49 protein-coding genes and 1 other RNA gene (1 of these 50 running past the window's edge) are annotated in these 57,671 nt (G+C 29.2%); 8 read left to right on the plus strand and 42 right to left on the minus strand.

From position 1 onward, the window contains the following. Window positions 1–157: 157 nt before the first annotated feature. Both WJW32_RS10025 and WJW32_RS10030 read right to left on the minus strand, forming a co-directional pair. Complete coding sequence (locus tag WJW32_RS10025; protein WP_340257878.1) at window positions 158–1,192, minus strand: FAD:protein FMN transferase; 1,035 nt, start codon at window positions 1,190–1,192, stop codon at window positions 158–160. Between the two features lie 76 nt (window positions 1,193–1,268). Next, window positions 1,269–1,748 carry a QueT transporter family protein gene (locus tag WJW32_RS10030; RefSeq protein WP_340257880.1) on the minus strand — a complete coding sequence of 160 codons (480 nt, stop codon included), beginning with the start codon at window positions 1,746–1,748 and terminating at the stop codon, window positions 1,269–1,271. Window positions 1,749–1,894: 146 nt separating this feature from the next. Between WJW32_RS10030 and WJW32_RS10035 the strand changes: the two genes are divergently transcribed. Both WJW32_RS10035 and WJW32_RS10040 read left to right on the plus strand, forming a co-directional pair. Further along, entirely contained in the window at window positions 1,895–2,485 is a 591-nt protein-coding gene (locus WJW32_RS10035; RefSeq protein WP_340257882.1) for a 3'-5' exonuclease, read from the plus strand. Between the two features lie 82 nt (window positions 2,486–2,567). Further along, window positions 2,568–2,759, plus strand: a complete 192-nt coding sequence (locus WJW32_RS10040; RefSeq protein ID WP_340257884.1) for an EscE/YscE/SsaE family type III secretion system needle protein co-chaperone — start codon at window positions 2,568–2,570, stop codon at window positions 2,757–2,759. Window positions 2,760–2,828: 69 nt separating this feature from the next. Here WJW32_RS10040 and WJW32_RS10045 read toward each other — a convergent pair whose 3' ends face one another. From WJW32_RS10045 to WJW32_RS10095, 11 genes are all read right to left on the minus strand, one after another. Further along, window positions 2,829–3,464 (minus strand): hypothetical protein, encoded by a 636-nt coding sequence (locus WJW32_RS10045; RefSeq protein ID WP_340257886.1) that lies wholly within the window; start codon window positions 3,462–3,464, stop codon window positions 2,829–2,831. Next, window positions 3,464–4,465 carry a uroporphyrinogen decarboxylase family protein gene (locus tag WJW32_RS10050; protein ID WP_340257888.1) on the minus strand — a complete coding sequence of 334 codons (1,002 nt, stop codon included), beginning with the start codon at window positions 4,463–4,465 and terminating at the stop codon, window positions 3,464–3,466. Before WJW32_RS10050 ends, WJW32_RS10045 begins: the two co-directional genes overlap by 1 nt. Before the next feature lie 2 nt (window positions 4,466–4,467). Further along, on the minus strand, window positions 4,468–5,109 hold the full coding sequence (locus WJW32_RS10055; RefSeq protein ID WP_340257890.1) for a cobalamin B12-binding domain-containing protein: 642 nt from the start codon (window positions 5,107–5,109) through the stop codon (window positions 4,468–4,470). A 19-nt stretch (window positions 5,110–5,128) separates the two neighbouring features. Next, window positions 5,129–6,256, minus strand: a complete 1,128-nt coding sequence (locus WJW32_RS10060) for a GNAT family N-acetyltransferase (RefSeq protein WP_340257892.1) — start codon at window positions 6,254–6,256, stop codon at window positions 5,129–5,131. 11 nt (window positions 6,257–6,267) lie between these two features. Continuing rightward, the gene (locus WJW32_RS10065) at window positions 6,268–8,001 is read right to left on the minus strand and encodes a DUF4091 domain-containing protein (RefSeq protein WP_340257894.1); all 1,734 of its coding nucleotides are present in this window, start codon (window positions 7,999–8,001) and stop codon (window positions 6,268–6,270) included. 13 nt (window positions 8,002–8,014) lie between these two features. Further along, complete coding sequence (locus WJW32_RS10070) at window positions 8,015–8,824, minus strand: carbohydrate ABC transporter permease (RefSeq protein WP_340257896.1); 810 nt, start codon at window positions 8,822–8,824, stop codon at window positions 8,015–8,017. Window positions 8,825–8,835: 11 nt separating this feature from the next. Then, window positions 8,836–9,777, minus strand: coding sequence for a carbohydrate ABC transporter permease (locus WJW32_RS10075; RefSeq protein WP_340257898.1), 942 nt, complete (start codon window positions 9,775–9,777; stop codon window positions 8,836–8,838). Between the two features lie 229 nt (window positions 9,778–10,006). Then, window positions 10,007–11,284 (minus strand): ABC transporter substrate-binding protein, encoded by a 1,278-nt coding sequence (locus tag WJW32_RS10080; RefSeq protein ID WP_340257900.1) that lies wholly within the window; start codon window positions 11,282–11,284, stop codon window positions 10,007–10,009. 200 nt (window positions 11,285–11,484) lie between these two features. Continuing rightward, on the minus strand, window positions 11,485–12,993 hold the full coding sequence (locus WJW32_RS10085) for a YfcC family protein (protein ID WP_340257902.1): 1,509 nt from the start codon (window positions 12,991–12,993) through the stop codon (window positions 11,485–11,487). 18 nt (window positions 12,994–13,011) lie between these two features. Beyond that, window positions 13,012–14,355 carry a M20 family metallopeptidase gene (locus WJW32_RS10090; RefSeq protein ID WP_340257904.1) on the minus strand — a complete coding sequence of 448 codons (1,344 nt, stop codon included), beginning with the start codon at window positions 14,353–14,355 and terminating at the stop codon, window positions 13,012–13,014. 117 nt (window positions 14,356–14,472) lie between these two features. Then, window positions 14,473–15,156, minus strand: coding sequence for a Crp/Fnr family transcriptional regulator (locus WJW32_RS10095; RefSeq protein ID WP_340257906.1), 684 nt, complete (start codon window positions 15,154–15,156; stop codon window positions 14,473–14,475). Between the two features lie 232 nt (window positions 15,157–15,388). Here WJW32_RS10095 and WJW32_RS10100 point away from each other — a divergent pair, with 232 nt between their 5' ends. After that, the gene (locus tag WJW32_RS10100; RefSeq protein WP_340257908.1) at window positions 15,389–16,474 is read left to right on the plus strand and encodes a GerAB/ArcD/ProY family transporter; all 1,086 of its coding nucleotides are present in this window, start codon (window positions 15,389–15,391) and stop codon (window positions 16,472–16,474) included. Between the two features lie 46 nt (window positions 16,475–16,520). Here the strand turns inward: WJW32_RS10100 and WJW32_RS10105 are convergent, their stop codons facing one another. The 21 genes from WJW32_RS10105 to rpoN all read right to left on the minus strand — a co-directional run bounded on the left by WJW32_RS10105 (window position 16,521) and on the right by rpoN (window position 43,198). After that, window positions 16,521–18,743 (minus strand): diguanylate cyclase, encoded by a 2,223-nt coding sequence (locus WJW32_RS10105; protein WP_340257910.1) that lies wholly within the window; start codon window positions 18,741–18,743, stop codon window positions 16,521–16,523. Between the two features lie 199 nt (window positions 18,744–18,942). Next, window positions 18,943–20,304, minus strand: coding sequence for a diguanylate cyclase domain-containing protein (locus tag WJW32_RS10110; RefSeq protein WP_340257912.1), 1,362 nt, complete (start codon window positions 20,302–20,304; stop codon window positions 18,943–18,945). Between the two features lie 50 nt (window positions 20,305–20,354). Then, complete coding sequence (gene cheB / locus WJW32_RS10115) at window positions 20,355–21,386, minus strand: chemotaxis-specific protein-glutamate methyltransferase CheB (RefSeq protein ID WP_340257914.1); 1,032 nt, start codon at window positions 21,384–21,386, stop codon at window positions 20,355–20,357. Between the two features lie 30 nt (window positions 21,387–21,416). Next, complete coding sequence (locus tag WJW32_RS10120) at window positions 21,417–23,651, minus strand: hybrid sensor histidine kinase/response regulator (RefSeq protein ID WP_340257916.1); 2,235 nt, start codon at window positions 23,649–23,651, stop codon at window positions 21,417–21,419. 16 nt (window positions 23,652–23,667) lie between these two features. Next, on the minus strand, window positions 23,668–25,710 hold the full coding sequence (locus tag WJW32_RS10125) for a methyl-accepting chemotaxis protein (RefSeq protein ID WP_340257918.1): 2,043 nt from the start codon (window positions 25,708–25,710) through the stop codon (window positions 23,668–23,670). Window positions 25,711–25,735: 25 nt separating this feature from the next. Continuing rightward, window positions 25,736–26,224 carry a chemotaxis protein CheW gene (locus WJW32_RS10130; RefSeq protein WP_340257920.1) on the minus strand — a complete coding sequence of 163 codons (489 nt, stop codon included), beginning with the start codon at window positions 26,222–26,224 and terminating at the stop codon, window positions 25,736–25,738. Continuing rightward, a complete protein-coding gene (locus WJW32_RS10135) occupies window positions 26,211–27,635 on the minus strand; it encodes a CheR family methyltransferase (RefSeq protein WP_340257922.1) in 1,425 nt (474 codons plus the stop codon). The genes WJW32_RS10130 and WJW32_RS10135 overlap by 14 nt, the downstream gene beginning before the upstream one ends. Before the next feature lie 405 nt (window positions 27,636–28,040). Then, window positions 28,041–28,391, minus strand: a transfer-messenger RNA (tmRNA) gene (ssrA, locus tag WJW32_RS10140). A 5-nt stretch (window positions 28,392–28,396) separates the two neighbouring features. Continuing rightward, window positions 28,397–28,855, minus strand: a complete 459-nt coding sequence (gene smpB, locus WJW32_RS10145) for an SsrA-binding protein SmpB (RefSeq protein WP_340257924.1) — start codon at window positions 28,853–28,855, stop codon at window positions 28,397–28,399. A 123-nt stretch (window positions 28,856–28,978) separates the two neighbouring features. Then, window positions 28,979–31,099: a ribonuclease R gene (gene rnr, locus WJW32_RS10150; protein ID WP_340257926.1), complete on the minus strand. Its 2,121-nt coding sequence runs from the start codon at window positions 31,097–31,099 to the stop codon at window positions 28,979–28,981. Window positions 31,100–31,246: 147 nt separating this feature from the next. Then, complete coding sequence (locus WJW32_RS10155) at window positions 31,247–31,420, minus strand: LiaF transmembrane domain-containing protein (RefSeq protein WP_340257928.1); 174 nt, start codon at window positions 31,418–31,420, stop codon at window positions 31,247–31,249. Between the two features lies 1 nt (window position 31,421). Next, window positions 31,422–31,832 carry a PspC domain-containing protein gene (locus WJW32_RS10160; protein WP_340257930.1) on the minus strand — a complete coding sequence of 137 codons (411 nt, stop codon included), beginning with the start codon at window positions 31,830–31,832 and terminating at the stop codon, window positions 31,422–31,424. 90 nt (window positions 31,833–31,922) lie between these two features. Beyond that, window positions 31,923–33,941 (minus strand): sodium-translocating pyrophosphatase, encoded by a 2,019-nt coding sequence (locus WJW32_RS10165; RefSeq protein WP_340257932.1) that lies wholly within the window; start codon window positions 33,939–33,941, stop codon window positions 31,923–31,925. A gap of 177 nt (window positions 33,942–34,118) precedes the next feature. After that, window positions 34,119–34,346: a preprotein translocase subunit SecG gene (secG, locus tag WJW32_RS10170; protein WP_340257934.1), complete on the minus strand. Its 228-nt coding sequence runs from the start codon at window positions 34,344–34,346 to the stop codon at window positions 34,119–34,121. A gap of 247 nt (window positions 34,347–34,593) precedes the next feature. Continuing rightward, a complete protein-coding gene (gene eno, locus WJW32_RS10175) occupies window positions 34,594–35,883 on the minus strand; it encodes a phosphopyruvate hydratase (RefSeq protein WP_340257936.1) in 1,290 nt (429 codons plus the stop codon). A gap of 50 nt (window positions 35,884–35,933) precedes the next feature. Next, the gene (gene gpmI / locus WJW32_RS10180) at window positions 35,934–37,460 is read right to left on the minus strand and encodes a 2,3-bisphosphoglycerate-independent phosphoglycerate mutase (protein ID WP_340257938.1); all 1,527 of its coding nucleotides are present in this window, start codon (window positions 37,458–37,460) and stop codon (window positions 35,934–35,936) included. Between the two features lie 13 nt (window positions 37,461–37,473). Further along, on the minus strand, window positions 37,474–38,220 hold the full coding sequence (tpiA, locus tag WJW32_RS10185; RefSeq protein WP_340257940.1) for a triose-phosphate isomerase: 747 nt from the start codon (window positions 38,218–38,220) through the stop codon (window positions 37,474–37,476). Between the two features lie 20 nt (window positions 38,221–38,240). After that, on the minus strand, window positions 38,241–39,440 hold the full coding sequence (locus WJW32_RS10190) for a phosphoglycerate kinase (protein ID WP_340257942.1): 1,200 nt from the start codon (window positions 39,438–39,440) through the stop codon (window positions 38,241–38,243). A 144-nt stretch (window positions 39,441–39,584) separates the two neighbouring features. Next, window positions 39,585–40,589, minus strand: coding sequence for a type I glyceraldehyde-3-phosphate dehydrogenase (gene gap, locus WJW32_RS10195; protein WP_340257944.1), 1,005 nt, complete (start codon window positions 40,587–40,589; stop codon window positions 39,585–39,587). A 52-nt stretch (window positions 40,590–40,641) separates the two neighbouring features. After that, entirely contained in the window at window positions 40,642–41,664 is a 1,023-nt protein-coding gene (locus tag WJW32_RS10200; RefSeq protein ID WP_340257946.1) for a sugar-binding transcriptional regulator, read from the minus strand. A 193-nt stretch (window positions 41,665–41,857) separates the two neighbouring features. Next, window positions 41,858–43,198 (minus strand): RNA polymerase factor sigma-54, encoded by a 1,341-nt coding sequence (gene rpoN, locus WJW32_RS10205; protein ID WP_340257948.1) that lies wholly within the window; start codon window positions 43,196–43,198, stop codon window positions 41,858–41,860. A gap of 233 nt (window positions 43,199–43,431) precedes the next feature. On the opposite strand from rpoN, the gene safA reads away from it, so the two are divergent. After that, complete coding sequence (gene safA, locus WJW32_RS10210) at window positions 43,432–44,052, plus strand: SafA/ExsA family spore coat assembly protein (protein WP_340257950.1); 621 nt, start codon at window positions 43,432–43,434, stop codon at window positions 44,050–44,052. 966 nt (window positions 44,053–45,018) lie between these two features. On the opposite strand, the gene WJW32_RS10215 is transcribed toward safA, so the two are convergent. The 6 genes from WJW32_RS10215 to WJW32_RS10240 form a co-directional block, all read right to left on the minus strand. Next, window positions 45,019–47,115 carry a tetratricopeptide repeat protein gene (locus WJW32_RS10215; RefSeq protein ID WP_340257952.1) on the minus strand — a complete coding sequence of 699 codons (2,097 nt, stop codon included), beginning with the start codon at window positions 47,113–47,115 and terminating at the stop codon, window positions 45,019–45,021. A 678-nt stretch (window positions 47,116–47,793) separates the two neighbouring features. Beyond that, entirely contained in the window at window positions 47,794–48,996 is a 1,203-nt protein-coding gene (gene megL, locus WJW32_RS10220; protein WP_340257954.1) for a methionine gamma-lyase, read from the minus strand. Between the two features lie 152 nt (window positions 48,997–49,148). Beyond that, window positions 49,149–50,027, minus strand: coding sequence for an Hsp33 family molecular chaperone HslO (gene hslO / locus WJW32_RS10225; RefSeq protein WP_340257956.1), 879 nt, complete (start codon window positions 50,025–50,027; stop codon window positions 49,149–49,151). A 136-nt stretch (window positions 50,028–50,163) separates the two neighbouring features. Further along, the gene (locus WJW32_RS10230) at window positions 50,164–50,904 is read right to left on the minus strand and encodes a class I SAM-dependent DNA methyltransferase (protein ID WP_340257958.1); all 741 of its coding nucleotides are present in this window, start codon (window positions 50,902–50,904) and stop codon (window positions 50,164–50,166) included. 9 nt (window positions 50,905–50,913) lie between these two features. Then, window positions 50,914–51,096, minus strand: coding sequence for a small, acid-soluble spore protein, alpha/beta type (locus tag WJW32_RS10235; RefSeq protein ID WP_277733276.1), 183 nt, complete (start codon window positions 51,094–51,096; stop codon window positions 50,914–50,916). Window positions 51,097–51,295: 199 nt separating this feature from the next. Next, window positions 51,296–52,429 carry an amidohydrolase gene (locus tag WJW32_RS10240; protein WP_340257962.1) on the minus strand — a complete coding sequence of 378 codons (1,134 nt, stop codon included), beginning with the start codon at window positions 52,427–52,429 and terminating at the stop codon, window positions 51,296–51,298. 147 nt (window positions 52,430–52,576) lie between these two features. Here WJW32_RS10240 and WJW32_RS10245 point away from each other — a divergent pair, with 147 nt between their 5' ends. From WJW32_RS10245 to dapD, 4 genes are all read left to right on the plus strand, one after another. Next, window positions 52,577–53,575, plus strand: a complete 999-nt coding sequence (locus WJW32_RS10245) for an aspartate-semialdehyde dehydrogenase (protein WP_340257964.1) — start codon at window positions 52,577–52,579, stop codon at window positions 53,573–53,575. A 14-nt stretch (window positions 53,576–53,589) separates the two neighbouring features. Continuing rightward, window positions 53,590–54,468, plus strand: coding sequence for a 4-hydroxy-tetrahydrodipicolinate synthase (gene dapA / locus WJW32_RS10250; protein WP_340257966.1), 879 nt, complete (start codon window positions 53,590–53,592; stop codon window positions 54,466–54,468). Window positions 54,469–54,537: 69 nt separating this feature from the next. Continuing rightward, entirely contained in the window at window positions 54,538–55,284 is a 747-nt protein-coding gene (dapB, locus tag WJW32_RS10255) for a 4-hydroxy-tetrahydrodipicolinate reductase (RefSeq protein WP_340257968.1), read from the plus strand. 24 nt (window positions 55,285–55,308) lie between these two features. Then, window positions 55,309–56,016 carry a 2,3,4,5-tetrahydropyridine-2,6-dicarboxylate N-acetyltransferase gene (gene dapD, locus WJW32_RS10260; protein ID WP_445330233.1) on the plus strand — a complete coding sequence of 236 codons (708 nt, stop codon included), beginning with the start codon at window positions 55,309–55,311 and terminating at the stop codon, window positions 56,014–56,016. Window positions 56,017–56,133: 117 nt separating this feature from the next. On the opposite strand, the gene hpt is transcribed toward dapD, so the two are convergent. Further along, the gene (gene hpt / locus WJW32_RS10265; protein ID WP_340257970.1) at window positions 56,134–56,673 is read right to left on the minus strand and encodes a hypoxanthine phosphoribosyltransferase; all 540 of its coding nucleotides are present in this window, start codon (window positions 56,671–56,673) and stop codon (window positions 56,134–56,136) included. Between the two features lie 75 nt (window positions 56,674–56,748). Then, window positions 56,749–57,671 carry the 3' portion of an L-cysteine desulfidase family protein gene (locus WJW32_RS10270; RefSeq protein ID WP_340257972.1) on the minus strand. Its footprint extends 364 nt past the window's final position, so only the last 923 of its 1,287 coding nucleotides appear in the window; its start codon lies off the right edge, out of view; the stop codon is at window positions 56,749–56,751.

The raw sequence follows: 57,671 nt of genomic DNA on the forward strand, positions 1-57,671 counted from the left end.
TTGGGATTAAGAGCTATAATTTTTCCAAATTAGAGATTTGATCAATTGGTATTTTATAGTGAATAAATAATTACATTTGTACGAAATTTAGGTAGCTACTTTTAGTTACATAGCCTTATTCCAATGACCTTCATTTTTCTATTAAGCACTAATACACTTATTTTTTATAAATAAATTCCTCGTTTGTAAGTTCAAAACGATCCTTAAGTCCAGATGTTGTATAAACTTCTTTATCCTTAGTTACAAATATAGCCTCAACCCCATCCATTGACTCTATAAGCTTTATACCTTCATCAAGTCCTATTAAATAAGTGCTAGTAGATAGAGCATCTGCATCTATCCCTCTCTCTGTTATAATAGTTGTACTTATAACTCCAGTATCTGCAGGGTATCCAGTTGTAGCATCTAATATATGGTGATATCGTTTCCCATCTTGTTCGAAATATCTTTCATAATTTCCAGATGTAACTATAGATTTATTTTCTACTCTTACAACTCCAAGATATTCTCCTCTAATTTCTAAAGGGTTTTGTATTCCTATTCTCCATTTCGACCCATCTACTTTAGTCTCATACGCCATTACATTTCCACCTAAATTGACGAATGCAGATTTTATATCATTTTCTATAAAAATCTTCTTTATTTCATCTCCAACATAACCTTTTGCTATAGCCCCAAGATCTATACCTTGGTTTTCTCTTTTTAAGTATATGGTCTTTTGAGTCTCATCAAATACAACATCATTATAATCTATATTACTTATCGCCTCATCTATCTCACTTTGAGATGGAACTCTAGCCTTTTTAGTTCCTATCCCCCAAAGATTCACTAGAGGATATACAGTAAGATTGAATTTTCCATTTGTAATATAGCTGTATTCAAGTGATTTTTTAGCTACATACATAGTTTCATCACTTACTTTAACACTTTGTTTCCCTGCATTTTTATTTACAGTCATTACCTCACTATGGTCTATATTGGCAGACATTTTCTTTTCTATATCCTTTATTCTTTCTATACATTCATCTATAACCTTATTGGCCTTATCTTGGTCTTTATCATAGATCTTAAAATCTATTATTGTTCCAAGTGCAAATGTCTCTCTTGATACAGGAGTTATTTCCTTTTTAGAACAACCTGTAATTCCAAGTATTAAACTTATAGATAAAATAAATACCATTATTTTTTTCATATGTACACTTTCCTTTCACACTGATTTTGTCATCTAAAAAAAGAAACAATTAGCTTACCCTAATTGTTTCTTTTTTTTACCCTAGTTTGAGTGTTTTTAAAAAACTCTCTTTATTTAAAATAGTTTTAAATACCGGATATCCCAGTAATGTCACCACTGCAAATTCTCCAATTAATACATATGCTGCTGAACTTAAATATGGTAAATTGAATAGATAATGAAGCTCTGCTCCGATTATCAAACCATTTATTATACTCGGCCAAAGACTTGCTATTAATAAATTTTTGCTCTTACTTATTAAGTATACACTTATAAGTGTAGCTGTACTTCCTACTACAACATCCACCATTCCAAGTGGACTAAAGAAATTAGCTATAATACATCCTAAAACTAAGCCTGGTATGTAGATAGGATTTATAAATGCAAGTAAAATTAAAATCTCTGATATCCTAAATTGAATCGCACCATAACTTATAGGTGCTATAGCTATAGTAGCTACAGCATAAATAGCAGCAACTATTCCTATAATTGCTATTTTTTTTGAATCTAATTTCATATTATTATACCTCCTTGTTTTCTTTTAGAAGTGGTTATGCAAGGTGAACACTTCAGCAGCATTTTATTATAACATAAATTCCTAAGTTCAATCAATCTCTGAAATAGTGTATACTTATAGTAACAGCTTTAGAAGGAGAGATTTTTATGAAAAAAATTTTTATAGACACGGAAACAACAGGATTAAACCCTGGACAAATACTTCAACTTACATACTGTGTATGCGATATAAACGATAAAGGTGAAGAAAAGGTTGCATATGCTAAGAACTTCTTTTTTGATGTTGATTATGTAGAGCCATCAGCACAGCAAGTGCACGGATTCAGTGTCAATATATTAAAATCATTGTCAAACGGCCAAAAGTTTGAAGATGTTTATAAAGAAGTTGCAAATGATTTACAGGGAGGTATTTTTATAGCTCACAATGTAAACTTTGATAAAAAATTCGTAGAAGCTGAATTCAATAGGCTTGGTAGTGTAGTCTGGTATCCACATGATTTTTTCTGTACTATGGAATACTTCAAACCTATAATGAATTTAAAAAATAAAAGTGGAAGAATAAAAAAACCTAGACTTGAAGAATCCATGCAGTTTCTTCAAATAAAACCTGATAAAGTTTTAGATGGAGCTAAAAGACTTTTCAGCTGTGATGATGTAAACTTTCACGATGCTAGATATGATGTTGCTGCACTTGTATCTTGTTATTATAAAGCAAAAAAACTTGGTTATAATTTGTAATTTATAAATCTGTGAATTATACTTTTAAAAAAAGACATAATATATTCGTAGCACAAATCTAATATATTATGGAGGTATTCAAATGCAAAATAACAATGCTAAACAACAAGTTCAACAAGTTCAACAACAACTTCAAAGTGCTACTGATTGCTTAAATAACGCTCTTAGTACAGTAGAAAAAACACAAAACAGACAAAAGATACAAGAAACTTTAAATGCTGTTAACAGTGCTATGCAATCAGTTAACAATACTTTAAATAATTATCAAGAATAGTATAGATTATAATTTCTTACTTTAATATATCTATATAAAAACCACACTAGATTGTATTTAGTGTGGTTTTTAATAACATTTATTTTTACAGTTTTCACATCTATCTATATTATTTTCCTTCAATCCTACTCCAAATATAACACCTACAGTTTTTATTGGAAAAAACTGATAATGTTCATTAATTTTAATATAACTATTTTCATCCTTTAATAACTCAAATATTATTTTTTGGTTTGATACTTCAAAATCCCTTTCACCTGGATATATTTCTGCCGATATTTTTAAATCTGATATTTCATTTAAGATATTAGATTTTATTTTATCATTTATATAATCTAGTGCAACTATACCTATTTTGTCTAATACCATCCCTCTTATCATTTCATTATTATTAGTATAATAATTTATCCTATCTTCTATATCTTCTCCTATAGTGTACAGTGCTACATAAATACTTTTACATTCTTTTAATTTATCAAACGCATATTTTCCTTTAAGTATATATTTATCTTCAATAATTATTTGATTGTCATCATGATTTATTTTAAATTGTTTTAAATATACCTTTGGTTTTATAAACGTATCTGCTATATTACATTCTTCATCAATTTTTCTTATTATAATTTCTTGAGGTTTTCTTTTAAAATAACCTAGAAATTTTAGTACTTTGTTTTTATCTATATAAATATTATCAATATTTTTCATTATACCTCTATCCTATCTAATTCCTTATAACTCATTCTACCCGTTTCAATTGCACTTTGCAGATTTTTTACTGGTGTATCATTTAAACAATTACAACCAAAAGCACATAAATAATTATCATTTTCTCTCATAACTTTCATCAACTTTATAGTTTCTTTTTTTATATCTTCTGGTTTTCCTCTTCCTAAAAGTTCTATAGGATCAAGATTTCCTATTAGTACAATATCATTTGGTATTCTAGATTTCACATCTTCATAATTCATAATTTGATCCAAGCTTACGGCATCTAAATTACAACTCAACATATTATCTAATATATAAGAAGTATCTCCACATATGTGCATACTCTTCCAGCAAGTCAATTCATCGTATATTTTTTCTACATTCGGTACAACATATTTATCAAATCTTTCTGGATTTAAGGTAACTGCTGCGGGTTCTGACATAGATATAAATTTAGCCCCTGCCTTGTTCACTGCTACACTATATCTTCTAACAGTTTCTGTAGTAAACTCTATTAACTTTTCCACAAATTCAGGATTAGTTATTATACTTCTCAAAAGATGAGTAGCTCCCGCAAGCTGTACTGCTAATGTGAATGGTCCTTGTATAGAAACATACAAGGGTTTTTTTATATTATTTGCTATCAATGACAAACTTTCAAGGTTAACGGGCATTCTGCCACTCTTATAAGGATCTGGAATTTCATATTTTTTTAATATTTCTATATCTGTGATTGGATGGTTTAATACACTTGGAAAATCGTAATCTGATTTTAATATATCAAGACCCAATGTTTCACAAAAGATTATCCCATCACAAAATGAATATATAAAGTCAGACTCAAAGGTTTCATCCATAATCTTTGCCAATTCTAATTGCTTACTTGGATTTTCATACACATCATAGGCTTTATAATTAGTTAAAAATAATCCATTAGTTCCCATATCAGGAAGAAAAAATCCTCTTTCTTCACTATTTATATATTCTAATAAAGTCATTTTTATAGTCCCCCAATTAATTTATCTACAAGTTTTACTGCCTTTGGAGCATTTTCTGAATAGCCATCAGCGCCTATTTCTATAGCATAGTTTTGTGTTATACAACCTCCACCTATAATTACATATGGTTTTTTTTGAACATCTATGCTATTTAACTTCTCTATTAATTTTTTCATTTGGGTCATAGTAGTAGTCATCATAGATGAAACTCCTATAACCTGAGCTTCTTCCTTTATAGCTACTTCTATTATATCTTCATTATCTATATTTACTCCAAGATCTATAACTTCATATCCACTGGCTTCAAGCATAATTTTTACAATATTTTTCCCTATTTCATGAGTATCCCCTTTAACTACAGCAAAAACTACTTTTCCCTTGCTTTTTTTATTTATTTTTCCATAACGTCTTAATACTTCAAGTCCTTTATTTAGAGTATCTGCGCAAACTATAACCTCTGGTATATAATATTTTTTATTTTCAAATAGCTCTATAGCTTTATTCATTCCAAAATTTAACCCTTTATTATAAATATCATCTATATTAATATCATCACAGTTTAAAGCCTCTATAATTAAATTTTCGATATTTCGTTCTTCCATATTTACTATACAGTCTGAGATTTTTGTTAATATATCATTCATGTAATATCCCCTTTACCCTTTATTGATAGTTAAGATTAGCTGACCATACAAAATTTATTGGGAATACATCTTGTATAAACTCTTTAATATAGGGCTTTTTGTTTAAAGATTCTTCTTTAACTTTTCCTTCAAAAATCAATTTATTTAAAACCTCTACATTCTCTATCAAAAGTTCTTCATCTTTATATTTTATTAGATATTTTTCATTTAAATCTTTAAACTCCATATTATCTAAAACTTCCTTATCTACATATTGAGCAAAATAATCATATAAGCTTCTACATAGTTTTTCATAATTTATGATTTTTATAGTTCCATGAAGATGGTCAATACATGCTTCATCATATTCTTCTATATGATTGTTATAGTCTTTTACATGTACCCAATAATCTACATAATCTAAATCGTATTTATATGCAAGATAAGAAATAGTATGAGATATATAATTAGATGCTAAATTTAATTCTATAATTTGTCCTAATTTTTTACCTTGCTTATCTATTATTCTAATAACTATATATCCAATTAATTTATCATCTTTTTTTATTACTAATTTTTTATATGTATAGTTTCCCCACGGTATTGTAGCTGCTTTTAATAATATTTCAAACTCTTCTTTCGTTCTAAAATATCTTGTAGAGTTGTGATTGTACATTTGTATCATTTCATTTATATATTTTTCATTGTATTCTTGTATATCTAAGTTTAATGCAATATCTTTAGGAACCATAGTATACTTATAGAAGTTTTTAACTTTGCTACACATTCTTCTTGTATATAAACTTCTATCTCCTGATATCAGTACTATATCTACACCATCATCGTACATTTTTTCTTCTACTTTATCTAAAATTTTTGATGAATACCTTTTTCCCTCATGTTCTGGGTCAGTACAAACAGCTCCTATTGATGCAACTTTTAACTTAACTCCTTGTATAAGTACATCTTGAATCAAGTAATTTACATCTGACACTATATTTTCATTTTCTTGTATGACGATCATATTGTCTATATTATTTTTATTAAGAAGCAGCGGAAATTCTTGTTGCATAGTAGGATTATATCCATTAGATATTCTAAACACCTTATTTATAAGCTTTATAACCTCTTCAAACTCTTCTATTTTTGCACTCTTTGGCTTTATCATTTTTATCACCTTTAAACTAAATATTTTTGTACCAGTTCGTTTCTCAAATCATTATATTTCTTATAATCTAACGAATACTCCATCTTCACTTTTCTTTCAGGTAAAGCTCTCATTTCTTCTTTGTTACCTAAAAGATTTTTCATTTGATCTAAAATCTCATCTTTTGATATTCCTTTTTTCTCTATTTCCTTAAATATATTAAAGTCTTGAATTCCAAATAAGAAGTTTTTATATCTTACACTGTGCATAGGTTTTAAATTTTTCCCTGGATATACAAAGAACATGTCGCCTGCATTCCATCTAGGATATTTATAGCTTGCATCTTCAAAAACATTTCCAGGCCATATACCATATGCCCATCTTAAAAATCCATCAACATCAAAATAATAAGTAAACCATCCTTTAAGTCTACTTTCTATTAAAGGTGATTTTAAAAATATATTCAGTTTTTCTGGAAAACAGCATGAATACCAAGTTAAAACTCCACCTCTTTTATTAATTTCTTTTTTAAGCTTTTCTATAGAATCTATATTATTTACAAATTCACAAGTATTAAGAGATAATGATTGTATATTATCACCGTGCTTATCAAAAAACTCTTGATGATGGATTGCACATTTATACTTTATTTTATACTCTGGTATAGCTGATTGTATAAAATCAGAGCACTCTTTGAATATTTGAGCATTATCAGGCTCATCGCTCATTATTTGAACCTTTTCCCATAATCCATTATGTACAAGATGATTAAAAAGCAAGGATAAGTAAGCTTTTAATTCTTCTTTATTTTTTATATAATCAAAGCATCCATCATTTTCATCATAATATATAACTCTTAAAGCATCTTTGTGTTCTTTTATAGGATTTCCAAATAAAAAAGCATCCCAATTTCCTATAAGTCCAAATAAATTAATCTCTTGTTTTATTCCATGCTTAAAGCATATATCTATATATCTATCTAAAAAAGAAAAATCACACTTTATTTTTCCTTCTTTATCCTTAAATACTTTTACAATGTTCATCTCAAATAAATTAGAGAAGTTTTCGTCAACTTCAAAACATCTTTGCCCAGCCCATGAATAGTCTGTAACTACAAGATCTATAACTCTTTGTCCTAAATTCCCTAAGTCCTTAATATAATTATCTATTACTTCAAAGTGTTCATCTGAAAAATACTCTACATCATATACTCTTGCCCAATTACATAGGTGTTGCCATAAATCCAAGAAAAATTCGCCTTGTTTTATTGGTCTTAATGTATAATCTATAACTTTAATTTCTAACTCTTTTTCTGCTATCATCTTTTCTCTGTCATATCCCTCAGAGTAAAAGGCCTGGACCTTTAATTTAATAGTCTCTTTACCATAATTTTCAGGAATTTTTCCTTCTATCCAGATCATCTGGTAATTTTTTTCTATATATAACAAATTTTTATCTAGTATAGGATCTGCAACTAAATTTTTCATATCATCTTTTACATATCCTAAAAAGTTCATTTTGAAATGTTTTCTTAAATTTTTATCTATATCTAATTCTAAACGAATTTTATTTCCTAATCCTTTCCAATGAATATCATTAGTTTTTCCTAACTGACAGAAATAATCTTTATCTGAGTTTATAAGAACTTGAAATCCAAATTCTTCTTGTTTTAATATATTAATTTCTCGATTCATTTCTATTAAGTTTTCTTCATTTCCTTTTATATGCTTTACAGATGAATCATATAACTTCATATCAAAATTCAAATTAAACACCCCTTTATCCCTTTATTCCAGAAAGAGTAACTCCTTCTACAAATCGTTTTTGTAAAATTAAATAGATTATAAAAGATGGTAAAAAAGTTAATGTAGATCCAGCCATAATCAAACCATAATTAACAGTATATTGCGCATTTAAGCTTGAAAGTCCCACTGTCAAGGTTCTAACTGAATCATTAGTTGTAACAATTAGCGGCCATAAAAACTCATTCCATGCACCTATAAATGTAAATATAGTAAGTGTTATTATTGCGGGCTTTATTAAAGGAACTACTATTTGAAAAAATATTCTAATATCAGAACAACCATCTATCCTAGCTGAATCTATTAAATCATTAGGTATATTAAGTATTGCCTGTCTCATTAAAAATACACCAAAAGCAGTTGGTATAGGAAGTATAAGTGCAAGGTAACTATTAATCCACCCTAATTGTCTCATTATTATATAAAGCGGAATCATCGTTACTTGAGAAGGTATTATAAGTGTCATAATCATAAAGAAAAATAATTTTTCATTTCCTGGAAACTCTTTTTTTGCAAAAGCAAATCCCGCTAAACTACTAAACAATACATTTAATACAACACCTGATATAGCTATAAATAAACTATTTAAGAAGTAATGAACAAAATTAGTATCTCTAATTATAGTTATATAGTTTTGTAAAGTTATATCAGCTAAAGAAAAATCGAAATTGTAAGCTGTATACGTAACCTTAAGTGATGTTATTACCATATATATAAAAGGAACTACCATACAACTTGCAATCATAAGTAAGACTATGTTTCCAATTATTCTTTTTATACTTTTCATATAGTTCCTCCTTAGTAAATAGATTTATCTTTTTGAAGTAGTTTTCTTTGAAGTATTGATATAATTGCGATTACAAGAAATAATACATTTGCAACAGCCATTGCATATCCAGCTCTGAATTGCTTGAAAACCAAATTATATATATGTAATACCATAGTCATAGTAGATACACCAGGTCCTCCACCTGTTAATGTATATACAAGATCAAATGTTTGAAGTGACCATATACAACCTAGAAAAACAACCATTATAGTAGTAGGTTTTAAAAGTGGTACAGTTATATAAAAAAATTCATGCAGTTTGCTCGCTCCATCAACTCTAGCTGATTCATAATAACTCTTTGGAATATCCATAAGAGCTGATATGTATATAACCATAAAGTACCCTACATTTTTCCATATTGATATGCCCATAATTGTAGGCAATGCAAGTTTTGGATTTCCTATCCAGTTAGGAGCGTTAAATCCTAAGTAAGTAAAAATTATATTAAGTGGTGAAGCTTCTCCATTAAGAAATATTCTCCATACAATTCCAATAAGAATCATAGAAGATATTACAGGGACGAACATAGCTCCCTTAACAAATTCATTTAATCTACTTTTTTCCATTTTAGTTATCCATACAGCAATTAATAAAGCAATTGTAGTTTGAATTGGTACAACCGCTGCTGTATATATAATTGTATTTTTAAGTGACGCTATAAACATCTTATCTTGAGCAAGATTTAGATAATTTTTAAGTCCAACGAATTTTGCAGGAGCCATAATATTATACTTTGTAAAACTAAAATATATAGACATTATTATAGGAAGTACATAAAAGCTTAGCAATAATATACCTATTGGAAGTATATATCCATAAGCTGCAGATTTTTTGATTATTTTTCTTTTATTAAAGCTAAATACTGTAGATTTTTTTAAATCTTCATTTTCATTTAAAACTATATCTTCCATAAAAATCTCCTCTTCAAATCTAAATTTAGAATTACCACTTCAAGATCTACAGTATATCCTGTAGATTTTGAACTAATAATTCATTTATCCGAAAGCTAAGAGTTCTAAAGCTCCATCCTTTTAAAGATGGACATAAGAACTCTATAGCTTCTGGATTGGCTCAGCTAAAAATTCAGCCGGAGTCAAAACTCCATCTGAATTGAGTTTCGCTTTATATTATTTATTAAAATTACTGATCTTCTTCTAATAAGTTATTTGCATATTTAGCTGCCTCATCTAAAGCTTCTTTAGGTTCTACTTCTCCAACCATCATTCTTTGTAGTTGCTTCCATAGGTAATCATAAACCTCAACACCATGAGGAGCTACAACTAATGGTCTGTATATTCCTTGATCATTTTCTATCATTTCTTTTAGTTGTGGATCTCCTTGATATGGTTCATCTTTAGATATTGGAGCTCTTGGATGATATTTATGGAATTTTGTCATAGATTCAGCACTTAACATATGTTGCATTAAGCTAAATGACAATTCTTTATCTTCAGCTGCTGACATTAAAGTTAATTGATCAACTGATGCAAATGTTCCCATATCCTTATTTTCTAGTGAAGTTATAAATCCATAGTTAAGGTCTGGGAATGACTTGTCTAGTATTTCATGTGCCGCTGATGAAAGCCAAATTGTAAATGCAGATTTTCCAGGTCCAAATGTAGTTTGTAACATTTCTTTATTAGTTTGTGCCATTGCATTATCTGGAATTACTTTATCTTTAAACTTAAGATCATATAAGAATTGAGCAGCTTCTAATCCCGCTTCATCATTAAATCTTACAGTTTTTAAGTCATCATTATAAAGTTCTCCACCTGCTTGCCATAAAAATCCATACCAGTTCCAGTTAAGATCTCCAAAGAAGTTTGCTCCCCATCCTTGAGAGAATCCCCATTGATCTATTTTTCCATCTCCATCAGTATCTATTGTCGCTTTTTTAGCTATTCTTCTGAAGTCTTCCCAAGTTTTCGGAGGTTCTTCTCCAAGTTTCTCTAATATGTCTTTGTTATAGTAAAGAACTGCTGGATTTGCAGCTTCTATTGCAAGTCCATATATTCCATCTAACATTTTACAGTCATCCATATAGATGTAATTTTCCATATCTTTTTCTGTTAGGTACTTTGTTAAATCTTCAACTGCTCCCATTTTGATGAACTGTGGAAACATTTCTGCATACATGTATCCAACATCAGGCCCTTCTCCTGCAGCGATTGCAGTTGCATATTTTTCAGGGTATCCTTCCCAAGGTATTATTTCTAAATTAATTTTTACGTTATTTTTTTCTTCAAATTCTTTAAGTATAGGCTCCCAGACAGGCTTATCGTTTTCCCCGATAGGAGGTAACCATACAGTTAACTCTTTTGTCGCTTCTTCTGCTTTTTCAGTAGAATTGGCTCCACATCCTGCTAGAACAGATACTGTCATAACTAAAATTAAAGCCATGGCAAATATTCTTCTCATCTAATAAATCCCCCCATATGTTTTAATTTCTAAAAATTCTATACACTGAAATAATACAATATTCGCCCCAACTTGTCGAATAGAAATTTCCTATACTGGAATCTGTTGTAATAAAATTTATCTATATATCGAAAAAATACAATTTTCTTAGAAACTAAAAAAGGACTATAATAATTAAAAATTATTATAGTCCTTTAAATTTAAATTAAAGCTTGTGCTAATAACATAATTCCTGAGAATGCTGCTATTATACCCATTAGAGGCATTATAAATTTCAACCACTTATCATACGTTACATCTACCATAGAAAGAGTTACTAATATAAGTCCTGTAGGAGTTATAAAAGCCATTAACCCTTGTCCATATTGATAAGCACTAACAATAACATCTCTTGGAAGTCCAACAGTATCTGCAAGAGGTGCCATTATAGGCATAGATAAAACTGCAAGACCTGATGATGATGGAATAAAGAATCCAAGAACAGAGAATATAAACAGCATTAATATAGCAAATATTCCTCCGTTCATTCCTTGAACTACATGTGTAGCACTATTAAGTATTGAGTCAGAAATAAGTCCATTATCTAATATTAAGTTAACTGCTCTTGCTACCCCGATTGTAAGTGCAACACCTACAAGATCAGCAGCTCCTGCAACAAAGTGATGAACGGCTTCCTTCTCACCCATTCCAGAAATAACACAAATAATAATACCAACTACAAAGAATAGCGTTGTCATTTCTAAGAACCACCATCCCTGAGATGAAACACCCCAGATCATAACACCAAAAGCAGCTGTAAATATAGTTAACATAAATTTACGTCTAGCTGTAAACTCTGGAACTTCTTTATTTTGATTTAAGAATTTCTTCTCTAAGTCTTCTTTTTGACTAAATATAAGAGACTTTGATGGGTCTTTCTTGATTTTTTCAGCATACTTTATAATATATACAACAGTTATTATAGTAGCTATTACAAGACCCGCCATTCTAAATTTAAGCCCATTCGTAAATGCTATTCCAGCCGCATTAGATGCTATAACTGAAGAAAAAGGATTTACAGTTGAGAACATTGTACCAATTGATGATCCCATGTATAGAGCAGCTATACAAACAATTGCATCATAACCTGCAACCATAAACACCGGAACTAATATTGGATAAAGCGCTATCGTTTCTTCTGCTAATCCAAAAGTTGTACCACCTAGAGCAATTAAGAAAGTAACTACAACTATTAATAAATACTCTCTTCCCTTTGTTGCACGAGATAAACTTGCAAATCCTGCATCAAATGCTCCACTATTATTTAATACTCCTATTATACCTCCAATTATAAATACAAACATAACAATATCTATTGTCTCATAAACACCTTGAATAGGAGCTTGAATAACCTCTTTGATTCCTTGAGGATTACTTGGAAGTTGTTCATATGTATTAGGGATTGCTACAGCTTTATAAATACTTCCATCTGTAAATTTAGAAACGTCTATTTTTATTCCTAATTCATCAAGAGTTGCCTGAGTTCCCTCATATTCTTTAGTAGAACCATCTGGTGAAGTAACAACAAACTTTTGTGTAGAATCATCGTATAATAGTTTACCATAAGACCCTGCTGGAACTGTATGAGTTAATACTGCTGCTAAAATCAATACAATAAATAATACCGTGTAAGCAGTTGGAAAACTCATTTTTTTCTTAGTTTTTTGCATTTTTAATACCCTCCTTTTTTATTTTAATAATTTAACTAAAGCTGATGAATAAACCTCTATTGCTGTTTTTATTTCATCTAGCTCAATGTACTCGTTTGGTTGATGCTCTGTCTCTTTTGAATATGGAAAAGCTGGTCCAAAAGCTACACAATTATCCATAGCTCTTGCATAAGTTGCTCCACCAGATGAAATAGGCTGACTTTTTGTATCTCCAGTAACTTCTACATAAGAGTCCATCAAAGTTTTTACTAATTCTGAATCAAGAGGAGTATATATAGATCTTAAGTAATCATTTTCTTCAATATCAAAACCATATTTTTGTGCTACTTCATTCAATCTGCTTATAACAAAGTCCTTTTCAACAGTTACAGGAATTCTAATATCTATATTTAAAACCTCTTTGTCTTCATCAATATTTATCTTTCCAATATTAAACTTCAAATTACCTGAAGCTTCATCTATACATTCACCAAATATCTTAGTTGCATATGCATCTTCCTTAATATTGTCTACCACAAAATCTATAGCTTTTGATTTAAGACCAATTTTGTTCATAGCTATTAATAACCTAGTTATAGAATTGACACCTTTTTCTGAATCTTTAGCATGCACACTTTTCCCAATAATTGTTATATTGTTATCTTCTCTTTTATATTCAAATCCTAAATCCTTAAGAGCTTCTTCTAACTTCTGTGGATTTTTAGATTCATAAGACATATTTGAAGGAACAGAATTATAAGCATCTCCACCATTTAATCTTATATCTGTTTCATTTTTAGCAACTAAATCAACTTGTAAAAGACCTTTTTCTGCATATATTAGCGGAAAATTAGCATCTGGAGTAAATCCATAATCAGGTATTATCTCTTTTTTGTTATATTCAGTGATTCCCTTCCAAAGGTTTTCTTCATCTGTACCATATATAAATCTTATCTTCTTATTAATTATAGCATCAGAATCTAGTAATGCCTTAAAAGCATACATTGCGGCAAGAGTTGGTCCTTTATCATCTTGAGTCCCTCTACCAAATAATTTTCCATCTACAATTACAGGATCAAAAGGATTCGTATTCCATTTTTTCAAATCTCCTGCTGGAACGACATCTAGATGTCCCAATACTCCAACCATTTCTTCCCCACTACCATATTCAGCATACCCATAATATCCATTAGGATCATAATATGTTTTAAAACCTAATTTTTCAGCAATTGATAGCATTTCTTTTAAAGCATCGTCGATATTTTTTCCAAAGGGATACTTACTATTGTCTTCTTCATATACACTTGGTATTTTGATTAAACTTTGAAGATCGGCAACAAAATCATTAAAATTTAATTCGATTTTTTCTTTTATAATTTTCATACATAGCCCCTTTTTATATTTTTTATGTTCAATAAAAATTTTATATAAAATTTAAAAAAATTTCTGTTGCCTAGGTCACAATTTGTCAAAAAAAAAACAACCATGTCATAGTCATGATTATTCTTCTAATGGTATATTTGTTAAATTTTTAAGACCTTGTATATCTTTTATTATTAATTTCCTATCTTTTACTTCTATAAGATTTCTATCTTTAAAAATTTTAAGTACATTTGTAACAGTAGTTCTGTTGAGCCCTATTCTATTAGCTATTTCTTCATGAGTTAATACTATACTTATATGGTTTTTGAAATTTATATTTATATCTTCTGTGTAATAAAGTCTTACTAAAAAGTCTGCTAGTTTTCCAATAGAATCATTGAATTTAAAATTACTAAGTTCTATCATAATCATTCTTTGTTTTCGTATTATACTCTTCAAAAAATAGTTATACATATTAGGGAATTCCATTAGCTTAGTTTCTAAAATTTCTCTATTAACAATGGATATTTTGGCATTTTTTAATGCCTTATACATCACAAAAGTTCTACTATTATCAAAAAAATCTGTTTCTCCAAATATATCTCCAGCTGTCATCCTAAAAAAAATTATCTCATCTCCATTTTTAGAATACATGATTTGATTAAACTCACCTTCAAGAATAACATAAATGTTATCTGGATTTTTTTGATTTATAACATGACCTTTTCTCAAGGTTTCAATTTTACCATAACCTGATAAATTATTTATAAAAAAATGGTCCATTTCCTTTTGTATTTCTTGATTAAAAATTTTTTCATACATAATAATACCTCTCAAAATAATATTAACACCTACATTATAAATATTACTAGTCGAATTTCTTTTTTTGTGCAATAGTAATTTTATTTTATCAGATATTCACTAGCGTGCTTTTATATTTTAACACGTTAATCGTTTTATTTCCAATGGTACATTTGATCATGATAACCATGTATAAATAAATACATTTTTGCTAAAAATATAATTTAGAATATATAATTTGGAGGCTCTTATAGTGAATAGAGAAATTATTTCTGATAAACAAGGGGTATCTATTGTTGCTATTTTTATAGCAGGAACGTCTTCTATACTCTCCCTGGGACTTGAAGCAAAAAAAGATGTATGGTTGGCTATTATATTATCTATAATTATGGGTATTGTTGTATCTCTTATATTCGTTAGACTACACCTTATTTTTCCTGATAAAAACTTATTTGATATTTGTGAAATCTGCTTTGGGAAATTCATAGGTAAGATATTTATATTACTATTCACCTGGTTTGCTTTTGAAGAAGGGTCTCAAGTTTTAATAAACAACAGTCAATTCATTAGAGATACTGCTCTTATGGAAACCCCTATGGTTATGCCTAGGATAGTTCTTTTATTCTTATGTGTTTGGGCTGTTAAGGAAGGAATTGAAGTAATAGGTAGATGGTCAATTTTTTTTATTATACCATTTATACTATTTGTACTTATTGAAGTATTATTATTAGTTCCTAAAATGGATATAAATAATGTTTTTCCTATATTAGATAAAGGAATAACTCCTGTACTTAAAGGAGCTTATTCATCTTTTACATTTCCTTTTGGAGAAACCGTTATGTTTGCAATGATTTTCTCACGTTTCAAGACAAAAAAATCATATTATAATGTCTATATATTAGGTTTATTAATAGGGGGAATATGTGCCCTACTTCTTTCTTTATCTACTGTTTTAGTTGTAATTCCATCAGACGCGTTACAAAAATATTACTCTGCATATGATACTGCTACAAGGATAGATATAGGAGATTTTATTCAAAGACTTGAAATAATATCATCACTTGTATTTATGATAGGAGGTTTTATTAAAATAAGCATACTTTTACTTGCTACATGTATTGGAGTCAGTAAATTATTCAATTTTAGTGATTATCGCTTTATAGTAATACCAATTTGCTTACTTCTTCTTAATTTATCATTTATTGAATTTGATAGCAGAATGGATTTTGTTGATTGGAACTCTTCAGGTTGGCTTTATTATACTTTTATATTTGAAATATTCTTACCTGTTATTGTACTTATTGCTGCTAAAATAAGAATATCAAAAAGATGCCCTTAATAAGAGCATCTAATTTAAATATCTCCATGAATTTTATGTTTTTTTATCAATATTCAACTCCCGATTCTTCCTGAACTGTTTTAATAAATACCTCCACTAAATCAGGGTCAAACTGAGTCCCTTTGTTTTTTCTTAATTCCTTAAAAGCTTCATCTTGAGCCAAAGATTTTCTATATGGTCGATCAGATATCATCGCATGATATGAATCTGCAACACATACAATTCTGGCATGTATAGGAATAGACTCCCCTGCCAGTCCATCTGGATACCCCTTTCCATCCCATCTTTCATGATGGTTTCTAACACAAGCAATAATTACTGGATTTTTTACAATATGTTTTGCAATATTATTTCCTAATATAGTATGATTTTTTATTATATTAAATTCTTCATCTGTTAGCCTAGTGGGTTTATGAATAATCTCATCAGGAATTCCTATTTTTCCGCAGTCATGTAATAATGCTCCTATCCTTAATACGTACTTGTCCCGTACTGACAACTGAAGTTTTTCAGCAAGTAAAAGTGAATATCTTGTCACCAATTCAGAATGTTTACCCGTATACATATCCTTAGCATCAATAGCTGCACTTATAGCAAAAGCCGAATCTATTAAGATTTCTTGCTTTGCAAACTCAATAGAAGCTTGTAGTATTATTGTATCTATCTCTTCCTTATAGATACAACACTGATTACGACCATTTTGTTTTGCAAAATACATAGCCTTATCAGCTTTTTCTATTAAATCCTTTGCATCTATTGAATCATCAGGATAAGATGCCAAACCAATACTAATGGTAACTGGTAAGTCCCCAGAATACTTTTGAATTTTTTTAGATTTTATAATATTGATTCTAATATCTTCTGCTAAACTAAAAGATTTTTCCTCAGTATAATTATCCAACATCACAACAAACTCTTCTCCGCCATATCGAAAAATCAATCCATTTTCTTGTGCTGATTCCTTTATAATGTTTCCTATTTCTTTCAAAATCATATCTCCAATGGTATGTCCATGAATATCATTTATTAATTTAAATTTATCGATATCACAAAATAACACTGTTATTGGTCTACACCCTAAACTTATTTTTTCATTAAAACACTCATAAAAATATCTATGATTATATAACGAAGTTAATCCATCTGTATTAGAAATCAACCTTAAATGTTTGTTTTCTTTTTTATATCGATAAATGCTATGATTCATTTGATTTAAAGATTTTGCAAGAATATTAGAAAAATTAATAAATTCATTTGGTCCCTTCGTTTCTATATGTATTGGTAAATTTTCATCTCCCATTTTAGTAATTTCGTTTTCAAATGCTTTCATTGGGTAAACAATCATATTTTTTAATTTAATACCTAATAGTAGACTTAAAATACAAGATAAAATAAAAATAAAGAAAGCATTCTTTCGCATTAATCTAAGTGTGGAGAGAAATATATCCCTTGATTCAACAACATAGAGTTTTCCTAATTTCTTGTCAGAAATATCTTTAATAGCTATACTTCCAATAATCTTTGATTTTCCTATCTTAAATATTTCTTGATTGTTTAACTTTCTAAGTATACCAATACTTTCTTTATTTATTTCTTTATTTATTTCTGTATTTGAAACAATCTCATTCCCATAAGAAAATAACATATTATATCCGAACTTATCTTTTATATTCTGAAGATATTCAGGCGTGATTTTTTTACCAAAAATAACCACACCTCTAGAAGGCCCTTCATAATTTGATAAAAGAATAGGCGAAATTCCTATAATGTACAAATTCCCGTTATACATCTTCATACCACTTGGATACTTATTCTTTTTATCATATCGACCACTTAATACACGATTAATGGTTTTATCATCAAGCAATTGTGTATCATCGATATATTTTAGTCCATATTGGTCAATAATTTTTCTATTTTTATCTGCTATAACTATCAAATCTATAGAAAAATTATCTGGACTCCACTCAGAATAATTCATTTTAAACCATTCAAGGTCTTCTTCTTCTATTTTTTGATAGAAAGTATCCCATATCCCACTATCTGTTGCTAGTTCTCCCAATGCTAATGCCTCTGATTGGAAAATTTTATCTACTTTATCTGCTTTATCAATTACACTTCTCTGCTCTATTGTTGAAAAGTATGTAGATACAACTATATTATTCAATATTAGATAAGTGATTAATGGTATAATTGTAACGATTAACATATAAACTCCTACTTTAAATCCTAAATTGTTTAATAAACCTTTAGTATTTTTCTTAAACATTTTGATTCACCTACTCCCCGCAATATATTTTTTCCTAATTTCATCATTTTTAAGTTAATTATATAATATTTTCTCGAAAAATGTTAGTTCTAATAATAGTATAGCAAATATTAACTATACTATTAAAAATTTCATTTGATTTTTAAATAAAAAACCGCACCAGATTATATCTAGTACGGTTATATTCTCTGTAACATGGTTAATTTCGATTACTTTTCTTATGTTCATACATCAACTTATCAGCTCTAACCATTAATTCCTTAATATCAATTGGATTTTCAGGATCAAAATATGAATATCCTATGCTCATAGATATATTAAAGGGATGATTGTTCTTGTAATTAAATTCCATTTGTCTATCTAAAAGTTTATTTATTAATTTTTTCCCATATTGTTCATTTACATTCATACATAAAACTGCAAATTCATCTCCACCTATTCTTGCAAGTACGTCATTTGCATTAAATGTATCTTTTAAAATATTTGCAGCGCCAACTAATGCACAATCTCCTTGATTATGAGATAAATTATCGTTAATAAACTTCATACCATCAATATCAATAAAAAATAATACCATTCCTTTTTTATTACGTCTTGCAAATTTAATTTTATGCTCCACTATACTAAAAAAACCTCTTCTATTATATAATGATGTAAGTTCATCTGTAAGAGATTGAATTTTTAGTTTTTCACGAATACGTACTTTTTCAGTAGTATCTCTAATAGATAAAAGATATGCTTCCTTACCTTCCCAATCTGTTTCTGAAATACATACTTCTCCAATAATTTGATTACCATCCATATTATTTATTGTAATTTCTTTAATCCCATTTTTAATATCATCGAAATCTAAAATATCAAATATTAATTTCTCATAGTTCTCACCAAACAGCTTATTTGCTGCCGGATTAAGATAGAGTATTTTTTTATTGTGATTAATTACTACTAGAGCATCTGTATTACTTTCTAGAATTCCTCTATAATTTTTTTCAAGCTTTCTAATAGTTTCGAATGCTTTTTTTAATTCATTATTCGTATCTTCAAGTTCTTTACTTTTCTGTACAGCATTTTCAAATGTTGAAAGTAGAAGATCTATTATTTGTATTCTTTCTGAATTAATAAAATGCTTTTCTCCTGCAAAAAAAACTTCAATCCCCATTTCACCAATTTTATTTTTTCTTAACTCTACATTAATTAGCATATGTTGAATTCGTGAAACAAGAAATTTTTCCTTATATGGTTTTGTTATAAAGTTATCTGCTTTAACTTTTAATCCTTTTATAACATCTATGGGGTCTGAAAGTGATGTAAGTAAAATGACTGGAATATGATTTAAAGTATCATCCTCTTTGATTCTTTGACACAATTCATATCCATCCATTTTAGGCATAAGTATATCTGTTATTACTAAATCAGGAATAAATTTATTAATATATTCTAAAGCTTGCACTCCATCATTTGCAATTATTACTTTGTAATTTTTTTTCTCAAGAATAAACTTTAGTTGTTCAGCTTGAGTTAAGCTATCTTCAACAACCAAAATTTGTATTTCTCTATTCATTTATATTATTCCCCTCCCTGTATATTAATAACTATTGCTATCTTTCAACTCTATATTTTACCAAATAATTCTGCAATTTTTTCAGGCGAAAGGATGTATTTAGCGGCATTAAGCTTTATAGCTTCTCCTGGCATACCATAGACTACAGAAGTCTTCTCATCTTGCGCTACAGTAATTGCATTTTTATCTTTTAGCAATTTCAACTCTTGCGCTCCATCTTTTCCCATGCCTGTAAGAAGAATAGCCATTGACTTTTCACCATAATACTTTGCAACAGATCTAAATAAATATGAAACTGATGGCCTTAACCCATTTTCTTTTTCACCTCTATTTAAAAATATTTGTCCATTAGATCTAACCCCCATATGAAATCCATCTGGTGCAAAATAAATATGTCCAGGTAATGCCTTTTGTCCTTGTATTGCTATATGTATCGGATACTCTGTAAATTTAGAAAGCCAATCAATAAGTCCATTTAAAAAACCAGGCGATATGTGCTGTACAACAAGTATAGGAATTTTAATATTATGTGGAAGTTTAGAAAATAAAGTTTGAAGAACAGGAGGACCTCCTGTAGATACCCCTATAGCTGCTATTTTTAAATCAGAAAATACATTGTTTGGCTTAATACCACTTGATAAATTTAGTTTAATATTTTTATAATCGGCTTTACGCTTTACGACTTTTACCTCTGACATTAATTTAACCGTATCAGTAATATTTTGTGATATTTTATAAAAATCATCGTGATTTATTCCTTCTGGTTTTTCTATAACAGAAACAGCTCCAGCTTCAATAGCCTTAAAAGTTCTATCTATATCATGTGAATCAATAAGCCCACTTATTACTATGATAGGTATAGGATTTGTCTCCATTATCCTTTTTGTTGCTTCAAACCCATCCATTACAGGCATACTTATATCCATAGTTATTATATCAGGCTTATTTTTATTTATAAACTTAATTGCTTTTTCTCCATTATCAACTACTCCAATTACTTCAATATTCTCATCAGAATTTAATATATATGTTATTAATTGTTGAATAGTTGGAGAATCTTCAACTACAAGTACTTTAATCATTTTTTACACTCCTGAATAAATTTTTTATCTTTATATTAATCTTTTTATAGTTTCTAACAAATTATTTTGTCGAAAATCACTTTTTACAATATAAGCGCTAGCTCCAACATCTATACCTCGTTCCTTATCTTCTCTTGATTCAAGTGAAGTTACAAGAATAACAGGTATTTCAGAAATTTCACTATCATTTCTAATTTTTGATGTTAATTCAAATCCATCCATTTCAGGCATTTCAACATCTGTTATTACAAGATCAAATTTTTCAGATTTTATTAACTTCCAACCTTCAAGTCCATTCACTGCAGTTTTTACACTATATCCATGGCTTTCCAATATATTTTTTAAAAGAGTTCTTGATGTAATTGAATCTTCTACTACAATAATCATTTTGCTTTGAATAATATCTTTTTCACTATTATCAATAATATTTAAAGATTTATTTCCATTTTTAAGTGATGATTTTATTAAATCATTTACAGCTAATATAGGTACAACCTCTCCCGAACCTAGAATAGTTGCTCCTGTAATATTTCTAACTTTTTTTAATTGTTTATTAAACCTTTTTACAAGCACTTCCTGCTCTATTATTATCTCATCCACACTTAAAGCAATTTTATTTTCCATATCATTTACTACTAAAATTGAAATAACATCACTAGATGATTCTTCTATTCTTTTATCTTGTATTTCTAAAATATCTTTTAGCCTTACAATAGGAATAATATATCCATCTACTAATATAGTAGCTCTATTTTCGATTATTTCGACATCATCTTTACTAACTCTCATAACCTTTTCAACTTTTCCAGTTGGTATTACAAAATCATGTTTTTCTACCCTTACAATTATTCCTCTATTAGTTGAAATAGTTATAGGAAGCATAATTGTAAATGTAGTTCCCTTTTCCTTTTCACTTTTTAAACTTATCGTCCCTTCAAGTTTTTGTACTTTTTCATGTACAATAGCAAGCCCTAATCCTCTACCCGATATATCTGTAATTATATCACTAGTAGAAATTCCCGATTTAAAAATAAGCATTTTTGCACTTTCATCATCAATAGAATTAACTTGTCCTTGTGTCAAAACACCATTTTTAACAGCTTTTTCTTTTAATTTTTCAATATCTATTCCCACACCATCATCAGAAATTTCAATTTTTACTGTATCACTGCTTACCTGTATAATGTTCAATTTTATTGTTCCTTTAGAAAATTTTCTAATACCATGATCAATACAATTTCTAATAATATGCATAAAAGGGTCTTTCATTTCTTCTAAAATTCTTCTATCAATTTCTATTTCTGTTCCCTTGCTTATAAATTCAATTTCCTTACCCATATATCTAGACAAATCCCTAACCATCTTAGGAAATATTTCTATTATAGAAGAAAAAGGGAGTAGCATAATTTTTTTTATATCTTCTATAAAAGTATCTGTCATCGTTTCTATTGTTTTTGCCTCATTTTCAGCAGATTTTAACAAAGTTCCTATATTATTTTCAAGCATTTCAATAAATGTATAGTCATTTTCTTTTTTCCATAAATCAAGTAACTCCTTGATTTCTTTAATTTCCTTAGCTCTTTGAATAGAGGTAAGTTTTGCATAGATCATTTCTTCTCCCTGAAGTAATAAGGAATCCAATTTAGATTTAGAAACTCTAACAATTTCGCTTGCTCTGTCTTCATTAACTTTAATAATATTACTATCTTGTGTTTTTATGTCTTCTTTAATTTTTATATCTTCAAAATCTTTTATATTATTAATATTTTCTTCTTGTACATACTTAGGTTTTATATTTATATCAGGTTTTATATCTTTATTCAAATTTACATTACTATCAAATTTTATTGATTTATTTTTTGTCAAACTACCACATTCTATTTTTTTTAGTTTCCCCATAATCACTGAAACATCTTTGATTTCATCTTCATTTAAAGAAAGAATATCTTCTATCGTGTCAATAGATTCATTGAAAACATCAAACATTTGTTCATTTAATTCTAATGTTTCTTTTTTTGTTTTAGAGAATATATTTTCAAGAATATGACAAAGACTTTCAATCTCTTTCATACTCACTGCTCTTGATGCACCTTTCAAACTATGAAATTCTCTATGTATCGTTTCAACAATTATTTTTTTATCTTCTTCAATAGATATTTTTTCTAATTCAAGTAATGACAAGGAAATAGTTCTTAAATGCTCATGAGCCTCTATTGTAAAGGTAGAACGTAGCTTTTTAAAAAACTCAGCATCATTTATATGCATTTCTATCCTCTCTTCCCTAAACCTTGTATTTTTCATTTAACTGCTTAAGTCTATATCCCATTTCTTGAAGTCCATTCGTTGCCTCTTCTAGTTGTTTCATGCTATCAACATTTTGAATACTAGCCTCATTTATGCCCTCCATTGCAATTGCAACCTGATCCATTCCAATCAACTGCTGCTGGCTAGATGCTTCTATCTGTATAGCTGACTGTGCAGATATATTTATATTTTCCATAAGTTGATGTATAGAGTAACCCGCTTCACCTGCTTGTTTCATACCTGCATCAACAAGCTTTATACCTTTTTCTGTTGTCATTACTGCCGTATTCGCAGCTTTTTGTATATCTCTTAATATATTTCTTATCTGCTTTGTACCTTGTTTTGATTGTTCTGCCAAATTTCTAATTTCCTGTGCCACTATAGAGAATCCTTTTCCATGTTCTCCTGCTTTAGCTGCTTCTATTGAAGCATTTACAGCAAGAATATTAGACTGTTCAGAAATATTATCTACACTCTCTATAAGTTCACTAATATTTTGACTTTGCTCACTTAAGGCTATTATACTTTCTGCAATTTCTTGCATTTGACTATTAATAACATTCATCCCTTGTAATGTATCTTCTGTTGCTTTACTTCCCACTTTTGATATTTCAAGTGATTTCTTTGCGCTATTTGAAACGTTTTTTGTCTTTTCACTTGATACATATACAGTCTGTTTTACTTCCTCAACAGTTGCTGTTGTTTCACTAACTGCTGAAGAAGTTTGAGCTGCTCCTGTTGTAACTTGAGTAAGTGAAACTGTAATTTCATTCACAGAAGCTGCAAGTACATTTATTACATTACTAGTTTCTCTTGTTTGTTCTCTAAGATTGTTTAGCATATTACCAATGGCTTTTGTCAAAGTTCCTATTTCATCTGATCGTTTTTCTTCGTCTACTTCAACAGTTAAATCTCCCTTAGCTATTCTTGAAGCAACATTCGCCATTTTTATCAATGGAGTTGCAATACTGGAAGATATAATAACTGAAAATATTATTATTAATATCGCTGCAAATATTAATATAGCTATCATTATATTTTTTAATTTATGTGCGGATTTGAATGCTTCAACTTCATCTATTTTAACAAGTATAGCCCACTTTAAATTATCAATATTTAATGGAGTATATGCAACAATCGATTCAATACCATGATAATCAGAATATGTATCAACATCCGTCTTTCCATTCATTACAGCGTCTGTTCCTTTTGTTTTTATTTCCTTTAAAAGTATATCACATTTTGTTGCCTTTATTTTTTCATCTTCCTCATCTTCCACAAATCTAGTATTGCTTCGTAATTTGTAATCTCGTCCAATCAAAACAACTTCTCCGCTATTACCAAGATTTAACGATTCCCATTTATTATTATTCGATACAATTTCATCTATTTTATCTGTTCCCACTTTAAAAATAAGAACACCAATTTTTTTATCACCTTTAAAAATAGGCGAAGCTATACCTAAGATTGGCTTTTCATCAGAAGGGCTATAGAATTCATAATCTGTAATTGTTGTAAAATTTTTATCGTTACTATTTATTGCAGTTTCATATGCCTTTTCAATATTTGTATCTTTATAAGGTCCAGTCAAAAGATTTGTCCCAAAATCCGCTTCTTTAAATGCTGAATATAAAACATTACCACTTGAATCTACAAGCAATACATCTCCATGCCCTAGTTTATCAACAAAATTTGTAAATGTAGGACTATATTTTTCATGCACACCATTGTAAGAACTGCTATTTAATCCAGTTTTAATAAACGCTTCCATAGCCTCTATAACAGATGGTTCCTGTGCCAGGTAATTAATTCTATCTTGATTAACTTTAAAATAATTTTCTATTTCTTTTTTCTTTGTATCTCTTATAAAAGTAAGTTGGGCAGCAGCCTCTTTTTGTAACGATTTTTCTGAATTATAATAACTTAATTCACCTATAATCACAGCCGGTATAATAGCTAGTAGCAAAAAATATATTATTAACTTTCCTTTTAAGCTTTTAATAAACTCTTTCTTTATCATATTTACATTTTCCCCCTTCAAATGATTAAATTACATCTTCATTGACAATAATTTTTTCATCCATCATGATATTTTTTATGTCTAAAACAATACTTCTTTCTTTTGTTATTCCTTCAAAATAGTAAGTATTAAAATTTGTTATAGTTGAAATATTTTTTTGTATTTCTGATAAATGAATATCCTTACACCCTAGAATTTCGTCAACAGCTATTCCTAACTCTATTTCATTCATATTTATAACAATTACTTTTTTCACATTATCTGCATCTATTTTATTCATAGTAAAGCCTAAAAAATTTCTTATATCTATTACCGATATTATTTTCCCTCTAAAGTTCATTATTCCTACTATAAAAGCAGGTGTACAGGGAAGCATAGTAACATTTTTTATAGAATATACCTCATTTATATATGCAACTTCAACTGCATATTTTTGACTTGAACCATCATCATTTAGCACAAATTCTAGAATTTCAGTACTTTTAAATCTTCCTTCCCCCTTATTTTTTTCCATAAAATACTCCCTTATAATCTATATTTTTAATCATTTGTTTTAAACCCCCTACTGTCATTTCTTCTGAATAAGGAACTATATCCTCCTCATTAAAATTATCAAGTAGTGCAATCACATTTTTAAAATTTTTAAATGCTTGAATATGTTTATCTTGTTTTAAATTTAAATTTCCTAAATCAAAATAAGCCATAATAAAATTTGAGTCAAGATAAATGACTTTTTTTAATGTTATAATAGCTTCGCTAATATTTCCTTGCTCTTGCTGAATACTAGCAAGAAGATAATAATAAAAAGGATTTATTTTATCAATAAAAATAGCCTTTTTACAGCATTCAATAGCTTCTTCAAGTCTTCCCTCATTAGCAAGAGAACGAGATATTATTTCAAGCTCTTGTACATTTATTTTATCATCCTTTGGTAATTCCTCTTCACTTTTTATTGTAATATCACCATTAAACTCTAAATCACTCTGATATGTTCTCATTTCATTTTGTATAACTAATTCTTTTTCTATAGAATTATTGTCAAAGATGTTATTGTTAAATAACTTTACTGGATTATTCTTTTTAATGCTTTTATTATATAAAAACATGTCATTAATATTTACAGATCTAAAAGAACTATTATTAAGAAATAAGCTTTCAGTAGGTGCTACAACAAGCCAACCTCCATTTACAGTACTATTATAAAAACGATTAATTATTTTATTAACCTGATATTTACTAAAATATATAAGAACATTTCTACAAAATATAATATCCATATTTTTGATAATATTGCCATCTAGTATATAAGTTGAATCAGCCAAATTTAAACTATGAAATTTCACAAGTTTTAGTATATCATCCTTAATTTTATAACGCATATCATCCATTCTAATAAAATACTTACTTTTAATACCTAAGTCTACACCTCTAAAAGACCACTCACTATATATTCCTTTTTTAGCCTTACTAAGAGATGAATGATTTATATCCGTAGCAATAATTTCAATATCCCAATTTTTATAATCAGGAATAAGTTCCTTAACTAAAATTGCTATTGAATAGGCTTCTTCCCCAGAAGAACAACCACTACTCCAAATTTTCAAATGTTTACTTCCATATTTTCTTTCATTAATTATATCTGGCAATATTCTTTGTCTCATTGAATCAAATAATTTTTTATCTCTAAAAAAATAAGTTTCCCCAATAGTAAGACAAGTCACCAGATTTTTGAGATCTTCCTTAGACAATTTATTTAAAAGTATTAAATTTGTATATTCTTCAAGACCAATATTTTTTTGTTTTGCTGCATTAGATATACTTCTTGAAAGATCTTTAAATCTTTTTTCTGTAAAGTATAAACCAAACCTTGTTTCTATGAATTTATTTATCTTATGAAGAACATTTTTTGAAATATTATTGGTCATTTTTATCCCTCTACTTAACTTTTAAATTTTAATTTATAGTTACTACTATATTTTTTATTATATATCATATATATTTTTTATGATATATAATATATATTTTTTATGATATATAATATATATTTTTTATTATATATCATATTAAATGCTTCATAAATGTTTTTTTAGTATTCTACAAAAACTAAAAAAACCATACTAAATCACTTCAGTACGATTGTGTATTTAGATTTATAGAAATCATTCTCAGATAGTAATCATATGAGATTATTTTTCACTAAATCTAATATCTAATTCACCTTTTACATCATTATGTTTCGGAGCTTAGAAATCCTATTTAACTACATCTGCAAACAAAAATCTTTGCATTAAAAAACCGTACAAATTTCTCTGTACGGTTACAATCCCAATTGGTGGAGGCGAGGGGAGTCGAACCCCTGTCCGAAAGCTCTTTCCCTAAAGCTTCTACGAGTGTATCTACTATATTAAGTTCTCGTCTTTCCTAGCGCCTAGTAGCGGGCTCTAAGATCGACCAGCCTCAATTTATCCGTCTTTAGTCAAGGCAACCCTAAAGATAGTTCCCCACTTCAATGACGTTCTATTCTAACTCGTGGGCAAGTTAGGTAGAACGAGCAGCTATATTAAGCCGCTAAAGCGTAATTATCGTTTGCGTTTATATTTAGTCCCTAGTTTTTACATGCTCTAGAGAAACATGACTCGCTACCTCAAGTTCCAAACCCCCGTCGAAACCTTTACGCCCCCATGTTTTAGTATTTGCCCGACATTTCTCTTTGAATACGTCTTTGAGCATCTTTTTTAGCTAAATCATGGCGCTTATCATAAAGCTTCTTACCTTTTGCAAGGCCTATAGATACTTTAACCTTACCTCTTTTTAAATATACACTAAGAGGTACTAGTGAGTATCCTTGTTGGTTTATAAGTCCAATAAGTTTTCTTATTTCCTGTTTATGAAGTAATAACTTTCTAGGTCTAAGAGGATCTACATTAAATATATTTCCTTGCTCATATGGGCTTATATGAACTTGTTTTAAAAATACCTCTGTATTATCAATAGAAGCATATCCTTCTGCTAAGTTCAGTTTACCTGCTCTTATAGACTTAACTTCTGTACCTTTAAGTTCGATACCAGCCTCATAGACTTCCTCTATAAAGTAGTTATGTCTAGCTTTTCTATTTGATGCTAAAGTTTTGCTTGGTTCACCCATATTCTCACCTCTTAATACTTCAATACTTATTGTAAAAATAATAATACCATATGCCAAGTTAATTGTCAACATTAAGACTTGAGCTTTTAAACTCAAGTCTTTTTTTATATCATGAGGCAAATTTTATACTATTGTAAGTTCTATTTCTTTAAAATCTATATTAACACTAGACACTTTAACTTTTAAAGCATCTCCTATCTTATATGTTTTTTTAGTGTGTTCTCCAATTAAAACATAGTTATCAGAATCAAATATATAATAGTCATCATTTAAATTAGAAAGTCGTATAAGACCCTCTACAGTGTTCTCTACCTCTACAAACATACCGAATGATGTTACACTAGATATTCTTCCCTCAAATTCCTCTCCAATTCTATCAGCCATATACTCTGCTTTTTTAAGATCTTCTACTTCTCTTTGAGCATCATCTGCTGCTCTTTCTCTTATAGATGACTGATCTGCTGAATACGAAACGATTTTTTTAAGAGATTGAATTCTCTTATCATCTATTTTGCCATTTATAGCTTCTTTTATTATTCTGTGTATTTGAAGATCTGGATATCTTCTTATGGGTGATGTGTAATGAGAATAATATTTTGCAGCAAGCCCAAAATGTCCTGAGCAATCTGGTGAATATTTAGCTTGCTTTAATGATCTTAGCATAAGTGTAGAAACAACCATTTCTTCATTTTTACCTTTAATCTCATGTAAAAGCATTTGTAAACTCTTTGGATGTACTACTTCCAAGTCTCCTTTTATATGATATCCAAATGTTGCTACAAACTTGTTAAACTGCTCTATTTTCTCCGAGTTAGGAGTTTCATGTATTCTATAAACAAAAGGTATTTTAAGCCAGAAAAAATGCTCTGCTACTGTCTCATTGCTGACAAGCATAAATTCCTCTATAATTCTATTAGCTATTCTTCTTTCATATTTCTTAATGTCTAATACCTTTCCATTCTTATCAAGTATTATTTTAGCTTCTGCAAAATCAAAGTCTATAGCACCCCTTGATGATCTTCGCTTCATCAATATTCTTGCAAGTTTTTCCATAGTTCTAAAATCTTCTACTAAGTCGTTATACTTATTTATAAGTTCTTCATCTTCATTTTCAAGTATATCAGATACATCTGTATACACCATTCTAGCCTTAGTATTTATTACAGATTCAACTATTTCGTGATTTACAACATTACCATTATCATCTATTTCCATAAATATAGATAAAGTAAGTCTATCTACATTAGGATTTAAACTACATAGTCCATTTGATAATTTAGTTGGAAGCATAGGAATTACTCTGTCTATTAAATATACAGAAGTTCCTCTTTTTAAAGCTTCTTTATCAAGCTTACTTCCTTCTTTAACGTAGTGAGTTACGTCAGCTATATGAACTCCTAATTTGTGGTTCCCATTATCAAGCACTTCTATTGATACAGCATCATCTAAATCCTTAGCATCTGCTCCATCTATAGTAAAAGTAGTTATATTTCTTAAATCTACTCTTCTTTGTATCTCTTCTTTAGGTACTTCATTGTCTATTTTTTGAGCTTCTGCTAATACTTTATTAGGAAATTCTTCTGGTAATCCCAGTTCCCTGATTACAGATAGTATATCTACACCTTTTTCACCTTTTTTACCCAATACCTCTATTATTTTACCCTCTGGATTTCTTCCTTTTTGAGGCCACTGAGTTATTTCACAAACCACCTTATCTCCATAGGTTGCTCTTAAAGATTCTGCTTTTGGTATATATATATCCCTTGTAAACCTTTTATTGTCTGCTACTACAAATCCAAAGTTTTTGTTAGGTTCATAAACTCCAACCACAGTCTTAATAGATCTTTCAACTATTTTTATAACTTCTCCCTCTGCTCGTCTACTCTCTTTTGCCGTTTCCATTATTCTAGCTACAACCTTATCATTGTGCATAGCTCCATTTAAATGCTCTGCTGGTATAAACAGATCCCCTATTCCCTCTTCATTTGATACTACAAATCCAAATCCTCTTTGATGCATTTGAATTCTTCCAACAAATAAATTCATTTTGCTAGGAAGACCATATCTATTCTTTTTAGTCTTATATATTTCTCCTTCTTCTTCAAGTTCATCTAAAAAGTTATAAAACATAGCTCTTTCAGCCGGGTGTATATCAAATATATTTGAAAGATCCTCTTTTGTTAAAGGATTGTATGCATTTTCTTTCATAAATTTAAGTAATGTCTCTTTCATTCCTGGTACCATCTAATACCTCCTATTAAAATTAAAATTTTAATTATATTAATATCTTTTCCATTTATTATTATTTTAAATACTAATTATTAATAATTTATTAATAATGTAAATTTTAACACTAAACCTTATGATATCATTTTTTTATATATTAATACATCATTTTTTTCTGTTTTTATAAATAATGTCAACCCCTATACTTATTAGTATTAATGGCCAGAACTTAACTAATATATCTATTGTAGATACATCTATAATATTAAAATTTTCTAAAGTCCATCCTACTCCTAAAACCATAAAAAATATACCCCAAATCACTCCACCTCTGTTCACATTAACCATCTCCCTGTTTTTTTACTATAATATATATTCCAATTACAATAAAAATTATAGGCCACAATTTTTCTATCTTTATCCAGTATAAATACTCGTCTATCAAGCTAAAAACACCTATTAAAATTAATATACTTCCAAATACAATCTTATTTTTTCTAGATTTATCCGTATCATATCTAGATACACCTTCTTCATATTTGTGTTTATTAATATTATATTCACTAAAGGTCTCTTGTGGTATTATAACTGCACATATTATATAAGCGAAAATTCCTAATCCACCTGCAAAGAATGCTAATATCCATAAAACTCTAACTATAGTTGAGTCAATATCAAAATATTTTGCCAATCCTCCACAAACTCCAGTTAAAACCTTATCATCTAAAGATCTATAAACTTTTTTATCCATGAAATCATTCCTTTCTCAATATATTTTCCTTTTAATAGCAAAAGAACTGTATATTAATATAATATACAGTTCTTTTGGATATATAAACCTTTATTTTAATAATTTTAGTAATATTCCTCCATACTGAACAAATAATGGAGCAAATACCAAAGATACTATAGTCATAAGCTTAATTAAAATGTTTATAGATGGACCTGATGTATCTTTGAATGGATCTCCTACTGTATCTCCTACAACAGCTGCTTTATGAGGTTCACTTCCTTTACCTCCATGATTTCCTGCTTCTATATATTTTTTTGCATTATCCCATGCACCACCTGCATTTGACATCATTATAGCCATAAGTATTCCCGATACTAATGCCCCAGCTAAAAGACCTCCTAGACCCTCTGTTCCAAGTAATAATCCAGCTAATACAGGAGATAATACCGCAAGAACTCCAGGTAATACCATTTGCTTTAAAGCAGATGCTGTAGATATATCTACACATTTTGCATAATCTGGCTTTGTAGTTCCCTGCATTATTCCAGGCATTTCTCTAAACTGTCTTCTAACTTCTTCTATCATCTCAAAAGCAGCTTTCCCTACAGCCTCCATAGTCATTGATGAGAATAAAAACGGAAGCATACCACCGATTAACATACCTGATATAACTACAGGATTAGTTATATCTATTCCACTAAGGTTTGCAGCTGCTGTATATGATGCAAATAAAGCAAGTGCTGCAAGTGCTGCTGATCCTATAGCAAATCCTTTTCCAATCGCCGCTGTAGTATTTCCAACAGAATCTAGTTTATCAGTGATATCTCTAACCTCACTTGGAAGTTCACACATTTCTGCTATTCCACCTGCATTATCAGCTATAGGTCCATAAGCATCTACAGCTATTGTCATTCCAGCAGTTGATAACATACCTACAGATGCAAGTGCTATTCCATAAATACCCAAAACAGAATAAGCCAATAATATTCCAAAAGCCATAACCATTATAGGCCATAATGTAGATTTCATTCCAACTGCAAGACCAGATATTATAGTCGTAGCAGGTCCTGTTTCAGATTGATTCGCAATTTTTTGTACATGAGAATAGTCACCAGATGTATATATTTCAGTCAATTGACCTATACACATTCCAACTATTATACCTATTAACACTACCCAAAAACCCTTAAAATCTCCTAATAAATTATTGGATAATACAATTCCAAAACCCATAGTTAAAACTGACGATACATAAGTTCCCATTTTAAGTGCTTTGTGAGGATCACTCTTTTCATCTGACTTTACAAAGAATGTACCTACTATACTTCCTATTATCCCTCCTGCGGATAATAATAAAGGAAATATAGCTCCATTTATACCGTATGCTATAAGCCCAAGTGTTATAGCAGCTATTAATGATCCTACGTATGATTCAAACAAATCAGCACCCATACCTGCAACATCTCCTACATTGTCCCCTACATTATCAGCTATAACAGCAGGATTTCTAGGATCATCTTCTGGTATTCCTGCTTCTACTTTACCTACGAGATCTGCTCCTACATCAGCAGCCTTTGTATATATTCCTCCTCCAACACGCCCAAATAAGGCAAGCGAAGATGCTCCAAGACCGAATCCTGTAAGTATCTTTGCTGATTCAGATGGATTATTTCCTAACTTACAAAGAATTAGAAATAAAAAACCAATTCCTAAAATACCAAGACCTACTACTGTCATTCCCATCACAGCACCACCCGAAAATGCAATGCTTAGTGCCTTGTTCATTCCATCTTTTTGGGCTGCATTTGCAGTTCTTACATTTGCTTTTGTTGCAACTTTCATACCAAAAAAACCTGCCAATGTAGAGAATAACGCTCCTACTAAAAAACATACTCCAGTAAGTGGGTTTATAAATAAACATAAAACTATAAATATAGCTGCTACAAATAAAACCAAACTTTTGTACTCTCTAGTCAAAAAAGCCATTGAACCTTCTTGTATATACGAAGAAATTTCTTTCATCCTGTCAGTACCAACCTCTACCCTGTTAATTTTATTTGCTAGTATAAATGCAAATATCAAGGCTATAATACCTGAAATCGATGCAATGCCGGCATATGAGATCATTCTCTCAACATCCCCCTTCAAGATTTATTTTAGCTTTTAAATAGCTATATTAAGTTTATATTATTTTATTTGTCCTATTATGATATATAATTTCCTTAAAAATTAAAAATGACGCTTATTAAAATACCTTATAAGGTATTTTAATAAGCGTCATTTTTAATTAAACACTATATAAAATTATTGTATAGCAACTAATGCTAATGCCACTATTATAAATAAAGTTGCACAAACAGATGTTACCTTTGAAAATAAAGCATCTAAACCTCTTGCTTTAGTTCCTATAACTTGTTCTGCCCCTCCTGCTATACTTCCAGAAAGACCTGCACTTTTTCCTGATTGAAGCAATACACTTACAATCAACACTATACTACTTATAAATTGAATTACCATTAAAAAAGTTTTCATGCTACACCTCCTTGATTTTAAGCTAAATTAATATAGTTAGTTTAACATATATAAATTAATCATTCAATAAAAAATTCGACTACTCGCTAACGCGGTGACTCATATCGCCAACGATCCTTAACAGGCTCCGTTGCTCAAAAATAGTTGATACTACAGTTCTTTAATCAATAGTATGCATATATCCAAGTTTTTATAATGTAGAGTAAATAAAAATAGGAAGGATATATATCCTCCCTATCATTTTTAATTATTTTAAGTTAAAGAAAGCTTTCATTCCAGGATATTGAGCTACTTCACCAACTATTTCTTCAATTCTTAATAATTGGTTGTACTTAGCAACTCTATCAGTTCTACAAGGAGCACCAGTCTTGATTTGTCCTGCATTAAGTGCAACAGCTAAATCAGCTATAATAGTATCTTCAGTTTCTCCTGATCTATGAGATATAACAGCTGTGTATCCAGCTCTGTTAGCCATTTGTATAGCATCTAGAGTCTCAGTTAAAGTTCCTATTTGGTTAAGCTTTATAAGTATAGAATTTGCTATACCATTTTCTATACCTTTTGATAATCTTTCAGTGTTAGTAACGAATAAATCGTCTCCAACTAATTGAATTTTGTTACCTAATTTTTCAGTAAGTAACTTCCATCCATCCCAATCATCTTCGTCTAATGCATCTTCAAGAGATATAATTGGATATTTTTCAACTAAGCTAGCGTAGAAATCTACCATTTCTTCAACAGATAATTCTCTTCCTTCTCCAGCTAATACATACTTCTTAGTTTCTTTGTTATAGAACTCTGTAGCAGCTGCATCTATAGCTATTCTAATATCTTTTCCTGGCTCGTATCCAGAAACTTTAACAGCCTCAACTATTACTTGTAAAGCTTCTTCATTTGATGCTAAGTTTGGAGCAAATCCTCCCTCGTCACCTACACCAGTTCCAAGTCCTTTTTCTTGTAATACTTTCTTTAAGTTATGGTATACTTCAGCACACATTCTTAAAGCTTCTTTGAAACAACAAGCTCCAACAGGCATAATCATGAATTCTTGAATATCAACGTTGTTATCAGCATGCTCTCCACCATTTAATATGTTCATCATCGGAACTGGAAGTTGCTTTGCATTTACCCCACCAATATATTGGAATAATGGAAGTCCTAATTCTTCAGCAGCAGCTCTAGCTACAGCCATAGAAACTCCAAGTATTGCATTAGCTCCTAATTTTCCTTTGTTTTTAGTTCCATCAAGCTCTATTAAAAGATTATCTATTCCTACTTGATCAAATATATTCATACCTTCAAGTTCTGGAGCTATTATGTTGTTTACATTGTCAACAGCTTTAGTAACTCCTTTACCTAAGTATCTTCCTTTATCTCCATCTCTAAGTTCAACAGCTTCAAATGCTCCAGTAGAAGCTCCAGATGGAACTATTGCTCTTCCTACTTCTCCACTTTCAAGCATTACTTCAACCTCTACAGTTGGATTTCCTCTTGAATCTAATATTTCTCTAGCGTATACTTCTTGAATAAAACTCATATTTGTTTCTCCTCTCTAAATTAACAAATTTATTGTAGTATTTTTATATTTTACTTTATAAGAAGACTGTTACCAGTCATTTCCTCAGGTTTTTGTATGTTCATAGTGTCAAGTAAAGTAGGTGCTAAATCACAAAGTTTACCTCCATCTTTTAACTTAACATCTTCATCAGTTATAAATATACATGGAACTTCATTTGTAGAATGTGAAGTAACTGTATTTCCATTTTCATCACACATATGCTCAGCATTTCCATGATCTGCTGTTATTATAGCTTTTCCACCTAATGAAACTATCTTGTCTATGATTTTTCCAAGACATTCATCTATAGTTTCAACAGCTTTAACAGTAGCATCTATAACTCCTGTATGTCCTACCATATCTGGATTTGCATAATTTAAAACTATAAAATCATACTTATCTTCATCAAGTCTTTGAAGTAAATTTTCTGTAACTTCATAGGCTGACATTTCAGGTTTTAAATCATATGTTGCAACCTTAGGAGATGGTATTAAGCATCTCTCTTCTCCTTCATTAGGATCTTCTACCCCTCCATTAAAGAAGAATGTAATATGAGCATATTTTTCAGTTTCTGCAATTCTAAGTTGTTTTATACCCTTAGAACTTAAATATTCACCCAATGTATTACTAAGTTTTTGTGGCTTAAATGCAACATTTACCTCTTTTATAGTTATATCATATTGAGTCATACAAACAAATACAGTATCTATATAATCCCTTTTAAATCCATCAAATTCTCTTGATGCTATACTTCTTGTTATTTGTCTTGCTCTATCTGGTCTAAAGTTAAAAAATACGATTGAATCATTTTCTTCTATTTTAGCTATCGGCTTATCATTTTCAAGAATTACAGTAGGAAGTACAAATTCATCAGTTTTATCATCATTATATGCTTTTTCAACTGCTTCTTTTGCACTGTTTGCTGTTTCTCCTTCAGATAATACCATGCTGTTATATCCAAGTTCGATTCTTTCCCATCTATTATCTCTGTCCATTGAATAGTATCTTCCTGAAACAGTAGCTATTTTACCTACTCCTATTTCTTTCATATAAGATTCTATTTCTTCTATATATTTAACTGCACTTTTAGGATCTGTATCTCTTCCATCTAAGATTGCATGTACGTATACTTTTTCAAGACCTTCTTTTTTTGCAAATTCTAAAAGTCCTTTTAAATGATTTATATGAGAATGTACTCCACCATCAGACAAAAGACCCATTATATGAAGATTTCTATTGTTTTCTTTTGAATTATTCATAGCTTTTAATAATTCTTCATTTTTAAAGAAATCTTTATCTTTTATAGATTTAGTTATTCTAGTAAGCTCTTGGTATACTATTCTTCCTGCTCCAATATTTAAGTGTCCAACCTCTGAATTTCCCATTTGACCATCTGGAAGTCCAACGTATTCTCCACTCGTCTGTATTGAAGTACAAGGATATTTTGTTGCATATTCACTCATATTAGGAGTTTTAGCTTGTTTTATCGCATTTCCTAAATCCGAATTATTTATACCCCAACCATCTAATATGATTAAAGCTGTAGGCTTTTTCATGTCTATCAACTCCTTAGAAATTAACAAGTTCTACGTAATCTTTTGGTTGAAGACTAGCTCCACCAACTAAAGCACCATCTATATCTGATTCATTCATTATTTCTTCTACGTTAGCTGGCTTAACACTTCCACCATATTGTATTCTAACTTCTTCTGCAGTTTCCTCAGAGTACACATTAGCTACAACTTCTCTTATATAAGAGATAACATCATTAGCATCTTTACTGCTAGATGTTTTTCCTGTACCTATAGCCCATATCGGCTCATAAGCTATAACTATATCCTTTATATCTTTTTCATCTATGTTTACTAAAGCTTTCTCAACTTGAACTTTAACTATATCCTTAGTTTTATCAGCTTCTCTTTCTTCTAAAGTTTCACCAACACATACTATAGGATTTATTTTGTATTCTAAAGCTTTTATAACCTTTTTATTTACAGTTTCATCAGTTTCATTGAAGTATTGTCTTCTCTCAGAGTGACCTATTACAACATAGTCAACATCTATCTCTTTTAACATAAGAGGAGATATTTCTCCAGTAAAAGCGCCATTTTCTTCAAAGTGCATATTTTGAGCACCAATTTTAATATTAGTTCCTTTAGAAACTTCTTTTAAATCCTTAAGTAATGTAAATGGAGCACAAATAACTGCTTCAACATCAGTTCCATTTATTTCAGATTTAACTTCATTAACAAATTCAACAGCTTCTTTTATAGTTTTATGCATTTTCCAGTTTCCTGCAATAATAGGTTTTCTCATAACTACACTCCCCTTTTAAATTATTTATTATTTAAAGCTACTATTCCTGGAAGCTCTTTTCCTTCTAAGAATTCAAGTGAAGCTCCACCACCAGTAGATATGTGAGTCATTTTATCTCCAAAGCCTAATATATTTACAGCAGCAGCACTGTCTCCGCCACCAATTACAGTTGTAGCATCTGCATCTGCCATAGCTTTAGCAACTTCTACAGTTCCTTTTGCAAAGTTTTCAAACTCGAATACTCCCATAGGTCCATTCCATATAACTGTTTTAGCTTCTTTAACAGCATCAGCATATAATTTTGCAGTTTTAGGTCCTATATCAAGCCCCATAAATCCTTCTTTTATGTTTTCATCTTCTGTAACAACAGGAGCTGTATCTTTATCAAACTTTTCTCCAGTAATATGATCAACTGGAAGTAATAATTTAACTCCTTTTTCTTTTGCTTTTTTAACCATTTCTATTGAATAATCCATTTTATCTTCTTCAAGTAAAGAAGTTCCGATTTCATATCCTTGTGCTTTTAAGAATGTGTAAGCCATTCCGCCACCAATTATTAATGTATCTACTTTTTCAAGTAAGTTATTTATAACATTTATCTTATCAGAAACTTTTGCTCCTCCAAGTATTGCTACAAAAGGTCTTACTGGAGTTTCAACTGCTTCTCCTAAGAATTTTAATTCTTTTTGAATTAAGTATCCACATACGCTAGTTTCTACAAATTCAGTAACTCCAACAGTAGAACAGTGAGCTCTATGAGCAGTTCCAAATGCATCATTTACAAATACATCTGCTAAAGATGCTAATTCTTTTGAGAAGTTTTCTTCATTTTTAGTTTCTTCTTTTCTATATCTAGTATTTTGAAGTAAAACTACATCTGAGTTTTTCATATCATCAACTGCTTTTTTAGCATTTTCTCCTACAACATTATCATCTGCTGCAAATACAACTTCTTTATTTAACATTTCTGATAATCTCTTCGCTACAGGAGCTAAAGAAAGCTCTGGCTTAGCTTCTCCCTTTGGCTTACCTAAGTGAGAACATAAAATAACTTTTGCTCCGTTTTCTATTAAGTACTTTATAGTAGGTAAAGCTCCTACTAATCTATTTTCATCAGTTATAACTCCATCTTTTAAAGGTACATTAAAGTCGCATCTTACTAATACTTTTTTTCCGTTCACATCTATATTTTCTATAGTCTTTTTATTTAACATTGACATAATATACAACTCCTTTTCGCTATAAAGTATATCACATTTTCATAAAAATGTTATACTTTTTTACATTTTGATTCAAATATAAAAAGTCCTGAGTCCGTAGTATACACTACAAACCCGGACTTGTTTAAAACTCAAATTATAGTATTATTTTGAAAGATTTACAAAGTGTTGTAAAGTTCTTATTAATTGAGCTGTATATGACATTTCATTATCATACCAAGAAGCAACCTTAACTAATTGCTCTCCATTAACTTCCATAACCTTAGTTTGAGTAGCATCGAATAATGATCCGAAATGCATTCCAATTATATCAGAAGATACTAATGGCTCCTCAGTATATCCGTATGATTCATTAGCAGCAGCCTTCATAGCTTCGTTAACTTCTTCTGCAGTCACTTTATTTTCAAGTGTACAAACAAGTTCAGTTAATGAACCAGTTATTACTGGAACTCTTTGAGCTCCTCCGTCTAATTTACCTTTAAGTTCTGGTATAACAAGACCTATAGCTTTAGCAGCTCCTGTTGATCCTGGAACTATGTTAGCAGCAGCAGCTCTAGCACGACGAAGATCTCCTTTTCTATGTGGTGCATCTAATGTATTTTGGTCATTAGTGTAAGCATGTATAGTAGTCATAAATCCTTTTGTTAAGTTAAATTTATCATTTAATACCTTAACCATTGGTGCTAAACAGTTAGTAGTACAAGAAGCTCCTGATATAACTGTTTCTGATCCATCTAATATATCATGGTTAACATTGAATACTACAGTTTTTAAGTCACCTGTTGCTGGTGCAGATATAACAACTTTCTTAGCTCCAGCTTTGATGTGTGCTTCTGCTTTTGTTTTGTCAGCGAAGAATCCAGTACACTCAAGTACTACATCTACTCCTATTTCTCCCCAAGGTAAGTTTTCTGGGTTAGCTTCAGCAGTTACCTTTATTTCTTTTCCGTTTACAACAAAAGCTCCTTCTTTAACTTCTATTTCTCCATTGAAACGTCCTTGAGCTGAATCATACTTTAATAAATGAGCTAATGTTTTAGCATCTGTTAAGTCATTTATTGCAACCACTTCAAATTCGCTTTTATCAAGCATTGTTCTTAATGCTAATCTACCTATTCTTCCAAATCCATTAATAGCAACTTTAATCATGTTTATTCCTCCTAGTTAATTTATATTTTAAATTATGAATTAATTTATTGTATTAAATCAATTCACATATTTTATTTGCAGCACCTTCATCAGTAACTAATACTAAATCCTTTTTTATCTTTGAAATAGCAAGTATTGCTTCTGCTTTTCTACTTCCTCCAACTATTCCTATAGTATTTCTTATTGCTTTGAAATTTTCAAGCTTTATACCTATAGTACTAGTCTCATATATTATTTCGCCATCTCTGTTAAAATAATACCCAAAAGCCTCACCTACAGCTTCTTTTGACATTATATATTGGTATTCAGAATCAGGCATCTTTCTTCTTCTTGCCATATCATCTGCTCTTCCAACACCAAATACTAAAACATCTACATTTTGTATATGGCTTAAAGTTTTATTTATCTCAGGTTCTAATATTAATCTATTTATAGTTTCTTCAGTTACATTATCAGGAACATGTAAAAGTTTATAGTTTCCTCCAAACTTCTTCCCAATTATTGCAGCTATATTGTTTGATTGTGTTTCTACCTCTTTGCCAAGTCCTCCTCTAGCTGGAACTACCAAAATATTTTCATATCTTTTTGTTTCATGACAGCAATTAGCAAACTCAAGCATAGTATTTCCGCCAGTGACTCCTATTATATAGTTATTTTTTATTATTTTAGTAAGATATTTGTAAGTTGCTTTACCTATATCTTTTATAACAAGAGAGTCCTCATCAGCATTTCCAGGTAGTATTATAACTTTTTTAATGCCTAGTTTTTTCTTTATTTTTTCTTCTAACTCAGAAATACCCATTATTTCATCCATGAATATCTTCAAATCATTAAGCAGATTGAGTCCATTTTCATTTATGCTCATTCCAGAAGTATATATTTTTATAAGATCTTGTTTTTTCAAAAATTCAACTTCTGACCTAACTACTCTCTCGCTTAAATCCAATTTATTTGAAAGAGATCTTCTTCCTATGGATTCATTTAATGATATCTGATTTAATATTTTGTATCTTCTATACATAACATCTAAAATCTCAGGCATTATTTTTTTCTGAATTTGTATCAAATTTTTCATAAGCTCATACCTCTTAGGCTTTTTTGGTCCCTGTGTTCATTTTATGTCCCTGTGCTTCTATTTTTTTAGTGGGAACTAAAAAGTCCCTATGATTTTTTTTAGTCCCACCTCTTGTTTTAATTCTATACCAACATAGAAATTTTTTCAATATTTTTTTGAAATAATATTATTTTTTTTATTTTATTTTTAATTTTCAAGAAAATTCTTTTCTTTTAGAAGATGATCTTATACCTAGATCTTCTCTATATTTTGCAACAGTTCTTCTAGATATATTTATATCCTTTATTTCTAATAGAGTACATATCTTTGAATCACTATATGGTTTTTTCTTATCTTCAGAGTTTATTATTTCCTTTATTATATTTTTTATACTAGTAGATGCTATATCTTCTTGTTGCTTTAGTCCACTACTGAAAAAGTACTTTAACTCAAACATTCCATGCGGAGTTACTATATATTTTCCATTTACACCTCTACTAACTGTTGATTCATGTATTTCTAAATTTTGAGCTATATCTTTTAATATTAATGGCTTTAAATACTTATTTCCATTTTCAAAAAATTCATATTGATACTTTACTATTTCTTTCGAAATTTTAAGTATAGTATTTTTTCTACTTTCTATATTCTTAACTAAATTAAATGCAGAATTTAATTTTTCTTTTATATACTGCTTAGCATTTTCGTCATCTTGAGAATTTTTTAATATTTCTTCATAAAATTTATTTATCTTTATATGAGTAGTATTTTTTTCATTTAGATAGACTTCATATTCTCTTCCTATTTTTTCGACTATAACATCTGGTGTTATATAATTATTTTTCGAATAAGTATATTTATTTCCAGGCTTTGGATCTAACATTTTTATTACATTTACTATTTCAACACATTTTTCCATATTTATTTTATATTTTTTACACACTTCTTTATATTTTTTATCTGCTAATAATTTCAAATCATCTTCAACAATATTTTCTAAAACATTATCTTGTATATTTTTTTCTCTTAATTGAATCATTAAGCACTCTTCTATATTTCTGGCTCCTATACCACTTGGTTCAAGAGTCTGAACTACCTTTAAGTTTTTCATTAGATTTTCTTTAGTTATTTTTAATGTATTTGAGACTTCCTCTATATCGCTTTTAAAATATCCGTGTTCATCTATTGAATCTATTATATATTCAGCTATTTCTTTGTCTTTTTTATTTAAATCATAATAATTTATTTGATTTTTTAAATATTCATATAAATTCATATTGTATTTAATCATATTTTCTAAATTATAATCTTCATTGTCATAATTTACTGAACTTCCTTGATTATAGGTTCTATTATTTATATTATCTATATATTTTTCCCAATCTATATTATCATTTTTATCCACCTCTATAACAGGATTTTCTTCTCTTTCTTTAGATATAACTTCTTCTAAATCTTGAGTACTCATATTTAATATATCTAAAGACTGTTTTAATTGTTTTGTAAGAACTAACTTTTGACTTTGATTTAATTCTAAACCAAAATTTATTTTCATAAAAATCCCCCTTTACGTTAAACTCATATTTAATAATATTATTATATCAAAAAAAATTTATTTGATTTCAATTTAATATGTATCACTGTATTTATTTGCCTTTTGTTTGTTTTAAATTCCATTTATTTGCCTTTCTTGAAATTTTTGATATATATATTTTACTATAAAATCTAGTTTTTTTGACATACTAATTAAAAGTTCAACATTTTTCCGTTTTATAAGGAGGCTATAAAATGATTAAAAATTTTAGATTACATGTTTTAAGCTTTGTGTTTTTATTGATATTCGGTTGTGCAAGCATATCTTATGCCGATACTGTTTATACAGTAGTTAAAGGTGATAGCATGTGGAAAATTGCTGTAAAATACGAAATTGGATTATCCGAAATAATAAGTGCTAATTCTCACATTAAAAATCCAGCACTTATATATCCAGGAGATAAGCTTACCATTCCTCAAATCAATGATGTAAAAGCTATTGAAAATGAAGTTGTAAGACTTGTAAATGTAGAAAGATCAAAAAATGGTTTAAGCCCACTTACTCAAAACTGGGAATTATCAAGAGTTGCAAGATATAAATCTCAAGATATGATAAATAAAAACTATTTTTCTCATACATCACCAACTTATGGAAGTCCATTTGATATGATGAAAAACTTTGGTATAAGTTACTCAACTGCAGGAGAAAATATAGCTTATGGTCAAAAAACAGCTGCTGAAGTTATGAATTCTTGGATGAACTCTCCAGGACATAGAAAAAATATATTATCTCCTAATTTTACTCAAATAGGAGTAGGTCTTGCTACTAAGTCTAACGGAACAAAATATTGGACTCAAATGTTTATAAGACCTTAAATAATTTTGTGCTTTGAGCAAAAATGAAGGGTATTAAAATACCGTGAATGTGTTAAATATTTTTATAAAACTAAGCATTACATCTTATTGAATATCCTAAAAGTTCTAAACTCACTCTGTTCAAACAACGAACTTTCTTAACGGATATTCAATCGATGTAATGCAAGTTTTATACAAAAACATTTAAATCATTCACTAACATTTTAATACCCTTTATTTGGTATGTATTTTATAAATCATATTCTCTCTCAAATAGATTTATATACGTATTATTTACTACTAATTCCATGCCCATTATAAATATTTAAGTACATGTAACCAACTTCATGTTATTAGCCTAATGTTAAGTTAAAGTTGTAGTAAAATTTGTATAATGTTTTAACCAAGTATCATGCAAATCTAAATGAGTATAAATCTGCGATGCATATATAAATACCTTAATCTAATTATCTTGATTTAAATATTGATTCTTTCATCCTTCAATATCCATTATGATATTCTTACATATATAAGTTAAATCTTTATTAATATTTAGTTCTATTTTTTTGTGCAATTCAACATATTCATTCATATTTTGATTAAGAAACTCATCATTGAAAACTTTTTTGATGACTTTTCAATTAATCCATTATAACGAGGCCCTTTAAACATTTCTGATTCACCAATTTACTCTATTTGATTGATATATATTTTTTTAATCGTTTAGTCCCAGTATAATATATATTCATCAGTGTACATAACACGTTTTTAAATAAGCTCATTAGCTTGATTTTAATGGTAGTTGGTTTTGGTGCAAAAGCAGCCTATAGATATTATGTTTGAGTATTTTATTTGTATTAGATGTTGATTGGTGTTGCCATGGGGAATATATTAATAACTCCTTCTAATGATATTAGTTATATACAATATCTAATAAGAATTTTATTAAAAATAAGTTCCCCTCATTTATACTTATTTTTTTTATGCTTAAGCTTTAAAAGGGGGTTCTCCAAAGCTTTTATCCAAAGAGATAGCTATTTCATTATTTCTATCGCCTTCTTCTTTTTCACCTAACATATATTGGGTTGTAGCTAAGCTGTAGTAACCTAAAGCAAAATCAGGCTTGTTTTTTATTGCCATTTTATAACATTTTTTAGCTTTTTTAAACTCTTTTAAAATACAAAACATAGTACCTAAATTATTATATGCATCAATATGTAGTGGATCTATAGAGATAACTTTTTCATAATATTTAATTGCTTCATTTATATTATTTATTGCATAAAAAGTATTTGCAATGTTAAAGTTTGAATGGATATAATTAGGATTAATCTCTATAGACTTTAAATACATATCTATAGACTTTTTGAATTCTTTTAATTCATATAAAGCATTTCCTAATTTAAAATATACTTCAAAATCACTACTGTCTAATTTAATGTATTTTTTATATGCTTGAACACTCTCAGTATATTTTCCTAAATTTAAAAAAGCATTTCCTAAATTTAAAAGAGCTGATGCAAAATTTTTATTTATTTTAATAGCTTTTTTAATATAACTAATAGCTTTTTTATAGGATTCTAATTTAATATAGATAGCTCCAAGATTATTGTATGCTTCAGCCAAATTAGGGTTTAATTCTATAGCCTTTTTATAATTTTTAATAGCATTATCTATATAATTAGATTTTTGTAATGCTGTTGCCAAGTTAGAGTATAATTCTGCTTTATTTGGATTAAACCGTATTCCAGCTTTATAAACTTGTATAGCCTCACCTACTAATTCTAATTCACTTAATGAATTAGCTAAATTATTATAATACATATATTCATATGGATTTAAATTTATCGCTTTTTCACAAAGTTCTTTTGATTCTTTATATCTTTTCATTTTATAAAGTAAAACACCATAATCATTATATACATCATCATAATTAGAATTGATATTAATTGCATTTTTATATTGTTTTTCAGCCTCTTCATAATTACCCATACTGCTATAAACACTTCCCATTATTTTATATATTTCGTAATCATTTGGTTCTATATTGATTATTTTTTTAATAATCTCTAATGCCTTTTTAAATTCTTTCAGTTCCTCATATAGTAATGCTAATCCATAGTAAGCGTTAACTGATTCAGGATATAATTCAATCTCTTTTTTGTACATTCTTTTCGCATCATCGTATAATTTTAAATCACAATAAATATTTCCTAGATTGTTATGTACATCTTTATGATTTGCATTTAACTTCAAAACTGTTTCATAACATTTTTTTGCGGCTTTATAATCATTCAACTTAACCTGTGTATTTCCTAAATTATAATATGCCAATATATTGCTAGAATCTAATTCTATAGCTTTTAAAAAATTTGTTTTTGCAACTTTAAACTTTTCTTCTTCATATAAAAAAATAGCTCTATATAAATATCCATAAGAATAATTATTATATTTCTCAATAAATGAATCTACTAATACTTGTTTTTCTTCTTTATCTTTAATGAATGATATATTTATTAGTTCCTCTATCAATTGATAGTTATCAAATTTTATAAAATCTAAAATCTGTTTATACTTGTCCTTCATTAATTTATTTAATGGTATAGAGTTGATATCTGATAATTGATTCATAAATTCAGCAATTAATCGAGAAATTTGTTCGATTATTTTTATTTCTTCATATATTGGAATACTATTCAAAATATCTAATCCACTTACTTCATTTTTTAATTGATTTAGTTGTTCCTCCCAATGTTTTATGTACTTAAGTCTACCTCTTATCTGAAAAATTTCAGCATCATCTAAAATAATAGGCAATATCCTTCCTTTATAATTTTCATCTTTTGTAAATTCTAAAACCTCATACATACAATTCTTTGATTTTAAATAACTACTACTTACTATCATAATCACATAGTCAGCATTCCTAATATTTTTCATAAATTCCTTAATACTATCTTTAAAATTTAGATTTCTTTCATCTCTAATAAATCTTATTCCCATCATCTGAAAATCTTTGTCAATTTTATCTACAATCTCTTTATCATTCCACGAATAGGATATAAAAATCTTTGGTATATTCACTTTTAAATCTCTCCATTCCAAACTACATATTCTAATTATATATTAACTCTTTGTATTTGGTATTTACTGTACTTTTACAACCTATAGTGCTGAATTCTTTCTTTTCTAATACATCAAACTGCTTCTTCATCAATTCTATGTTTATATTCTGATACAAACTCATTAACTGTTATTTCTTTTTTTTATACATCTATTTGACTATATAAAAAAACAAATTCCCATTATAGACATTATTTATAGTATCAATTTCAATTGCATAGGAAAATTATACCATATAAATTAATTAAAGGGTTATCAAGAGAAGTAGAATTATTTCTTATCTTTTTTGCATGATAAAAATATTGAGGCAAGATTTAATTTTATAATATAATAATTACAATTTAAAACTCTCTATAAAAATGTTAGTGAATGCTTTTAGATATTTTGATTAATATAACTTAGTTTTTGTCGTTTAATAATGCGTTAAGAAATTTGCGTGTCTGACCATAGGGAGTTCGCAAATTTTAGAATTATTAATAAGACAAAGGCTTAGTTGTATTCAAAATATCGTTGCATGAGCGGTATTTTTATAGAGAGTTTTAGATAACCCACAGAATCTAAATATCTTTATTTGTTATTCTAAAAAAGATGTGCCTTTAATTGGCACATCTTTTCTTTATATACTTATATTCTTTTTTATTATAATAATCTATCTAATCCTTGTTTTAAATCATCTATTATATCTTCTACATCTTCAAGACCTACTGATAATCTTACAAGTCCATCACTTATTCCCGCTTGCATTCTTTCTTCTGGAGTATACGGAGAGTGAGTCATAGATGCTGGATGTTGAATTAATGTTTCGCAATCTCCTAAACTAACTGCTAATGTGCAAAGTTCAAGGCTGTTTATGAATTTTATTCCTTCAGCTATTCCACCCTTAACTTCAAAAGCTATCATAGCACCTGGCATGTCCATTTGTTTTTTAGCTATATCATATTGTTCATGATCTTCAAATCCTGGATAATATACTTTATCTATAGCTTCATGATTTTTTAAGAATTTTGCAACTTCGATTGCATTTTCACAGTGTCTCTTCATTCTTACATCTAAAGTTTTTAATCCTCTTATTATTAAGTATGCATCAAACGGACTAAGAACTGCTCCTGTCATGTCCTTTACTCCAAATAATCTAACATTATTTATAAACTCTTGCTTTCCTACTACAAATCCTGCTATAACATCGCCATGACCATTTAAATATTTAGTAGCAGAGTGCACTACAACATCAGCTCCAAGTTCAATAGGTCTTTGAATAAAAGGTGTACAGAACGTACTATCAACCATTAATATACAATCTTCTTTTTCATGAGTAACCTTAGCTACTGCTTCAATATCAACAACCTTTAAAGTTGGATTAGCAGGTGTTTCTATGTATACAACCTTAGTATTATCCTTCATAGCTTTTTTAATATTATCTGCATTAGATGCATCTACAAAAGTAACTTCCACACCAAATCTTGTAAGTCCATGATTTAAAAGTGCAAAAGTACATCCATATAAAGTTTCATCCGCAACTATATGATCTCCAGCTTTTAAAGCAGTCCAAAGTGCAGATGATATAGCTCCTATACCTGAAGCTGTAGACATACAAGCTTCAGCATTTTCAAGAGTTGCTACTTTTTCTTCTAATTGTGTAGAAGTCGGGTTGCCAAGTCTTGTATATATATATCCTGGCTCCTCAAGTGCAAATCTTCTTCCACCTTGCTCTGCATTATCAAATACAAAAGTAGATGTTTGATATATAGGAGTAGTTAAAGCTCCTGATACAATATCCTTCTTATGACCAGCGTGAATAGTCTTTGTAGAAAAACCAGCTTTCTTTAAATTATAATTACTCATATTATATCCCCTCCATATAATATTTTACATGTTAATTTATCCACTTACAAGGGGATTAGTCTGTATTTTTAGATTTGTTTGAATCTTTTAAATTTTATCAACAAATCTAAAAAAGCCAGATAGAAAAATTCTATCTGACTCAATATTTACTCTTATATACTATCTATAAGTTTTTTTAAATCAACCTCATCAAACTGATGACTTGTATTACAAAAATGACAAGTAAGTTCTGCCTTTTTATCAGTCTCAAGTATTTCTTCTAAATCCTTCTTACCTATACTAATCAGTGCTCTTTCAAATCTTTCCTTGCTACAATCACACTCAAATCCAACCTCATACTTATCAAGAATATCATGATCAAGACCTTCCAGTACTATATCTAATATATCTTCTGGCATTTTTCCTTCAGCTATTAAAGTTGATATAGGCTTCATATCTGATAAGTTTTTTTCTAATATCTGTATGCTTTCTTCACAAGCATCAGGAAGAAGCTGAATTATAAACCCTCCCGATGCTTTTATTGAATAATCAGTATCAACTAATACACCTAAAGCTATTGCAGATGGTTGTTGCTCTGAATATGCATAGTATGCAGTAAAGTCCTCTGCTATTTCTCCATTTACTAACGGATATGAACCTATATATGGTTTTTTAAGACCTAAATCCTTTATAACAGTTATAGTTCCTTGTGTTCCAACAGCAGCTCCAACATCAAGCTTACCAGCATACTTAGGAGGAACGTCAGCAAAAGGATTTGATACATATCCCTTTACCATTCCCTTTGAATTACTAACTATAACTATATTGCCCACAGGTCCATCACCTTTTATCTGAACTGTTAATTTATCATTTTCATTTTTCATCATAACACCCATCATAGATGTAGCAGTTAAAGTTCTTCCAAGTGCAGCACTTGCAACCGGAGTTGTATTATGTATCTTTCTAGCCGTCTCTACCATATCTGTAGTATATGCGGCAAAAGCTCTTATACTGTGATTTCCAGCACTCGCTCTAATTATGTAATTTTTCATATTTGCCTCCTTACGAATATTATCTATAATTGAAAATATTATAACTTAATTTCATATTAAAATTCCCTGATATTAAGTTTCACTTTATCAGGGAAAAAGTATATCATCTAAATAATAGGCAGTCAATTATGTTATATTATTTTTTACACACAAAAAACGCTCTCTCACTTTCTTCATCTGCATTAAAAAAAGTAAAATCTTTATATACCTTAATATCTTCAAATCCCGCATCTTTCAGCATTTGTAATATTTCATCATTTTTATAAGCTCTTTGATAATGAGTTTCTTCAAACTTTTGATAGTGTTCTCCATCTCTTGTAAAGAATGCTAGATCCATCTCTACTATATCACTCTCATCGTCAAAATAATTTTCCCAAATATAAGTTATATCTTCTCTATTTTCTCCAAAAGTGTTGTTGCCAAGTATATTTGATAATTTATTATATGAGCTTATATCAAATATGAATACACCTTTATGCTTAAGAAGTTCATATACATTATTAAATATACTCTGTATATCTTCATCCTCCAATATATAATTGAATCCATCACATGCACATAAAACACAATCTAAGTTGTAAATTTCAAAATCAAGTTCAGTCATATCCTGATTTAAAAATATAACCTCTATTCCTTCATCTATACACTTTTCTCTTGCTACACTAAGCATATCTTCCGATATATCGATTCCTAAAATATCATAGTTTTTTTTAGCAAAAGGTATAGTTAAATTACCTGTTCCACATGCAAGCTCTAATATATTTTTCACATCTACATTTTCTTTTTCTATTATTTTTTCTATATACTCTACCCATTTATCATAATCTACATTATCCATTAAATTATCGTATATGAATGCGAAATCTTTATACTGCATATCCTTCTCCTATTTCTTTTTCTTATTTTTTTTCCTAGCCGTAAGCATTCCACCAATTCGACCCGCTTCCTTTGCTGTAAGCCCTGCCCAGCCTTGTTCATTTATTTTATCAATAAGCCCTATCTCACCAGCAATTTCATATTTCATTATATCATTTTCTGTAACTATTTTCTTCTTTTTATTTTTCTCCATGATAAAACCTCCTTTTTTCTTATTTTTACCATGTTCACTTAAATTATTCTTCGACATTTTTTTACTTTTTTCTCTTGTGTTTTTTTGTATACAATGATACAATATACTTCGTTGTGAAATAATATTATTTTTCCACTCCCCCTTTAGTATAAGAAAGAGGTCAGCTATTTAGCTGACCTCTTTCTCGTGTACAAAAAAATTATATAATTCCCAAAGCACCTTTATACTTTAACAATTCCACATATACGTTTATACCATTTAAAAGTATTTTCTCATCAAAATTAAATTTTATATTATGAAGACCATTCACAAACTCTTTATCAACATTTCTAGACCCCAACATAAAAAACAGCCCTTTAACATGTTGTTGATAATATGAAAAATCCTCAGCTATCATTAAAGGCTCTAGTATTTTTATATATTTATTATCAATAGCTTCTTTGAATTCATAAAATAGTTCTTCATCATTGTTAACCGCAGGATAATCATCTCTTATTTCTATATTTATTTCGCAGTTAAACGATTTTTCAAATCCACACGCAATTTCACGAACTCTTTTCTTTATTTTGTCATACACTTCTTGCTTAAATGCTCTTATAGTACCTTCAAGCTTAACACTTTCAGCTATTATATTCCTTCTACTTCCACCCTCTATTTTTCCAATGGTTAATACACCTTCATCAAGAGGTCTTATATTTCTAGATATTATACTTTGTATAGAATTCATAAAATTCGAAGCTATCACTATTGAATCAATAGCATTTTGAGGCATAGCTCCATGGCCACCTTTACCTATTATTTTAATATCTATTTCACCTGTTTGGGCTAAGAAATGATGGGGTTTAACTCCCACAAATCCTTCTTCTATATTTGGATATATATGAAGTCCGTATATTTCATCAACACTATATTTTTCTAAAATTCCTTCTTTTATTAAAGGAAGTGCCCCTCCTGGTGATTCTTCTGCTGGTTGAAAAATAAAAACTATATTATCTAATAATTTATCTTTATTAATAGTTAAATACTCTATAAGACCTAAAAGTACACTCATATGTCCATCATGACCGCAAAGATGCTTTATTTGTCCATCTATATTTAAAGCATCCATATCTGCTCTAAAAGCTATATTTTTTTTAGCTTTTTTACCTTTTATTATACCCACTATTGCAGTTTCTAAATATTCTTCATATTCTACTCCTAAAACATCTAAATAATCTTTTATATACTTAGATGTTTTGTACTCCTTCATACCCAATTCTGCTATCTTATTTAAGCTGTTTCTGTGCTTATACACAACATCAGTTAACATTGAAACATCTACTCTTATATCCATTTTTATCTCCTTTCGAAAAACAATTATCACAATACCATATTTTGTTGAATATATTTATATTGAATGGTACTATATATTAAGATATTTGTTTTTTGATTCATTATAAAATTTATAATATCATATATTTATGATAAAGGGGGTTTATCCATGAAAAAAGTAAACGTTGCGATAGTTGGTGCAACAGGAATGGTAGGACGAACATTTTTAAAAGTTTTACAAGAAAGAAATTTTCCTATAGAAAACCTATATCTATTAGCATCTAAGAAATCTGCTGGTGATATTGTTAACTTTAATGGAAAAGACTACATAATAGAAGAATTGACAGAAGATTCTTTCGACAAAGATATAGATATCGCTTTATTCTCTGCAGGAGGCGAAATAAGCAAAAAATTCGCTCCAATAGCTAAAGAAAAAGGCGTTATAGTAGTAGACAATAGTAGTATGTGGAGAATGCATGACGATGTACCTTTAGTTGTTCCAGAAGTTAATCCTGAAGATGTAAAAAAACACAATGGTATAATAGCAAATCCAAACTGCTCTACTATTCAAGCTGTAGTACCTTTAAAAGCTCTTCACTCTAAATTCGGTATAAAAAGAATAGTATACTCAACATATCAAGCAGTTTCAGGATCAGGAGTAAAAGGTATATCTGATTTAAAAGAAGGTATTAAAGGAAATGAGAATAGATTATATCCTCACCCTATAGCTTATAATGCTCTACCTCATATAGATACATTCTTAGATAATGGTTATACAAAAGAAGAAATGAAAATGATAGATGAAACTAAAAAAATATTAAATGATCATACTATAAAAATAACAGCTACAACTGTAAGAGTACCAGTAATGTATTCTCATAGTGAATCTGTAAATGTTGAATTTGAAAAAGAATTCGATGTTAAAGAAGTATTCGATATTTTAAATAGTACAGATGGAATTGTCATTGTAGATGATCCTAAAAATAATGTATATCCACTTGCATTAGATGCTGCAGGAAAAGACGAAGTATTTGTAGGAAGAATAAGAAGAGACTTTAGTTTAGATAACGGTATCAATATGTGGGTTGTTGCTGATAATATAAGAAAAGGAGCTGCAACTAACACAGTTCAAATAGCTGAGCTTTTATTGAAATATAATTTAGTATAGAGAGGATGATTTTAATGCTATTTAAAGGTTCTGGTGTTGCTTTAGTTACCCCATTTAAAAATGGAAAAATCGATTTCGAAAAATTAGGAGAAATTATAGAATACCATATTAAAGAGGGAACAGATGCATTTATAGTATGTGGAACTACTGGTGAAGCATCTACAATGACTGATGAAGAGCAAATAGAAACTATAAAATTTGTGATAGATAAAACAAATAAAAGAATACCAGTGATAGCAGGAACTGGTTCTAATAATACTGCACATTCTATACACCTTAGCCAAAAAGCTGAAGAATTAGGAGCAGATGGACTTTTAGTTATAACTCCTTATTACAATAAGTCTACTCAAAAAGGTCTTATTTCTCACTTTAATGCTATAGCTGATGCTGTTAATATTCCTATAATAGTTTATAACGTTCCAGGAAGAACAGGAGTTAATATAAAGCCTTCTACTCTAGCTCAAATAGCTACGCATAAAAACATAGTAGCAGTTAAAGAAGCTAGTGGAGACATATCTCAGGTTGCTGAGATGGCAAGAGTTTGTCCTGATGGATTTGGAATATATTCTGGAAATGATGATATGATTCTACCATTATTATCACTTGGAGGATGCGGTGTTATATCAGTTGTTGCAAATATATGTCCAAAAGATACACATGACTTAGTTTATAAATATTTCGAAGGAGATATTGAGGGTTCTAGAAAACTTCAATTAGATATGAAACCTTTGATAGATTCATTATTTATAGAAGTAAATCCTATTCCAGTTAAAACAGCTATGAATTTATTAGGATTTGACATGGGTGAACTTAGACTTCCACTAGTTGATATGGAGGATTGCAATTTAAGCGTATTAAAGAAAGAATTAACAAACTACGGATTCAAATTATAGCTTTTTATAAAATCCTATATTGCATATGCGGTATAGGATTTTAAATAGCTTTATTATAGGAGGTTTAAGATGATTAAAGTTATAGTTAATGGCTGCCTTGGAAAAATGGGAAAAGTTTTGACAAAGTCTATATGCGACGATAAAGCTTTTGAACTTGTAGCAGGTGTTTCTAAAGAAATTAATGAAACTACTGGGTATAATGCATACTCTAACATATTAGAAATCAAGGAAAAAGCTGATGTGATAATAGATTTTTCCAACCCGACTACATTAAAGGATATGCTCGATTATTCTAAAAAAACTAAAACACCGTTAGTTATAGCAACAACTGGGTATACTAATGAAGAGCTTAGTATGATAGACGAACACTCTAAAGAAGTTGCAGTGTTTCATAGCTCAAATATGTCACTAGGAGTAAATCTTATGTTAAAGCTTGTAGAAATATCAGCTAAAGCTCTTAGCAATTTTGATATAGAAATAATTGAAAAACACCATAACAAAAAAGTTGATGCACCTAGTGGTACTGCTTTAATGCTTGCAAATGAAATTCAAGCTGTTTTAGATAATGAATTTAACTTTGGAAGACATGGCAAAAATGCAAAAAGAAAAGAAAATGAAATAGGAATCCATGCAGTTCGTGGTGGAACTATAGTTGGAGATCACAGCGTTATATTTGCAGGTAAGGACGAAATAGTAGAACTTAATCATATCGCCTTATCAAAAGAAATATTTGCACAAGGATCTCTTCAAGCAGCTAAGTTCATTGTAAATAAACAAAATGGATATTATAATATGAAAGACATAGTATCTTTGTAATAAAATTCAGGAGGTAAATTACTAATGATGAAATTAACAGACCCATATGAGATAGCAAAATTTATAAAAAACTCAACTAAAAAAACACCCGTTAAAGTATATTTAAATGGAACACTAAAGACTAAAGATTACGACAACGTAAAAATATTTGGAAGTGATGATAGTTATATTTTAATAGGAGAACATTCATCTATAAAAAATATTTTAGAAGATAACAAAGAGACTATAAAAGATTATCACTTAGAATTTGATAGAAGAAATTCTGCTATACCTACTTATAATTATTTGCATGAAGATGCTAGAATCGAACCAGGCGCTATTATAAGAGATATGGTTTCTATTGATAAAAATGCAGTTATAATGATGGGTGCAGTTATCAATATAGGAGCTGAAATCGGAGAAGGTTCTATGATTGATATGAATGCCGTTATAGGAGCAAGAGGAACTATCGGTAAAAATGTACATCTTGGAGCTGGTGCTGTTGTTGCCGGTGTACTTGAACCCCCTTCTGCTACACCTGTAATACTTGAAGATGATGTTGTTGTAGGAGCAAATGCCGTAATATTAGAAGGCGTTGTTGTTGGAAAAGGATCTGTTGTTGCAGCAGGTGCTGTTGTAACTCAAAATGTACCAGAAGGCGCTGTTGTCGCTGGTTCTCCTGCTAAGATTATAAAAATGAAAGATGAAAAAACAAAAGAAAAAACTAAGCTTATGGAAGATTTAAGAGGATAACATTCTCTCAAATACAAAAATCCAAAATATGTCTATGAAAATACCGAATGCAATAGATATTTTCATAGGCATATTTTCTACTCTATATAAAAAAAGATGGCTATTAGCCATCTTTTTTTATCTATCTTGATTAGTTACGTTGAATACATATGGAACATTTCTATAGTAATCACCATAGTTTAGTCCATATCCAACTACAAATTTGTCATCTATTTCAAATCCTACATAATCAGGAACTAATTCTACTTTTCTTCTAACTGGTTTATCTAACAGTACGCAACATTTTATACTCGCAGGATTTTTTGACTTTAGATGATTCATAACAAAACTCATAGTAAGAGCTGAATCTGTTATATCATCAACTACTAGAATATCGTATCCTTCTACATCATCATTTATATCTGCAAGGACATTTATTTTTCCACTTGACTCTTCTGAGTGTCCATAGCTAGATGTCGTCATAAATCCTAACTTAACTGGAATATCTATCTTTCTAACAAGATCAGCCGTGAATATAAAGCTTCCCTTTAAAAGAGATATAACGAATAATTTCTTATCCTTATAGTCCTCAGATATCTGCTTTCCAAGTTCAACAGTTCTTCTTACTATATCTTCTTCAGAACATAGTGTTTCCCATACTTTAGTTTCTATATCCATTTATAATAAACCTCCTAGAGTAATTGTAATTTAAACTATATTTTAATTAAAAAGTAGATTTTTGTCAACATTACTTTAATTGTTATTCATACCGTCCATAACTTTTATTATAACCTCATCTGTTATTGTCATTCCTTGTGCACTAACTTTTCCTAAGTTTCTTATACTTTCTTCAACTTTATTTCCTACTATTCCGTTAAGCGCTGGTACTATACAGTTATATTTTGCTATTATAGCACTTTGAATAGCAGCAGATGCAGCAGACGCAAGCTTAAGGGCACATCCTGCCTTTGCACCATCACATATCATACCGCTTAAGTTTGCAATCATATTTTCAATTGCTCCATCTATTTGATCATAAGTTCCATCCATAAGCCAAGTTATAGCAGCTGCTGAACCTGTTGATGCCGCTACTCCACATCCACAAACAGCAGATAATCTTCCTGTATAATTCTTTATATAACCTGTGACTAAATGACTTATAGCTAATGCTTTTGATAATTTTTCTTTTGTTTGAGGATATATTTCATTATAAGCAGCTATTGGAAGTATAGCTGTAAGTCCATGGTTTCCACTTCCATTAGAACTCATAACAGGCTTATTAACTCCACTCATTCTAGCATCAGAAGCCGCTGCTGTTAACATCATTGCTTTGTTCATAAGATCATCTGAAAGCATTTTATCATCTATAGCTTTTTTTATTCCATATCCTACACCAATACCAACCTTATTATCTATAGCAACGTTTGCCATATCTAGGTTCATATCTATCCCTTCTAATAAGAAATCTAAATCAGATTCATCCATTTTTTCTATTTCTTGAACTAATTCTTTGATTGTAAGTTTAGATGTTGGGCTGTCAACATGTGTATATTCTATATCTAAGCTTATTTCTCCATTTAATATTACAGAATCATTTTTTTGAATGTGAACAAAGTTATCATGCTTAGTCATTATTATAGTCTTTGATGTATTTTCTTTTCCTTTTAAATTAACCT

It is taken from the genome of Tepidibacter sp. Z1-5 (assembly GCF_037844525.1).
Lineage (GTDB): Bacteria > Bacillota > Clostridia > Peptostreptococcales > Peptostreptococcaceae > Tepidibacter_A.

Excerpts from the sequence above, each read along its gene's own strand:
- eno (WP_340257936.1), bottom strand. The coding sequence starts at position 35,883 with ATGAGTTTTATTCAAGAAGTATACGCTAGAGAAATATTAGATTCAAGA.
- WJW32_RS10125 (WP_340257918.1), bottom strand. The coding sequence starts at position 25,710 with ATGATAAAGAAAGAGTTTATTAAAAGCTTAAAAGGAAAGTTAATAATA.
- WJW32_RS10090 (WP_340257904.1), bottom strand. The coding sequence starts at position 14,355 with ATGAAAATTATAAAAGAAAAAATCGAATTAAATTTTAATGATTTTGTT.
- WJW32_RS10045 (WP_340257886.1), bottom strand. The coding sequence starts at position 3,464 with ATGAAAAATATTGATAATATTTATATAGATAAAAACAAAGTACTAAAA.
- WJW32_RS10025 (WP_340257878.1), bottom strand. The coding sequence starts at position 1,192 with ATGAAAAAAATAATGGTATTTATTTTATCTATAAGTTTAATACTTGGA.
- safA (WP_340257950.1), top strand. The coding sequence starts at position 43,432 with ATGATTAAAAATTTTAGATTACATGTTTTAAGCTTTGTGTTTTTATTG.
- WJW32_RS10075 (WP_340257898.1), bottom strand. The coding sequence starts at position 9,777 with ATGGAAGATATAGTTTTAAATGAAAATGAAGATTTAAAAAAATCTACA.
- secG (WP_340257934.1), bottom strand. The coding sequence starts at position 34,346 with ATGAAAACTTTTTTAATGGTAATTCAATTTATAAGTAGTATAGTGTTG.
- dapD (WP_445330233.1), top strand. The coding sequence starts at position 55,309 with ATGATGAAATTAACAGACCCATATGAGATAGCAAAATTTATAAAAAAC.
- WJW32_RS10245 (WP_340257964.1), top strand. The coding sequence starts at position 52,577 with ATGAAAAAAGTAAACGTTGCGATAGTTGGTGCAACAGGAATGGTAGGA.
- hpt (WP_340257970.1), bottom strand. The coding sequence starts at position 56,673 with ATGGATATAGAAACTAAAGTATGGGAAACACTATGTTCTGAAGAAGAT.
- WJW32_RS10130 (WP_340257920.1), bottom strand. The coding sequence starts at position 26,224 with ATGGAAAAAAATAAGGGGGAAGGAAGATTTAAAAGTACTGAAATTCTA.
- WJW32_RS10095 (WP_340257906.1), bottom strand. The coding sequence starts at position 15,156 with ATGTATGAAAAAATTTTTAATCAAGAAATACAAAAGGAAATGGACCAT.
- dapB (WP_340257968.1), top strand. The coding sequence starts at position 54,538 with ATGATTAAAGTTATAGTTAATGGCTGCCTTGGAAAAATGGGAAAAGTT.
- WJW32_RS10200 (WP_340257946.1), bottom strand. The coding sequence starts at position 41,664 with ATGAAAAATTTGATACAAATTCAGAAAAAAATAATGCCTGAGATTTTA.
- WJW32_RS10190 (WP_340257942.1), bottom strand. The coding sequence starts at position 39,440 with ATGTCAATGTTAAATAAAAAGACTATAGAAAATATAGATGTGAACGGA.
- WJW32_RS10035 (WP_340257882.1), top strand. The coding sequence starts at position 1,895 with ATGAAAAAAATTTTTATAGACACGGAAACAACAGGATTAAACCCTGGA.
- WJW32_RS10110 (WP_340257912.1), bottom strand. The coding sequence starts at position 20,304 with ATGAATAGAGAAATACAAATTTTGGTTGTTGAAGATAGCTTAACTCAA.
- WJW32_RS10055 (WP_340257890.1), bottom strand. The coding sequence starts at position 5,109 with ATGAATGATATATTAACAAAAATCTCAGACTGTATAGTAAATATGGAA.
- WJW32_RS10030 (WP_340257880.1), bottom strand. The coding sequence starts at position 1,748 with ATGAAATTAGATTCAAAAAAAATAGCAATTATAGGAATAGTTGCTGCT.
- WJW32_RS10105 (WP_340257910.1), bottom strand. The coding sequence starts at position 18,743 with ATGTTTAAGAAAAATACTAAAGGTTTATTAAACAATTTAGGATTTAAA.
- WJW32_RS10240 (WP_340257962.1), bottom strand. The coding sequence starts at position 52,429 with ATGGATATAAGAGTAGATGTTTCAATGTTAACTGATGTTGTGTATAAG.
- WJW32_RS10080 (WP_340257900.1), bottom strand. The coding sequence starts at position 11,284 with ATGAGAAGAATATTTGCCATGGCTTTAATTTTAGTTATGACAGTATCT.
- WJW32_RS10160 (WP_340257930.1), bottom strand. The coding sequence starts at position 31,832 with ATGGATAAAAAAGTTTATAGATCTTTAGATGATAAGGTTTTAACTGGA.
- rpoN (WP_340257948.1), bottom strand. The coding sequence starts at position 43,198 with ATGAAAATAAATTTTGGTTTAGAATTAAATCAAAGTCAAAAGTTAGTT.
- WJW32_RS10235 (WP_277733276.1), bottom strand. The coding sequence starts at position 51,096 with ATGGAGAAAAATAAAAAGAAGAAAATAGTTACAGAAAATGATATAATG.
- WJW32_RS10060 (WP_340257892.1), bottom strand. The coding sequence starts at position 6,256 with ATGATAAAGCCAAAGAGTGCAAAAATAGAAGAGTTTGAAGAGGTTATA.
- cheB (WP_340257914.1), bottom strand. The coding sequence starts at position 21,386 with ATGATTAAAGTACTTGTAGTTGAAGATTCTCCAACTATTCAACAATTA.
- rnr (WP_340257926.1), bottom strand. The coding sequence starts at position 31,099 with ATGGTACCAGGAATGAAAGAGACATTACTTAAATTTATGAAAGAAAAT.
- megL (WP_340257954.1), bottom strand. The coding sequence starts at position 48,996 with ATGAGTAATTATAATTTAAAGAAAGCTGGTTTTTCTACAAAGACTATT.
- WJW32_RS10050 (WP_340257888.1), bottom strand. The coding sequence starts at position 4,465 with ATGACTTTATTAGAATATATAAATAGTGAAGAAAGAGGATTTTTTCTT.
- WJW32_RS10165 (WP_340257932.1), bottom strand. The coding sequence starts at position 33,941 with ATGATCTCATATGCCGGCATTGCATCGATTTCAGGTATTATAGCCTTG.
- WJW32_RS10135 (WP_340257922.1), bottom strand. The coding sequence starts at position 27,635 with ATGACCAATAATATTTCAAAAAATGTTCTTCATAAGATAAATAAATTC.
- WJW32_RS10040 (WP_340257884.1), top strand. The coding sequence starts at position 2,568 with ATGCAAAATAACAATGCTAAACAACAAGTTCAACAAGTTCAACAACAA.
- WJW32_RS10120 (WP_340257916.1), bottom strand. The coding sequence starts at position 23,651 with ATGCATATAAATGATGCTGAGTTTTTTAAAAAGCTACGTTCTACCTTT.
- tpiA (WP_340257940.1), bottom strand. The coding sequence starts at position 38,220 with ATGAGAAAACCTATTATTGCAGGAAACTGGAAAATGCATAAAACTATA.
- hslO (WP_340257956.1), bottom strand. The coding sequence starts at position 50,027 with ATGAAAAATTACATAATTAGAGCGAGTGCTGGAAATCACAGTATAAGA.
- dapA (WP_340257966.1), top strand. The coding sequence starts at position 53,590 with ATGCTATTTAAAGGTTCTGGTGTTGCTTTAGTTACCCCATTTAAAAAT.
- WJW32_RS10070 (WP_340257896.1), bottom strand. The coding sequence starts at position 8,824 with ATGAAAAGTATAAAAAGAATAATTGGAAACATAGTCTTACTTATGATT.
- smpB (WP_340257924.1), bottom strand. The coding sequence starts at position 28,855 with ATGGGTGAACCAAGCAAAACTTTAGCATCAAATAGAAAAGCTAGACAT.
- WJW32_RS10230 (WP_340257958.1), bottom strand. The coding sequence starts at position 50,904 with ATGCAGTATAAAGATTTCGCATTCATATACGATAATTTAATGGATAAT.
- gap (WP_340257944.1), bottom strand. The coding sequence starts at position 40,589 with ATGATTAAAGTTGCTATTAATGGATTTGGAAGAATAGGTAGATTAGCA.
- WJW32_RS10085 (WP_340257902.1), bottom strand. The coding sequence starts at position 12,993 with ATGCAAAAAACTAAGAAAAAAATGAGTTTTCCAACTGCTTACACGGTA.
- gpmI (WP_340257938.1), bottom strand. The coding sequence starts at position 37,460 with ATGAAAAAGCCTACAGCTTTAATCATATTAGATGGTTGGGGTATAAAT.